Source organism: Shewanella sp. 0m-6 (assembly GCF_052977325.1).
Genome location: NZ_JBRIMD010000005.1, coordinates 115344 through 173014, shown reverse-complemented (window position 1 = coordinate 173014; position 57671 = coordinate 115344). Strand labels below are relative to the sequence as shown.

Genomic DNA, 57671 nt, shown 5'->3' with positions numbered 1-57671 from the left:
CCGTGAGTTACTTGACTTACTGTTAGAGTTGCCAGAAGAGCATACCGCATTCAATTTTGATTGCTACCAAGAGCCTAACACCGACACCATGCTCAGCGGCGTGCAATATGACGTTCTGGAGCTCAGTACCCGTGGTCAAAGCTTGGGGCCAGATGCCGCGCTTTATTTAAGCTTAGATGGCAGACGCGTTATCGACCCAAGCGATAACTCAATAACCGTTCGCAGTTGCCACAGCCCGCTTAGAGAAGTCGAGACCCTGCACGACCATCTGCTCGAGATGCTGTCTCGCCCTCTTTCTGACGGACAATCTCCACTAGCGGCAAAAGATATCGTGATCATGATGCCCGATGTTGCGGCCTACGCGCCTTACATCGATGCCGTATTTGGTGCTAAACAAGGCAGCCACTTTATCCCTTATGCGATAGCGGATCGCGGCGCCGCCCAAGAATCTCCTCTTATTTCAAGCTTTTTACACCTATTGAAAATTAATCAGAGTCGTTTTGGGCTTACCGATATTCTCAGTATTTTAGAAGTGCCAGCCGTACTGCGCCGCTTCGAACTAGACGATGACGGACTCGCCGTGATTAAGCGCTGGCTAGATCAAGCCGGCGTGCGCTGGGGACGTGATGAAACCAGTCGCACCGAATATCAACTGCCAGCATTTGAACAAAACTCATGGGCTTTTGGCATTAAACGCTTAATCTTAGGTTATAGCTTCAGTGATGACTCGCCACTCTATCAACACAGCTTATCGGTTAATGGTGTTGAGGGACAAACAGCGCAGGCGCTAGGAAAATTACTCGACTTTATCGAAGCGCTCGATGACGTGCATCAAGCACTTGCACAGGTTTGCAGCCTCAGTGAACGGATGGCGCAGCTAGAAGCCATACTCGAAAACTTCTATGAGGTTGATGACGATGAGATGGTGCAGCAGCAAGAGATCAGAGACGCCATCGTTAAACTCAATGAAGAGTTGACCGAAGCTGGACACACAACGCCGTTAACCATAGAAGTGCTACAAAACTGGTTTAATAGCCGTTTATCTGAATCTCGCGTAGGTCAGCGCTATCTTGCCGGAAGTGTTAATTTCTGTACCTTAATGCCAATGCGATCTATTCCATTCAAACTGGTTTGCTTACTCGGAATGAACGACGGCGTCTATCCGAGAGTACAGCATCCTGTTGGTTTCGATCTTGTGGCGCAAATGGGGCCAAGAAAAGGCGACCGCTCTCGTCGATTAGACGATAGATATCTATTTTTAGAAGCCATTTTATCGGCGCGTGAGCAACTTTATATCAGCTATATCGGTAACAGCGAGCGTGATGACTCTGAGCGGATCCCCTCTATGTTGGTCTCTGAGTTAATCGAGTATTGCCAACTGGTCTACTTGCCTAAAAGTTTAAAGAACGAACAAACTTCGGCGGAGCAAGTGTCCCCCGCATTGATCGATAACATCGAAAAACAGATCCGCGCGCACCTTATTAAAAAGCAACCACTGCAGCCGTTTGATAACCGACTTTATACTGCGCAAAATCCAGTGGCTAATGCTGAAACTCAAAGTGTTGAGCAACTAAACGGACACATTCAGCAGAGCTATTCGGCTCAGTGGTGCCCAGCCCCTATCAAGCCCGTTGATAGTCTGTCAGCAGAAACGCTGCGTCACTACAAACGTTTCATTGGACAAACCACACAGCTGCAACAGGTTAATGATGAAACAGATTTAACTAACACTGAACTTGAGCTTTCCGCCCTTATCCGCTTTTTTAGGAATCCGGCGCAGTACTTTTTTAACCGTACTTTAAAAGTCGATCTCGGACTTGATATTCAAGCCGATGATAATGACGAACCTTTTAGCTTAAACGCGCTTGAACGCTACAAACTGCAAGCCAAACTGTTAGACGACGCCATAGAAAGTGGTGAACAGCAGCCAGCAGCTGAATTATTAGAACGCTTAAAAGCTCAGGGAAACCTGCCGCTAAAGCCCTTCGACGACTTGATTTTAAATCAATATCTGCATGATATTAACCCTTTGATTGGACGAAGCTTATACCTAAAAGGTGAACACTCCCAATCGGTTAATATCGACCTTTTATTTGAAGATATTGGCTTGCACTTGGTGGGACGCATTGATGATTTGAGTGTAAAAGGACTTGTGAATTACCGACCCGGCACCGCCAATGGCCGCGACTTAATTCGTGTCTATTTAAGACACCTCTGCCTTTGTGCCATGCAAAGTCAGCCAGGGCTTAAAGCTGAGCTAGAACAGGAACTCAAACCAGAACTAAACCAAGAGCTAAGTAGCACGCCAATAACCAGCTACTTACTCGATATTGGCCATTTTCATGCGTTTGCCCCCATTACAGCAGAACAAGCAAAAGCGCAGTTGAGCCAATGGTTACACTGTTTTAAACAAGGTCAAGCACACCCCCTGATGTTTATGCCGCGAACAGCCCTGGCCTACGTAGAGGCTGAAGGCAGCCACAGACAGAAACTACTCGAAGCGCAGTCACAGTGGTTAGATGAGCAAAGTCAGTTAGGTGAAGGGCTAGAGCCCCACTTCCAACGTTTATTTAGCTTCCCTGAAGACTTTACTGAACAGAGCTTCGCAAAAACAGCCAATACACTACTTTCGCCACTATTAAGCTTGTATTACAAAGATAAACTCAGTGAGCTAGCCACTTTTGCAGAATCCGGTAACGATACCGTAAATTTGCAAGCTGCCTCTTCGCTAAATAGCCAAAGCGAGGCAAATTAAGATGAGTAATAATCAAGTAGAAAATATGACTTGTACAATAGAGCAGTCCATTACAGCCACTATCGTGACAGAACCTTTAAATACCCTGACACTGCCTTTTGGCGGCAGCCGCTTAATTGAGGCCAGTGCGGGGACAGGTAAAACCTTTACCATTGCAGGTTTGTACGTGCGCTTACTGCTTGGTCATGGTATTGAGTCACCGCTAACCTGTGAGCAAATCTTGGTGGTCACCTTTACCAATGCCGCCACAGGTGAGCTAAGGGATCGTATTCGTAAAAAGATCCAACTCGCCTATCGTCGCTTTATCGGCCTAGAGGTCGATGATGAGTTAATCAATGCGCTTTACGTTGCAACAGATGAAACTGCGCTCCCGATCGCCCGTAAACGCTTGGACTTGGCGCTTAAATCTCTCGATGAGGCCGCTATCTTTACTATTCACGGTTTTTGTCAGCGTATTTTAGCTGATATGGCCTTTGAATCTTCTTTATTATTTGAGTCTGAATTTACCCTAGATGATAGCGAGTTTTTACACCATGCGGTGAGAGATTTTTGGCGTGAAAAGTGCTATCCACTAAATGGCAGTTTAGCCCATGTTATCCAGTCAAAATTTAGTGAGCCGGATGTATTATCACGTCAACTCAGGCCACTACTGGGAGCCAGCAATGCCATTGCTCAGCCTCAACCTGAAGCCTTTGATAAGCTAGAAGCCAACCTCACTCAAAGTCTCAGCCGCTTTAAACTGAGTTGGCCAAAGGATCGCGAACAAACTGAAACCCTGTTACACGCATTGCCACTGAACGGGGCACGTTTCGGTAAAAAAGCAGACGGCTATCCAAAGCTTGCAAAGATGCTCGATGAACTCGATAACTGGGTAGCCTTTGGCCAGGGTCTCCCACCGGCAAAGGCACTTGAAGCGTTATCACTTAACAGCCTGAAATTGAATAAGGGCGGAGAGATCCCCACCGCTCAGCAAGCACCTATGCTGGATCATATAGAGCGGCTCACTCAGTTAATCGCCAGTTTAATTCCAAGCTTTCTTTATTGCGCCAGAGATGGCATTGCCAAGCGTTTTGCCAAGCAAAAACTTGAGCGCAACTTGCTTACACCTGATGATTTGTTGCTAACCCTTGCTGGTGCGCTGAGTGTATCAAAAGACAATATCTTAGCCCGCAGTATTAGCCAGCGCTTTCCGGTGGCATTAATCGATGAGTTTCAAGATACCGATCCGTTACAGTTTGAGATCTTTAACTCCATCTATCAAAGCACGGATCCTGATAGCGCCTCGGCGCAACAGGAGAAACTTAGTTTATTGATGATTGGCGATCCAAAACAAGCGATTTACGCATTTCGCGGCGCCGATATCCACACCTATATTCAGGCGCGAGAACAAACAGCCAAGCATTACAACTTAGACACTAACTATCGCTCGAATAAGCAGATGGTTGATGCCGTTAATGGGATTTTTAGCCACAGAGCAGACCCTTTTATTAGTCAGTCTATTCCGTTCGAACCCGTCAAAGCATCCAGTTTTGCTGATAAAAAAATCCTCAAAGAGCAACTAGCGGATAACAGCGCATTAAGACTTAGACTATTAAGCGAAGAGAGCGAAAAAGGCCTCAATAAAACCACGGCTCGACAGCTATTAGCCGATGACGTCGCCAATGAAATTGCTTTATTGCTCACAGATGCACAGCAAAACATTTGCACCATTGGCGATAAACCGCTCAAAGCCAAAGATATCGCCGTATTGGTCAGAGACCGACATGAAGCGAATGTTATAAAGTCAGCATTAAACTTACGCCAAATTGGTGCGGTATTTTTAAGTCGTGACAGCGTTTTTAATACCTTAGAAGCCCGAGAAATGGCGTTAGTGCTTTATGCTATGGCTGATCCCAAAGATGAGCGCGCATTAAGAAGTGCACTAGCTACATCACTATTAGGTTACAGTGCCGAGGCGATTCATCACTTCAATCAAGACGAAGATAAGCGCCAAACATTGCTCGAGCAATTTGCGCAGCTGCATCAAGTGTGGCTAAAGCGCGGCATTATGCCCGCGTTATTGACCTTGGCTAGCCAAACTCAGATCATCGAGCGTTTGCTAAATGCAGAAGAAGGTGAGCGACGCTTAACAGATTTTAGGCATCTCGGTGAGCTACTACAGCAAAAAGCCACCGAACTCGATGGCAGCAGCGCACTCATTAATTGGTTCGAACAAGCATTGATCGAAAATCAACCAAACGAAGACGCCCAGTTACGTTTAGAGAGTGAACAAAACCTCGTACAGATTGTGACAATCCATAAGAGTAAAGGGCTTGAGTACCCTATCTGTTTTGTACCGTTTGTCAGCTTAAGCCGTGATAATCGAAAAAAACCATCGCCTATGCTGTATCACGATAACAATAAACTTATCTGGGATATTGAGCAGAGCGAGGCTGGCTGGGAACATCAAAAACGTGAAACCTTGGCCGAAGATCTGCGCTTGCTCTATGTCGCGCTAACTCGCCCGGTGCTTAAGTGCTATCTGTATATTGCCAATCACAGCCGCTTTACTAAAAAGTCAGGTATGAGCAGTCAATTGCATGAAACCGCTATCGGCTACCTACTTGGGATTGAAGATAAAGCCTGTGATTATGACAGGCTACTTGCTCAAGCTAAACGATTGCAAGCCTCAAAACCCGATGCCATCAGCTTACAGGAACTCGCCGCTGCAGGCAGCGAAGATGAGCTCACTGCTGAGCCCATTATTCTGGCTAAAGAGGAGTCTGTAGAGGCTAACTTTGCCCCTAAAGTGCTCAAGCGCCCACATCTTACCCCTTGGCGAGTAGGCAGTTACTCTGGCCTTGTAAAACACTTAGCTCATGAGAAAGTGTTACCAGGTGCAGATGATGAAGTCTTTCCTGAGGTGGATGTCATTATCGATGAAGTCGATAACAACCCTTCTCGTTTTACCTTTGAGCGCGGGGCAAATGCAGGTAGCTTTATGCACTTAGTGTTAGAGCTAATTGATTTTACGCAGGCCGAAACCGACTTAGATGAGCAATTACCTATTGCCATGAGTAAATATGGCATAGACGAAACTTGGAGTGAGGTGCTTAAACAATGGTATCTCGACTTATTGAGCGCTCCCCTCGCCGCCGATGACTCTTTGAAGCTAGCGCAGTTATCATCACAGCAAAAACTGGTTGAAATGGAGTTTTATCTGCCAATATCTGCGCTTAATGCCGATAAGCTCAATAGCCTGTTGACTGAATTTGGTTATAGCGCAGGCCTGAGTTTTGATGATTTACAAGGCATGTTAAAAGGCTTTATAGATTTAACCTTTGAGCATAACAATCAGTACTTTATTGCCGATTACAAATCGAACCACCTAGGCGATGACTTAAGCCAATACCATTTCGCCAATATGCAGCAAGCCATTCGCTCTCACCGCTATGATCTGCAATATATTATCTACACGCTTGCCCTACACCGCTATCTTTCTCTGCGTATGGCAAACTACGATTACGATCTGCATATGGGTGGCAGTTTTTATCTGTTTTTAAGAGGTATGTCTGTTAATAGCCCGCAATCGGGGGTGTATTACGACAAGCCGCCAAAATTACTTATCGAAAAACTTGATGCGTTATTTGCAAACACGGTAACAGAACACAATAAGACTGACTCAATAGCACAAGATAATACCTCTGCGGAGCTCAAATGATAGTTACGACTCAGCCAATTAATGAACTTTTGAAACTGTGGCAAAATGAACGACTGCTCACTTCTCTGGATCGCCATTTTGCGCTTGAGATGACCAAGCTGCATCATGAGTCATCACCACTGTTTACACTTATCTGTGCGCTTGTTAGCCAACACCTATCGAGCCAACATACTTGCTTGCCGCTTAAACAGATCGATTTAACCAATCCGTTTAAAGAACAAACGAGCCAGTGCCAAATTAACATAGAGCAAAGCCTGCTTGAGCAAACGTTATTAGCATTCGATGCTATCGGCACCCCAGAAGATGACAATCTTAAGCCGCTTATTATTGATAAAGGTAACCTTTATCTACAGCGGTATTATTACTACGAAAAAGAGGTCGCAGGCGCGCTCAAACGTTTAGCCCATTCACCGCAATCTAGTGAGAACAGCAACAGTAATATTGAGCAAGCCAGCGAGTTACTGTCTAAGCTGTTCCCCCAGACCGAGTTACAATATGACTGGCAGAAAATTGCGACTGCGACAGCAATGACCAAGAAATTAGCGGTCATAACCGGCGGCCCCGGTACAGGTAAAACAACCACGGTCACTAAGCTGCTGTATTTGTTGTGCTCAAGGCAAGAGCTAACCATTCGACTCGTCGCGCCAACCGGTAAAGCGGCTGCGCGGTTAAGTGAGTCGATTAAGGCCTCAAAACAGCGACTTGCTAATGATTTAAGCCAAGCTAATGTTGCTGATCTAGATAAAAATATTGCCAATATTCCTGAAGAAGCGGCCACCTTACACCGCTTATTAGGCGTTATTCCTAATTCACACCAGTTTAGGCACCATAAAGATAACAAGTTAAGGCTCGATCTCTTGGTTATCGATGAAGCTTCTATGGTCGACTTACCTATGATGCACAAAGTTTTATCTGCACTACCAGAGCACGCCAGACTCATTTTACTTGGCGATCAAGATCAGCTGGCCTCGGTAGAAGCCGGTGCGGTACTCGCTGATATTTGCCAAGGTTTGAAGCAAGTGTCTAAAACGACTAAGCAGAGCCGCTGGCATATGCGCTATTCACCATCCCAGGCAACGCTACTGAGTCAATTAACTCACACGGGGTTATCTGAGTTTATCAACCCTAACCCCCAGATTGGCGACAGCCTTTGTATGTTAATGCACAGTCATCGTTTCAAAGGCGACGCCGGCATTGGCCAACTCGCAGCAGCGGTGAATCACTCTAATATTGCTCGTATTGCGCAGGTATGGCAAACAGGCTATCAGGAGTTACTGTGGATAGAGCATGGATTAGTCAACCCACAAAATGCCAGTTCCCAGAGCAACATTGGACTTGAGAGCCTATTGGCTCAGGCCGTTGAACAATATGGTGTTTATTTAGCTGCTATACGCCAAACAATTAGCGGTCAAACACAAGCGAATCAAACTGATAGTGATGCTGAAGCGACTATTGACCGCTTTAATCAATACCGTATTTTATGTGCTATGCGAGCGGGTGAATATGGCGTCGAGGGGATCAATCAAGGTGTGACCACGGCACTCGCCGCGCAAGGTCTAATCAATCCAGAACAGGAGTTTTACGCCGGACGGCCAATTATTATTCAAAGTAACGATTACAATCTTGGGCTATTTAACGGTGATATTGGGCTTATTTTACCCGATAGTAACAGTGCAACGGGCCGCTTAATGGCACATTTCATTCAAGCGGACGGTAGCTTACTGAAAGTATTACCCGCAAGACTGCCAAGCCACGAAACCTGCTATGCCATGACGGTACATAAAAGCCAGGGCAGTGAGTTTAGCCATGTCTCATTGGTATTGCCGATAAGACCCAGTATTGCCCAGCAACAGTTACTATCTAAAGAGTTAATTTATACGGCCATTACTCGCGCTAAGCACCACTTTACCTGCCTAGGCACCCAAAAGGTTTTTGAACACGCAAGCACCTGCCTAACCCAGCGAGCATCGGGCTTAGCTCAGCGATTATGGCGCGATGAATAAGCCAAATAGACGACATGCTGAGTATTAATAAAATTAGCATGTAAATTATGATAAATACTCGAATACAAAAGCAGCATTTAAGCGAAATCGGCTCGGCAAAACTTGCATTAAAAAGTGATTAGGCCATAGTGAGCGAGTAATTAAATAGAGGTCACAGGTGGAGACAAAATGATCCAAAAGAATTTATTACTATTGTGTGGCGGCGGTGGCGATGAGCACAGTATCTCACTCTTATCAGCCAATTTTTTCGAAGCTCAATTAGCGACTCAACCACACTTCAATGTGCTGCGAGTCGAGCTCAATGCCAAAGGCCAATACCACACTCAATCGGGTGAGCTTTGCGAGTTGACTAACAGTAAACAAATTCGCTTCGACGATGAGAGCAAAACACCTTGGGATGTTGATTACGTAATTCCTTGCATTCACGGCTATCCAGGCGAAACGGGAGATATTCAATCTTATTTTGAGTTAATCAACCTTCCTTACTTTGGCTGTGACTCAGAGGCGAGCAGTAACTGCTTCAATAAAGTCACCGCTAAAATGTGGTTCACTGCGCTGGGGATCCCTAATACGCCGTATATTTTCCTAAACGAGTTTAATCAACAAGCCATTGAAGAGACTGAACTTGCACTAGAAAAGTGGGGTTCTATTTTTATCAAAGCTGCATCACAAGGTTCATCGGTTGGTTGCTATCGCGTTGATAATAAAGAGCAACTATCAAGCTCTTTAGAAGAGGCATTTAAGTATTCACCTTATGTTGTGGTTGAAAAAACCATTAACGCTCGTGAGCTAGAAGTCGCCACCTATGAAGTGAACGGTGAAATCATCGCCACTAAACCGGGTGAGATCATTTGTGCCAGTAACACTTTCTATAGCTTCGATGAAAAGTATGCTGAAAATAGCCAAGCACAAACAGTGATTGAAGCCGATGTTGATGAGGTTATTGCTAAGCAAATTCAAGACTATGCAATAAAAGTCTTTAAAGGCATGAAGTTAAGACACCTGTCGAGAATTGACTTCTTCTTAACTGATGACAATGAGATCTTGTTAAACGAGATCAATACCTTTCCAGGGCAAACACAGATCTCTATGTTCCCTAAGATGCTGCAAAACCACGGTCATAACTTTGCAGAATATCTATCAGGTAACATCATGGCGCAGCTTAAAAAGTCACGCTGGCAGTAAGACCGCTATAAACTAATTCTGACACCATAGCGTAAGTATAAAGCATCAATAAAACCATCTTGATACATTGCCAATAAGGCTGCGTCGAGGTGGTTTTTTACCCTAGGAGTTAAACCTATATTACACGCCATTGCTTGTATTGAAGTATAAAATACCAACTCCGGCTCACCCAGTTCGACATTCATCACTCGCATATCTTCTCGAGCACTCATTAACTCCGACGCCATTAAGTCAATACGGTTATATTGCAGTTTTTTAATATTTTGCCTTCGTAACGATGCCAATTCGACGTTATAACCTAAATCCAATAAATATTCAGCAATGCCACTGCCTAAGTAAGAACCTATGGTCAACGATTTTGCATCACTTAAATTAGCCAACGAAAGTTTTTGACTGTCTGAACTAAAAAGCCCGTATCGAGAGATCAGCATAGGGCTTATCCATTGATATTTTGCTTCTCGTTCTTGGCTCCGCTCAACCGGAGTAACGCAGTAATTATCATGTTGTAGCGTCGTCAATAATGCCCGCTTTAACGGGACAAACGTCAATTGGTAATCTAACTGCGCACGCTCAAATAACTCTGCGAGTAACTCGACCAATAAGCCTTTTTGCGCCCCGAGTTCTATATAAGCAAATGGCTGTGCTTGATAGGTTAATACCTGCAAACTAAACTGTTTCGCCCCCTGTTCTGCATCAAATGGCAAGGTCATTTGCTGCGTAGTGCTAACCGTGAAACTATCGCTTGGTGTCACCACACTATGGGCCTGCACAGAGAAAGCCATCAGCAATAAGACTGGCCAGCAAATATTATTGCCAAACACGTATAGCCTCCTCATAAGGTAATGTCCGTCCCTTTGGTTTGTCATTGTTTATCATTTTAGGTGCGCCTGGACTTTCAAGCCAAGCTTCAATACTTGTGATGGGATTTAATTTAGGTTCACACCGTTGCATATCACTATGCTCAAGACTGGCTAAATGCTCGTCAACGACCTGCGCCATTTGATCTAACGCTTGCTGAGCGGTCTTATCGCCCTCGACAACCATTGCGATATGGCGCCACCAATATTTAGCGATACCAGGGTAATCGGGAACATTATTACCTGTAGGAGTCCAGACTTGGCGCCCACGACTGCGATAAAACTCAATTAAGCCACCTAAATAGGGAGCGAGTTCAGTAACTTGCTTCGACTCAAGATCCGATAACCTTACTGGAGTGTAGCCCTTAAGAAACTTCTTTAAACTCACGGTTTTTGAAACAACAAATTGGGCGTAGAGCCAAGCAGCTTGCCGCCTTTCTAATGGTGTCGATTTTAAAAAAGTCCAAGCACCTGCATCTTGATAACCCGACTTCATCCCCTCTTGCCAGTATTTTCCTACTGGCGAGGGGGCTACGCGCCACTTTGGCGTACCATCTTCATTTATGAGCGTTGAGCCCGGTATGACAAAATTTTCAATGCCAGCGCTATACCAAAATATTTGCTGGGCAATCACCCCTTTCGCAGCCCAGCCAAGAGATTGTGAAAAGTACAACTCCTTCGCCTCTGGTGGCGCATATTTAAGCCAATCGACATATTTTTCAACCGCATAAACAGCTGCTGGGCTATTGAGCGCGCCACCTCTTGAGGTACTCGCGCCAATGGGGTGACAGTCTTCAACACGGATCCCCCACTCATCGACTGGTTTACCATTAGGGAGTCCCTTATCACCTACCCCCGCCATGGAAAGCCAAGCATCAGATATTCGCCAGCCTAAGGAAGGATGTTTTTTAGCATAATCCATATGGCCATAAATTCGCTTGCCGTCGATAACTTTAACTTTTTCACTAAAAAACTCGGCAATGTCTTCGTAGGCTTGCCAATTTTGAGGCACAGCTAGCTCATAGCCGTACAAGCTGCTAAATAAGTTTTTAAGTTCTGGTCTAGCAAACCAATCTTTTCGGTACCAATACAGGTTCACAAATTGCTGATCGGGTAACTGATATAACTTACCACCCGGACTGGCTGTAAAGCTCAAACCAATGAAGTCTGATAAATCAATTGTGGGAGAGGTGACTTTTTTACCCGAACCAATAATAAAGTCACTTAAAGGCACAACATAGTTTTGCCTAAAATGGGTGCCAATGAGGTCACTGTCACTGATATAGCCATCATACAAATTTTGATTAGTGGTATTTTGTATCGACATTTTTTGCAAAACATCAGCCTCCCCAGTCACTTCATGAATAACATGGATCCCAGTTATCTCATAAAATGCTTTTGCTAAGACTTCTGATTCATAAATATGCGTAGCTATCCGCTCAGAGGTCACTCTGATAGTGAGGTGTCGATAAGGTTCAGCAGCATCAATAAACCACTGCATCTCTTGCATCTGCTCAGCTTTCGTCAGAGTCGATGGCTGAAACGATTTAGCAACCCAACCTTCAGCGGCATCTTGATTGTCACTGGCAAAAGCGGGGCCTAAAAATAAAGACAGACTGAATAAAGAATTGCGTAATAAGCACTGTTGAATCACCTATCTGCTCCCTGATAGTGATTTGAAATGAATTGTTTTGTCTATTGTTAAAAAACAAAGTCATCCGATGATAACTTAATAAAGTAAAGGAAAATAAGTAAAAAGCCAGCGCAATTTGCGCTGGCTTTTTACTTTCAGACCATCCCCTTCATACAAAGCTTACCAGCCTTGTATCCCCTGCATATCAGGAAGGTGATGGGCGATGCCTTTATGGCAATCGATACAGGTCTTCTCACCACTGGCTAAAGAGGTGGAGTGCATCTTAGCCGCTCGCGGTGATTGACGAGTGAAGTCCATGTAGTCAAAGTTGTGGCAATTTCGACACTCTAGCGAGTCATTTGCTTTTAAACGCGCCCACTCATGCTCTGCAAGTTCACGGCGTTTCTCTTCAAACTTTTCGCGGGTACTGATCGTACCAAACACCTTACCCCAAACTTCTTTAGACGCCTGCATCTTACGGGCTATCTTATCGGTCCAGTTGTGAGGCACGTGACAATCAGGACAGGTTGCACGTACTCCGCTTCGGTTAGTAAAGTGAATTGTAGATTGCATCTCTTGGTAAACGTTGTTTTCCATCTCATGGCAACCAATACAAAACGCTTCTTGGTTGGTCACTTCTAGGGCTGTGTTAAATCCCCCCCAGAAAATCACCCCAGCAACAAACCCACCGAGTGTTAAAAAGCCTAAACTATAATGAACACTAGGCTTTCTAAGCACTGTCCAAACCTGATTAAGGGAGGAACGTAATTTTGCTAGCATAACGGCTCCTAGTGCGCTTTTTTATTAGAATCGGCTTTCATCAACTGGTCCATATCCACAAACTCATTCGGCACTAAAATCTTAGCGTCCAGTTGTGGTACGTGGCACTGAGTACAAAAGTATCGTCTTGGTGATAATGTCGCGAGAAAATTATTCTCTCTATCCATATAGTGGGTCACGCTGACCATAGGCGCTTGTGAGTCACCCGTTCGGCTGCGAGCATGACAAGACATACACTTATTCACCTTTAAGTTGACCTGATAACCATCAATCTTATGGGGGATGACAGGCGGCTGCATTGGATAGTTACGCACTTCCTTAACATCTGAGTTAATCACTTTTTGCATTGCCGGTGATGTAGGCTCAGCATTGAGCGGTGCATCACGTAATGTTGCTATTTTATCGGCTGGAATTGCCTGCTCAGCTACGCTAAATCCACTCGCTAAAGAGAAACTCATCAAAGCAGCGACAGAGACTTGTGTTAATGTTTTCATGATCTTTCTCCTTATGCCTTGACGATTTTCACTGCGCACTTCTTAAAGTCTGTTTGCTTTGACAAAGGATCCGTAGCATCTAAGGTCACTTTGTTAATCAACTGACTTGCATCAAACCAAGGCACAAAAACTAATCCAACTGGTGGCTTATTACGGCCACGTGTTTCAACCCGGGTCTTAATCTCACCACGGCGAGAGATGACTCTAACTTCATCGCCACGGCGTAATCCTCGCTTCTTAGCATCTTGTGGGTGCATAAAACAAACCGCATCAGGGAAAGCACGATACAGTTCTGGGACTCGCTGAGTCATTGAACCTGAATGCCAATGCTCAAGCACTCGACCGGTTGATAACCAGATATCAAACTCTTCATCTGGCGACTCTGCTGCGGGTTCGTATGGCAATGCGAAGATAACCGCTTTTCCGTCTGGCTTACCGTAGAACTCAAAACCAGAACCTGGCTTCACATACGGATCGCTTCCTTCTCTAAAGCGCCATTTAGTTTCTTTGCCATTCACTACCGGCCAGCGCAGACCATGCACTTCATGGTAGGTATCAAATGGGGCGAGGTCATGAGCATGACCTCGTCCAAAGGTGGCATATTCTTCAAATAGGCCTTTTTGCACATAGAAGCCAAAGTCTTCAGCTTCATCATTCATGTATTTGCTATCACGATCAGACAATGGGAACTTCTCAACATTGCCATTTTGATAAAGCACTTCAAATAGCGTTTTGCCTTTAAACTCAGGATTAGCGGCAAGCACATCTGCTGGCCACACTTCATCAGTGGTAAAACGCTTCGAGAACTCCATTAACTGCCAAAGATCTGAACGAGACTCACCAGGCGCTTTAACCATCTGATGCCAGAACTGAGTACGGCGTTCAGCGTTACCGTAAGCGCCCTCTTTTTCTACCCACATCGCTGTTGGTAAAATTAAGTCGGCAGCCTGCGTGGTCACAGTTGGATAAGCATCAGACACCACAATGAAGTTTTCAGGGTTACGATAACCCGGTAAACCTTCTTCGTTAATATTAGGGCCTGCCTGCATATTGTTATTTACCTGCACCCAATAAGCATTGATATCGCCATCTTTTAAGCGACGATTTTGCTCGACAGCATGATAGCCCGGCTTTGGCGGAATAATGCCACTTGGGATCCGCCAAATCTTCTCAGCAATCGCTCTGTGCTTTGGGTTTTTAACAACCATGTCAGCAGGTAGCCGGTGTGAGAACGTACCAACCTCACGCGCTGTACCACATGCTGATGGTTGACCGGTTAGCGAGAATGGGCTGTTACCCGGCGTTGAGATTTTGCCCGTTAATAGGTGAATATTGTAGATAAGGTTATTACACCACACTCCCCGCGTATGCTGGTTAAAGCCCATGGTCCAAAATGAGGTGACTTTTGTATTAGGGTCGGCGTACAGCTCAGCCAGTTCAATCAATTTATGCTCTGGTACACCAGAAAGTTCACTGACAGATTTCACATCATAATCTGCTACAAACTCTTTAAATGCCTCAAAGTCGATTGGCGTTGAGTCGCCCGCGGTTTTAACGTTTTTAGCCGCCTGTTGCAGTGGATGAGATGGGCGCAATCCATAACCAATATCGGTCTCGCCTTTGCGGAAGTTAACGTGCTTATTAACAAAGTCCCAGTTAACTTTATCGTTTTGAATAATATAGTTGGCAATAAAATTCAGCATGGCTAAATCAGTTTGCGGCGTAAATACAATTCCCAAATCGGCTAAATCAAATGAGCGATGCTCGAAGGTCGATAGCACTGAAACTTTCACATGTGGCGCGCTTAAGCGACGATCGGTCACTCGGCTCCATAAGATAGGATGCATTTCAGCCATATTAGAGCCCCAAAGCACAAATGCATCGGCAGCTTCCATGTCATCATAACAACCCATTGGCTCATCGATACCGAAGGTACGCATGAAACCGCCTACCGCAGATGCCATACAGTGACGTGCGTTAGGGTCGATATTGTTTGAGCCAAAGCCCGCTTTCATTAATTTTGAAGCGGCATAACCTTCCCAGACAGTCCATTGACCTGAGCCAAACATACCGATAGCTGTTGGCCCTTTATCTTTAATGGTTTTTTTCCACTTTTGTGCCATGGTATCAAACGCAGTATCCCAAGAAACTGGCGTAAACTCGCCGTTTTTATCGTACTTACCATCTGTCATACGCAGCATCGGCGTTTGAAGTCTATCTTTACCGTACATGATCTTAGATAGGAAGTAGCCCTTAATACAGTTCAGGCCTTTATTCACTTCACTTTCTGCATCACCGTGTGTTGCAACCACTTTGCCGTCACGTGTCGCGACAATCACCGAGCAGCCCGTACCACAAAAACGGCACGGTGCCTTGTTCCATTCGAGTTTTGTTTCTTCAGAACTTGTGATCAGGTTACTCGCCGTTGCGGGTAAAGCTAAACCTGCTACGCTCGCAGCTGTTAATGCGGCGTTAGCTTTCATAAATTCACGTCTGTTCATTTTCATTGTTTCCCCTCTTCAAGCACTTCACTTTGGTGATAAACCATTGCAGCCGATAGCACACCTGGGATAGCATTAATCGTTTCGATATCTGTCATTAATGACTTCTGGCTTGCACCTTCTAGCACTACGACCAATTTAACTTCGTTATTAACCGATAGATCTGCATTTGCCATTTTTATAATGGCTTGCCTAACCTCGGACATCTGCTCTGGTTGCACTTGGAGTACCAAGCTTGTTACGTGAAGTTCAATGCTCATCAATATCACTCATTTATTTATATATTTAATTTTATGGGTTTAACCAGCACCCGGTGGACCGGTTAGAATTTGGCTAAACCAAATCGCAAAGCCTAAGCCTGATACAAGCAAAACAGATAAAAGTGGGGCGAGAAACACAGTTAGAAAAATGAATATTCTAAACTCTAGTTTTTTCTCATCATTTGGTGTGGAACTCATAAATCCTCCAGCAAGTGGGGCTATTTAACATTTTTATTGGGCACTGATTTAGGTTAAAGCTAGAAAATTAACGACCTATCGCAGCCATTCACTATGTACTTTCATCTTGCTTAAAATGATATCAATAAGTTAACAATGTTATGTATACCCACAATTCGGTAAAACCATACCCGAGTTGATCTAGATCATCATTTTTAAACCAGAAGTATCAAGAACACCCTTCCTAAGCACATAAACCGATTAATTAACCAATAAAACCACTCATTAAGCTATTCATAAGATTCTAAATAACGATGCAAACCAGGTTGAATATCGAACAAACCACTTAGTTTTTTAACAAAGTATTCACTAAGAGGTATTAAGCATATTTTAATAATGGGCAAATAACGTACAGGTGACTATTAGGGGGATGTGGTTAAAGGCGAATGGACAACCATATTGCAGCAGAGTTGAAGCAAGAAAATAAAGCTGGGGCAAAAACGATGGGGAAGCGGACTTTTATCTATAAAAAAACGCACGACTATGAGCCGTGCGTTTTTCAGTGCTAATCAGGTGCTACTGAGTTAACTTATACCTGCGCTATCTGGTTCAAAATACGCTTCTCCGAAATAGGATAAGCCGTACCTAAAACCTGTGCAAAACAAGATACTCGATACTCTTCAATCATCCATCTCGCTTCTATCAGCTCATCTGGTACCGGCATAGATTTAGGCAACTTTGCCATTTGCGCCTTAAGTACCTCTTGCACCTTATTGATGCTGTGCATGTGGATCCTGTCGCGATTTGGGTCAACCGGCAACTTCTCTAAGCGATTTTCAATCCCTTTCAAGTAACGATTAAGATCACCAAGACGCTGCCAGCCAGACTGCTCAACAAACCCTTTAAACACCAGTTGGTCTAATTGGCTTTGAATATCACTCATCGCAAAGGCGATATCCAAGCTGATTTTACCTTTAAGGCGCTTTTTGATGCGGTTGAAAATCGTTAAGATCTCTTCAACTTTTAACGCTATCTTTTCTGCTGTCGGGTTCAGTTCTTGCCTAACCCAATCCTTAGCCTCGGTAAAGGCAGATTGTGAGCGCACATCAATGCCCTTCTCATCCAGTAACTGCTGCACAGCTGCCGACAAGATATCATCAATTAAGATATTCACTTGGCCAAAGGGATTGAAATACATCGCCAGTTTGGCTTTATTTGGCAGTGATTTCTGCAGATGTTTTACCGGTGATGGAATATTGAGTAACAGTAAACGTTGCAAACCAATTCGATGCTGTTTTTGTGCTTCAAATTCGTCATCAAATAATTTGATCGATACCGATGTTTTATCGTCCACCAGTGCCGGAAACGCTTTAACTTCAAAGTTACCTTTCTTTTGTTCAAACTGTTTAGGTAGATCGCCAAAGCTCCATAGCTCAAGTCCTTTTTTCTCAATACCTGAGTCAGCAACTTGACGAATAGCCTCTACAACTTGGCCCTGCATGCTCGCTTTTAACGTCTCTAAATCTCGCCCTTCAGCGAGCAACTTCCCCTTGTCACCTTCAACCTTAAAGTTAACTAAAAGGTGTTTAGCAAACTGAGTCGAGTCAAAATCATCGGGCGAAATACGGGTACCACTCATTCGCAGCAGTTGCTTACACATAGCCTCGATTAATGGCAGCTCAAACGGCGTCATCGCTTGTAAACACGCCTTTGCATAGTCAGGTGCTGGCACAAAGTTACGTCGAAGCGCCTTAGGCAAAGACTTAATTAGCGCGATGCATTTCTCTTCACGCAGCCCTGGTACAATCCAGTCAAAATCCGTATCATCGACTTGGTTGATCAACGCGACAGGAATATGCACAGAGACACCATCATCGGCTGTCGATGGTTCAAAGTGGTAACTCACCTTGAGGATTAAATTACCTTTATGCCATTTCTCAGGAAAATCCAGTAGCGAGATATGATCACTACTACGCTGCATCAAGGTTTCACGTTCGAAATCCAATAGATCGGGCGTAGTCTTTTTAGCGTCTTTCCACCACTTTAAAAACTTAGGCGCATTGTAAATGCCATCAGGGATTTTCGGCTCATAAAACGCATACAAAGCTTGTTCGTCTACCAAAATGTCACGCCGACGTGATTTGTGCTCTAGCGATTCAATATCTAACAACAACTTTTGATTTTTTATGAAAAAAGCTTCGTTAGTTCTGAGTTCACCATCAGCAAGTGCCGAGCGCACAAAAATCTCGCGCGCTTCAACCGGCTCCACAGGGCCATATTGCACCTTACGACGGTTCACTATTTGCAGGCCATAGAGCACTTGGTTTTCTAGCGCGACTACGGAGCCAAGCTTGGATTCAAAATGCGGCTCGACATAGTTCTTCTTCACCAAGTGCGTAGCCAAAGGCTCAACCCACTCAGGTTGAATTTTAGCGCAGCAACGGGCAAATAAACGTGAGGTTTCAGTCAGCTCTGCTGCCATTATCCATTTAGGGCCTTTTTTCGCTAACGGCGATCCTGGAAACACAAAAAACTTACGATTGCGCGCACCTAAATACTCTTTATCTTTATCTTTAAAGCCGATGTGACTCAGTAACCCTGTCAGTAATGAGCGATGCAACGCTTCGTAATTGAGCTCTTCAGTCGGCGCATTTAGCTTCCATTTCAGCTCATGGGTCGCTTGCCTGAGCTGGGTGTAAAGGTCTTGCCACTCACGAACGCGTAAATAGGCGAGGAACTCACTCTTACACTGCTTTCTAAACTGGCTACTCGACAACTCTTTCTGGCTTTGCTTTAGGTAATCCCACAGGTTTAGCCATGAAACAAAGTCTGAGTCTTTATCACTAAAGCGATTATGGGCCTGATCTGCCGCTTGCTTCTTGTCCATTGGCCGTTCGCGTGGATCTTGAATAGATAGGCCCGCAGTGATCACCAGTGATTCATGCAAGCAACCATTTTGCTGCGCTTCAATCACCATACGTGCAAGACGCGGATCCACAGGGATATGAGCAAGCTGACGCCCAAGTGGTGTTAAACTTAGCTGATCTTTCTTCTTAACTACCGCCTGTAACTCTTCAAGCAACATAAAGCCGTCACGAATGTAGCGCGCATCAGGTGGCTGAATAAACGGGAACCCCTCGATATCGCCAAGGCCAATCGACAGCATCTTTAAAATAACAGAGGCTAAGTTGGTCCGTAGGATCTCAGGATCGGTAAAGCCTGGGCGTGAGATGAAATCATCTTCACTATATAATCGAATACAAATACCTGGCGCGACACGACCACAACGCCCCTGTCGTTGGTTGGCACTTGCTTGCGAGATAGGTTCAATCGGTAGTCGCTGTACTTTGGTGCGGTAACTATATCGGCTAATACGCGCTGTACCTGGGTCAATGACATAACGAATACCCGGAACCGTTAACGAGGTTTCGGCGACGTTCGTTGCAAGTACAATGCGACGGCCCACATGGCTCTTAAAGACTTTTGATTGCTCGCCATAAGACAAACGCGCATACAGTGGCAAAATTTCTGTATCGCGATACTGACGCCGGTTTAGCTGCTCGGCAACATCACGAATTTCTCGCTCACCGTTCATAAAGATCAAGATATCGCCTAGACCCTCATTTATCAGTTCATCGGTGGCGGCAAAAATACCTTCAATAAGATCAAGATCCTCATCTTGGTCTTGCACCAACGGGCGATATCGCGTTTCAACAGGATAAGTACGTCCTGAGACTTCAATCACGGGGGCATTGTTAAAGTGCTTTGAAAAACGCTCAACATCAATGGTTGCAGAGGTAATAATCACTTTAAGATCGGGACGTTTACTTAAGACGTTTTTCAAATAGCCCAAGATAAAGTCGATGTTAAGGCTTCGCTCGTGAGCCTCATCGATAATGATGGCGTCATATTGGTTGAGGTATTTATCATTGGTTAATTCAGCCAACAAAATACCGTCAGTCATTAACTTAATATATGAGTCATTATTAATCGCATCGGCAAAACGTACTTTAAAGCCCACCGCCTCACCAAGAGGTGTATTCATCTCTTCAGCTATTCGCGTAGCAACACTTCGCGCAGCCAATCGACGCGGCTGGGTGTGACCAATAAGGCCACGAGACCCTAAACCCAGTTCTAAACAAATTTTAGGCAGCTGAGTGGTTTTACCTGAGCCCGTTTCGCCCGCGACAATCACCACTTGATTGCCTGAAATCGCATTGCTGATCTCATCACGTTTTTGCGATACAGGTAAACTATCTGGGTAGCTGATTTTTGGGCGATTAGCCAAACGCAGTTCGACTTTTTGACGCGACTCTAGTGCTAACAGCTCGAGCTGTTCAAGAGTGGCTGTTTTTGCCTCTGAGTCAGGCTCTTTTCTAAGCCTAAAAAGACGACGCCTAATTTTGGCGGCGTCAGCTTCATAACAGTGTTTTAAGAATGCGTTAGATAAAGGATGCTGTTGCGAACTCAAGTGCAAATTCCATAGCCAGGACGAAGGAGAGTGATCCTAGCAAGGAACGCAGGATGTTGGTATAGCTGGCTTGAAAATACTTTGTCTTAGTAAGGCTAACTCGGCAGATTTGTGGCTAATGAGGTATGCTCTGTCGCTAAAACGAAAAGAGAGTCCGCAATGCCGCCAACTCTCAATATCACAGACCCATAAACTCGGCGCTGAAGTTTTTAAGCTGGCGTTAGATAACACTGCTGCATGTAGGTATTAATCGCCTGCAATACATTGGTCCGATTAATGGTGCCAACCACTTTGCCATCTTCAATTACCGGGTATACTTTTGGCTTAGGGCCTAACATCTGCTCCGCTAACTGCAATACACTGGTGCTTGGAGTCACAGATAATACATCGGTACGCATACAATCTTTGACGATTGCAGTTAAATCGCAGTGATAACTACTTTTGAGCATCACAGCAAGGCAATCCTGCTGCGATAAAAAACCCACTAACCGACCATCATCTTCGACCACTGCGGCGCCCAGTTTCTTGTTATCCAAAAGACGTTCTACTGCTGTTGCTAGTGACATGGAAGGCGATAACAACACTGGCTGGCGATCCATATGTTCTTCTACATTGATTGAATCCATTTCAGTCCCCTATTTAGCTACTCTTTTTTAGTTTAGCTAACATTTGTCAATTCAGGTGGAGAATGAAAGCAGTACTTCATATCAAGTGATGTGATAAAGCAGTAAAAACGGCATTCTATTTGTAGCATAGCTAAATTTTTGTAACGCTACTTATAATACGATTCGATTCCTTAAATGCTGAAATAACTTGCTTGATATCATTTGAGCCAAAAATGACACCATCGATATCGAGCCCGCTAAATAATGCATAGGTAACCAAATTCAATTTTTGGTCTTCAACATCAGAAAAGCCGGATGAAAATATATATTCACCGTAGAACATACCACCAACACAGATATCATTCCGTATTGTGTGAATATAATCATTTCCTATTAACATTATGGATTCATGACTTTTCGATATTGGTATGTTATCGATGCAACTGCCTTTGCTTTCGGTTAGTCTAACTGAATGCCTTCCATCAAAATAGTTCTCAAGCTCAACTAGAACTTTATTACCATTATCTCGTTTCGTTCTATTTATTGCTCGGACAGTAAAGTTTTGTTGTTGTTGAACAACCCAATTCTGTTGTTGAATTGCACTTTCTGTAGTCTGACTCTCCAGCGGTTCATATCCAGCACAGCCAGTCAAACCAAGGAAATTAGTAGCAATTAGCAGTATAAAAAATTTTTGCAATTTAAAAGTTCTCAATATAACTAACCTTGGTGGATATTTGTTTACTTTATAGATATTGCGTTTTTAAGCACTGTCAAAACTTACAAACAAACATAAATCCATTTAGTTAAGCAATTGTATTTAAGGTATAATACGATAAATCGCAAACAGTAAAAGTTCAACTTATTACTGTCAACATTTTGACTTACGTCGCAAATATATATGTGCAATATTAATTGACCAGATAACTAATCTGTATGGATTATTCCTAATTAGTTTATAAATAATCTGACTGAATCTGTAATACCTTAGGTCAAGAGCCTACCTTCTCAATAAAAGGGCAATTAAAGTCGATTTAAGTTATATGCCTGCAAGGGAGCTTCTGCAATCACATATTAGCAAAACAACATAAACATATCTTTTAGTCTATTTATTCAAGGCATAGGCAAAATCAACATTGATTTAGGAGCTTAAACTGAAGTGTATAGAAAGCTTAACTTTATACACCGATGCTTTAGGGATGCTAATAAGAAAGTACTAAAGCCGTGTATTTGACAGATGTGATGAGCGAGTCTCTATGGATGGGAGCTTGGATAAATAATTATCTTAAATGCTTAATCTAGGGCTGTCGTTGAGGTTTGGGAAAATCTAATTGATGATAAGCCTCAATTAAAGTAGATGGTTTATGGCTTTACATGAAAAAGCCGAAGCAATGCCTCGGCTTTCAGTATATCAGTTCACATCTACTTACAAAGTGGCTCTCTGAAACTTACGCCAGTGTCCCACGGTTGCTCAATCCAGGTATCTTGAGCGATATCGACAATATAGTCATCGACCAAAGGTTTACCCGCAGGCTTTGCACAAACGGTGACAAACTTAGCCTTAGGGTAGATATCACGTACGATTTTAGCCGTTGAGCCACTATCAACAAGATCATCGATTACAATAAAGCCTTCGCCATCGCCAGGCGCTTGCTTAATGATCTTCGTTTCTCTTTGGTGGTCGTGATCGTAACTTGAAATACAGATCGTATCGACATGGCGAATGCCCAATTCACGAGCCAAAATGGCTGCAGGTACTAAACCACCGCGGCTAACTGCAATAATGCCTTTCCACTGCTGTGCAGGTAACAGGCGCTCAGCCAACTCACGGGTATAACCTTGCATTTGATCCCAAGTGATCAGAAATTTCTTGCTCATGTGCAACCTTTTTATGCGAATACGCTATTTTAGGGGAAAGAGATTGCGCGGCATTTTGGCTTTTTATTCAAAACCATACAAATATAAGTTCGTGACCCAATTCACATATTTTAACTAACGGGTCATTGGACATCAGCTAACGACTCGCGTTAATGCCAAAGCGTTAATCTATCGGTCTCATTGTATAGATATTTGTTAATCAATTTGTTGGTGCCATGATTATAAACACGTTGAGCCGAGGTTTAGGAAATGAGTATTTTGCGCTAAAAATTGCTAGGCATGGGTAAGCTATTTTAGATCAGCACTTTTTAATTGTTGATATTTGTCTAATACACCATTACGGGCCAGGCCACGCTTTACACTGCTGCACAATTTTCCAAAGCGGCGTATTTCATCAAATTGGGGGGTTCTGCCATTTGATATTGCTGACTCCCAGTAGCTTAATTCGCTATCCACTAACTCTATGAGTTTCTTCGGACAACCTATACAGCTGCCATCTGGGCCGCAGACAAAAGTTTCAGGTTCATATAATGGGAGCTCCTGCTTAACCTGCTCAATAATGTTTAGCATAGCCGTGGCACGATCGGGCTTAGTCTCTTTATTAGGAGTAGGAGCTGTTTTAGGAGCGGTTTCAACAGCTATAGTTTGCTTCGTCATAAAATGCTTAAACAGTCAAAATCTAGCTACATTATATAAGCTAGTGGCTCTTTACATTAGTGAATATTTATTTAAGTACTTATTTACTAAAACACTCGCTTATCTGAGCTCGTACTCGTTTAAGCAAATACTCACTTTAGCAGTCACTTATTTACGTAGGTATTTATGAGCGAGTTTCTTAAGTGAGTCATCGCGTTTTTCCCTTTACCTAAATCCCTTTTTCTAGCTTCCTTTTTCTAACTCCCTTGTTCTAGCCATTTTCTCTAGGTTTAACCCTCTATAGAAATAATATTGCACCGCTTTAAAATATCGTAAATAGAGGTGCACGATAGGAAATGTTTACCTTCCGTGCACATCACTTCACATTAAAGATCTGACCAAATCATCACTTGCGCAGGTTCGTTGTTTTTTCGAGTCGCTCGGTACATGCCTTCGGTATTAAAAGGGGTGGCGATATTGCCTCGTTGATCGATTGCAATCACACCGCCTGTGCCACCAGCCGTGATCAAACGTTGATTTATCACTTCATCGGCCGCTTGAATAATGGACTTGTTTTGGTATTTCACTTTTGCACAAATATCGCCTGCCACGTGGTAACGTATAAAATACTCACCATGGCCCGTTGCCGAGACTGCGCAAACACCGTTCTCAGCATAAGTTCCCGCACCTATCACAGGCGAATCACCAATACGGCCAAAGCGTTTAGCCGTCATACCGCCCGTAGAGGTGCCGGCTGCAAGGTTACCGTTTTGATCTAAGGCTACTGCGCCTACCGTGCCAAATTTATAGTCAAACTCACTGTAATCAAGGGCGCTTTGCTGATAATTATGGTGCATATTAGCACCAGTACTGGCTTGATAATCTGGATTCGACTCCGCTTTTTGGATTTTTTCTTTGGCAGTTTTTAACTGTTGATAACGACTTTCTGTGTCAAAGTGATTAGCCGGTACTAACGTGAAGCCTTGAGTTAAGGCAAACTCTTCAGCGCCCTGACCCGCAAGCATCACATGGGGAGATTTCTCCATGACGGTTACAGCCAAATCGATAGGGTTTTTAATGTGTCTTACCCCTGCGACAGCCCCAGCATTCATGGTTTTACCGTCCATGATAGAGGCATCCATTTCGTGGCTGCCATCATAAGTGTACACAGCGCCAAGTCCAGCATTAAAAAGTGGGCTATTCTCTAGGATATTTATTGACGCTCGAACAGCAACTAAACTGTCGCCACCTTTAGCGAGAATATCATAGCCAGCATCCACAGCTTGTTGTAATTTTTCCCGATACGCAGTTTGCTGCTCAGCGGTTAAATTGGCCTTGGAAATAGTGCCCGCACCACCATGAATCGCAATTGAGAATGGTTTATCACTGGCCACCACATTTACAGACAAGAATGACGATAAAACAACCAACATTGTAGAACTGAACGACTGATACTTCACAAACCGCACCCAATTATATTTATTTGCTCTCTTTGTAACTATTTTCGGCCATAATTACAATCAGCAACTTGCTTGAGTGCACTATTCTAGTGACAATAGGCTGTCCTAATAATAAGAGTCTAATTTTGTTGATAAGTTTAATCCGAATGCTGAGCTTAATCTTGATACTTGTCACTCTGACAGTAACAACGTTTTCCGCCCAGGCAAATGACTGGTTAACACTTAACATAAAAGGTGTTGAGGGAAGCCTTGCACGTAATGTTCAAGCTCACTTAGGCACCTTACCCGACTCCAGCGTACAACGCCGAGCCTATATCTTTAACGCCGAAGATAACATTAACGCCGCGATGCACTCTATGGGCTATTACCACAGTAAAATATCCCAGCAGATCATCAACAATGAAAAGAAAGCCTGGGTGCTCAAGATTAATATTGATGCGGGACCACCGACATTAATCAGTTGGGTTGATATTCAAGTTAAAGGTGAAATGCGTAATGACCCCATTTTTGAAAAATGGCTCAGTCAATTAACGATCCGTCCTGGAGATAAACTCAATCAAGGTACTTACGACGATATCAAGTCTCAACTACTGACTCTCGCTCTGGCTAGAGGCTACTTTGATGGTAAGTTTGATTTAGCTCAAATCGCCGTCAATCGTGACTTTAACACTGCAGAAATCTCACTTTATTATGACTCAGGTAAGCGATATCACATTGGTAAAGTCAGTTTTACAGGCTCTACCTTAGAGCCACAAATTTTAGAACAGCTGATCCCTTTTAAACTTGATGCCCCCTATAGCACCGCTAATTTAGGTCAATTAAACAGACAACTGTTAGATACCGGTTACTTTTCTAATATCAAGGTGTTGCCTCTTGTTGATCAAGTAAAAGACTTACAAGTTCCGATTCGTGTCGAACTGAGCTCTCGACCTTATCATTCAATAGAGTTAGGTCTAGGTGCAGATATCGGTAACACTGTCGATAACAATCTTGAACCTAGAGTACGAGTCACTTGGCGTACCCCACAAATTAATAAATATGGTCACTCACAGGAAACGACTGCCGAGTGGTCACCGGATAAACCTAAGTTTTTAACGACTTATACTATCCCCCTCACCCATCCCATTGACGATCAGTTAAAGATCCGAGTTGGAATGCTACGGGACAAGTACGGTGTTACACAGGTATACAATGCCGACGAGCGCCAATTTAATAATACCGGGCAACTTGAATCGACCAAAACAGTATTAGCGGTGATAAGACATCAACGCCTTGAAAGTAAATGGCTGTTTAACTATTCAGCCGAAGTGATGAGCGAGAACTACACTCAATCGGGGGTTGACTATGATCCTAGATACGTTTTATTTGGCACTAGCCTCTCTAAAACGGTTCGTGGTGATAATTCTCTCGATCCCAAATCAGGTTTCTTTCAATTCTATAGTCTCGAATATGCCGACCCTAATTTAGGTTCGGAAGTTAGGCTTGCACGTTTACAGTCCAAGTTCATATGGATAGATACATTTTTTGAAAAGCACAGGATCGTTTCCCGCTTAGATATGGCAGCCAACTTAACCAGTAACAATTCACTGGCAGAGATCCCGCCTTCATTACGTTACTTTGCAGGTGGAGACCAAAGTATTCGTGGTTATAGTTACAATGAGCTAGGCCCTTATATTGACAGTGTTAATGCCGAAGGAGAAGTTGTCAGGGAGGTTGTTGGTGGGCGTTACTTGATGGTCGGCAGCTTGGAATATCAATACTATTTAACGCCACATTGGCGGGTTGCAACATTTATCGATGCCGGTAATGCTTTTGACGTTAACCAAGTAGAACTTGTGACTTCCGTCGGTGCAGGTATTCATTGGATCTCACCTATCGGCCCCGTTAAACTCGATATCGGTATCGGTTTGAAAGAGACTGATACTATTAGTCGCCCTTGGCGAATTCATATCACTATGGGGTCGGTGTTATGACGACTTCTGAACAACAGTCACAAACCACATTCCCCCAGCAACCAGCAGCAAATAAACTCAGTTTGAAAGCTAGAGTATGGCGTTGGTTTAAACGAATAAGTCGGGTGATTATTTACACGCCACTGCTTATTTTAGTCTGCGCCGCAATATTAATTGGTACACAGTTTGGCAGTCATATTGCGGTAAAGTTGGCCAACACCTTGGTGCCTGATTTGGAACTTGATTACAAGTCAGGTCAAATTAACCGCCAACTTGAACTCAATTATGCCGCTTGGCAAATGCATGGCGTTAAAGTAGAGATCTCAGATCTGGTGCTTGCTTGGAATCCCATGTGCTTAATGCAAAAACAACTTTGCGTAGAGCAGTTAACTAGCTCAAAAGTCAATGTTGAAATAGACACTGCACTTCTTGGTGAAGAATCCCCAACACAAGCTAAGACAGAGCTCGCACTTAACAATGACCATATCCAGAACTCATCGTTAACCGTAGCCCCTAATACCCTTGCCAGCAACGTCAATAATAACGCTCTTACTACTGGTTCAACACAGAGTGATTCAACTGAGCGCAGTAACACTAAGAGCAATGAAACTGAACCCGATAAAACTAAGAGTGATGAAACAGAAAACCAAGAGATCACTCTGCCATTTGCGATTACCTTAGTCAGCGGAGCCCTACAAAACGTCACTGTTCGCGTGAATGATATGGACTTTAACGCCAATCAGCTCAATTTAAGTGCCGAGTGGCTTGCAACGGGGATCCGTGCAAGCTCCATTTATTCTGAAGGCTTACTTGTCTCTATTCCTTTCGAAGAGACCACACCGGAACAAGCACTGACCACGACTATCTCGCCGAAAGAGAGCAACAAAACCAAAGCAAAACAGACAAATCCAGATATAAATAAAGCGACTGAAGATTGGGCTATGGCAAATCTTCCACCAGTATTTATGCCTATTCCAGTCTTTGTTGAAGCCTTAAATATCGACAATGGTGACTTGGTGCTTGGGCCGCGTAAAGATCATTTTAGCCACCTGCACTTAAGTGGCAGCTACCAACAGTTTTTGATCAATATTGATGATTTTAAAGCTAGCCACAGTTACGGTGACGTTAGCCTTATAGGACAAATGTCGCTTATTGACGATTATCCAATGGATATAAAGTCCTCCATATCACTTCACCAAGTCACTGAATTGCCAGGACTTGAAAAACAAAACGTCAACATTACCGTCAAGCAAGGCTTTAAGGATCTTACAAGCCATATCGTCGGTAGCGGTCAATTCAGTTTCGACATCAACTCGACAATCGACCTCACTAAGCCAAATATTCCCTACCAACTAAGTTTGAACGCTAAAAAGTTACAATGGCCACTAAAAGACGCTGAGTATAGTGCCGCCAATATTACGCTCACCAGCCAAGGCGACTTAGGCACTCAAAGTGTAACGATGAGAAGTTTATTCTCCTCAAACTACCAACCAACGCTCGAGATTGACGCTGTACTGAAACACGCTAATAGTCGTGTTGATATTGAAAAACTACACGCTTATAACGACGCCCTTGGCTCAGTCATCCTACAAGGCCAATTTAAATATGGTGAGCAATTAAGTTGGGACGCCAAAGTTGCTGCGCAAAACTTCGATATTAGTCAGCTAAAAGTAACACAGAGCCAAGTCTTGCCTAACAGTGATATTACTGGCCCTTTAAATACTAGCGGTAAGTTCAGCCTCGCCGACAAGACTTGGTCTATCGATATTGAACAAGCTAACCTTAGTGGGCATGTTATGCATTACCCGCTCAATGTTGACGGCGGGATCGCCATTAACAATAAATGGTATTTAAGCTCTGATGGCCTCAATGTTACTGCTTTACAGAGCCGACTATTTATCCAAGGAGAAGTCGATAAGCGCTGGGCGTTGACTGGAGAGCTTAATGTGCCCAATTTAAGTCTATGGCAGACTGATGCCAAAGGGACCATTAACGCAGATATTAATGTATCGGGTGAAAACGAACATCCCGATATTGCGGTCTCGCTCAATGCTAACGAACTGCAGTTTTTAGCGCTAGAGCTTGCAAATTTGTCGCTAGCTGGACACTACAAACCATTCGATAAACAAGCTTTTAAGGCTGCACTCAACTTGCAAGAGTTTAGCTACCAAGATCTCGACCTCTCCAGTATCGTGGTAAACACAGAGGGGGATTTAATCCAACAGTCACTCACTCTCAAATCAGATGGCGATGTTAAACTGACAACGGATATTAGCAGTCAGTACAACGAGCTTAAACAACGTATTAACGCGCGGGTTAATCGGCTTTCACTAAATTCTAAACTCGGTGATATTAGCCTTGAAGCACCGATGACTGCTGAATATAGTTTAGATAAAAATACAGGCAACATCGCACCATTTTGCCTGTCCCACATCGGTGGGCAATTATGTGCAAAGATGCCAATTCAACTCGGCCTAACTGGCCAGGCTGGAATCGAATTTGTTGGTGATCTAGGCGTCTTAGTCGAACCTTGGTTACCTGAAAGCCTTGATTGGAAAGGCCCAGCGACATTAACCTCAAACTTACAATGGTTTGAAGATAAAAAGCCCACCGGCAATGTAGAATTATCGCTATCACAAGGCCATATCGACTTTAAAGCAACCAATAATAGTGATGTCGCTATTGGCTATAAGTCGCTACTGCTACGTAGCCGGTTAGATGAAAAGCAGCTGGTTAGCTCACTGTCTCTGGAATCCCACGACATCGCCAGTATGGATGCCAATCTGGCGATTAATGTCAGCCCTGATAGAAAAATGCAGGGACAACTGTCGCTACAACAAATTAACTTACAAGCTTTAGCTGAATTACTACCTGAGCTTGAAGTCCTCGAAGGACAAATCTCAAGTAAATTGCAAATAAGCGGTAGCTTAAACGAACCTCAAGTATCAGGTGAAGTATCACTCAATAAGGGGTCAATCATGGCTACAGCAAACCCGACATTATTAGAAGATATCGATCTCGATTTTATCTTTTCGGGCAAAAAAGCAAAAATTGATGGCGAACTCAAAATGGGCAAAGGAAAAGCCTACGTCGACGGCCAGCTAGATTGGGCACAACAAAAGCTCAAAGGTGCTTTCGGTTTAAAGGGTAAAGACTTAGCCGTGATCCAACCGCCGCTTGCTATTTTAAATGTAGGAACGGATTTACAAGTAAAATTCACCGATCATTCTTTCGATATTAGTGGTGATATCAATGTGCCATCAGGGCACATAACCATAGTACAACTGCCAGAAGGCGGTGTTGCCCTTTCAAAAGATGTCGTCTTTACCGACAGCCAGGCATCTGAGCAAGCAAAAGTATCACCGCTCGCCGTGTCAGCCCAAGTAAACTTGAATGTTGGCAATAATCTACGCGTCGATGGCATGGGGTTAACAGGTAAACTGCAAGGTCAGTTAGAATTAAAACAAGATCCTTTTAGACCTCCTTTACTATTTGGAGAAATCAAGGTCGTCGACGGCAATTACAAATTTATGGGGCAAACTCTACAAATACGAGCAGGCGAAATGCAGTTTGTTGGTCCTATTGACGTGCCAAACCTTAATATTGAAGCGGTTAGAGTCATTAAGGATGAAGATGTTGTTGCAGGCGTGCGCATCACCGGCACCCCGATGAAACCCATTGTTAATCTATTTTCAAATCCTGCCAAAGAGCAGGCTGAAATTCTCAACTATATTGTCAGAGGGACTGGGTTGAGTGACAACAGCATAGATCAAAATAGCGGCTTAATGATGGGAGCCGCCCTTTCATTGAGCAGTCAAATTGACGGCGGCGCTATTGGTAACATAGGTAATACCGCCACCAGCATTATTGAGAAGATTGGCTTCTCTAATGTGCAACTCGATGCAAATGATGATGGTCGCTTCGCTATCAGTGGCTTTATCGGTGACAAACTGATGATCAAATATGGTGTTGGCGTATTTAACCCAGGTTATGAAATGACAGTTAGATACTACCTGTTATCGCAATTGTACCTAGAAAGTGTGTCAGGCTCCATTGAGCAGTCTCTCGATCTCTATTACCGCTTTGACCTGTAGCCCAATAATCACTATCTGTTGCTCAGTTAATACTAAAAGCAAAAAGCCATCGTTACGATGGCTTTTTAATTAATTTGATATACGTGACATTCTAGGTATCTGATTGACCCAGTTCTTTTGGCATGTCATCACGTAGGCTCTGCCACATAACGCCACTATTAATACCATAAGTGCGCATTAACGCAGGTACATCAGTGTAGTTTTTATCGATAGCAAGTTGCTGCAACTGCTTATAAAAATCCATCGCCAATGCTCGTGCTTCAGCACTTGAGAAATAGTAACGCCCCACTCTGCTATATAAGCCTTTAAATCCATTTAGGATTAAAACATAAAGTGGATTACCTGACGAAAATGCTAAGGTGTGCTGTAGTTCGTAATCGAAATCCGCATAGGCCTGAGCAGTATCTTCAAGCTCATTAATCGTCGCCAGTGCTGCAACTGCTTTATCAGGACTATTGCGAATAGCACCTCTAAAATAAATTGCACTGACACTGCTTCTCGCAGACAGCAACTGGTCTACTAATTCAGGAAAACCATCAGGGTTTAGATCAGCAATCGTCTCTAGAATGTTTAGTCCTGACGTTTCCCAGAAATTATTAACACGGGTTGGTTTACCGTGCTGAATCGTAAGCCATCCGTCTCGAGCCAAACGCTGCAGTACTTCACGCAATGTCGTACGGGTGACACCAATCAATTCTGAAAGCTCACGTTCAGCGGGCAGAATAGAGCCTGGAGGAAACTTATTTTCCCAAATGGATCGTACAATATACTTCTCTGCAAAGCTTGCAGGGCCTTTGGCATTGATGATCATAAGCCTACTCTATCCGATTATTAGTGTTGTTCTGTGACTGATCATACCAGAGCGGTAGGAAATGAAAACTAAAACAGGCTTATTAGACGATGACTAGCGAAATAAAGCTGTCGAACCGCTCATTTTTTGCGCTAACAGTTCAGTTTAAGTGATATTTTTTTGATATAGATAGCTGTTTCGTCATTAGGGGCTTTTTAAGTTATCGAAAAGGTTTTACCTTTAGCATTGGCTTATTTATCTCTAGTAGAAAATTCAACCATTTTGGCTACTAGAAACTATAAAAAATCAATAGAGAGGATTCCATGCCTGTGACAATGAGTCGGGCGTTTCTTGACAACTTCTTGGGTAATTCACCTAAGTGGTTCAAACTCGCGATCATATCGTTTTTGGTGATCAACCCAATCGTATTTTACTTTAACCCGTTTATTGCAGGCTGGCTGTTAGTTGTTGAATTTATTTTCACCTTAGCTATGGCCCTTAAGTGCTACCCATTACAACCGGGTGGATTATTAGCGATTGAAGCTGTGGCTATCGGCATGACTTCGCCGAGCCAAGTGCTACATGAAATCGAAGCAAACCTTGAAGTAGTGTTACTGCTGGTCTTTATGGTCGCCGGTATTTACTTCATGAAGCAGCTGCTACTTTTTGTCTTTACCAAGATGATTACTAAGGTTCGCTCAAAAGTTGCTGTATCGATGATGTTCTGTATGGCATCGGCATTTTTGTCTGCTTTCTTAGATGCACTAACTGTTATCGCAGTTATCATTACCGTCGCTGTCGGTTTCTACTCTATTTACCACAAGGTAGCGTCGGGTAAAACTTTTGGCGATAGTCATGATCATACATCTGATGGCCATGAGCAGCTATGTCAAGAAGAACTCGAGTCTTTCCGAGGTTTCTTACGCAACTTGCTGATGCATGCTGGTGTGGGTACCGCTCTTGGTGGTGTTTGTACTATGGTTGGCGAGCCACAAAACCTGATCATTGCAGCCCAGGCAAACTGGCAATTTGCTGAATTTGCTATCCGCATGTCTCCAGTGACAGTACCTGTATTCTTTGCTGGTATTACGACTTGTTTCTTAGTTGAGAAGTTCAAAGTCTTTGGCTACGGTCAACAGCTGCCTGAGGCAGTTCATAAGATCTTATCTGATTACGATGCTCATGAAGATGCTAACCGTACTAAACACGATAAAGTTAAATTACTTATTCAGGCACTTATTGGTGTGTGGTTAATCGCAGGTCTTGCACTGCACTTAGCTTCTGTTGGTCTAATCGGTCTATCTGTTATCATTCTTGCAACAGCATTTAACGGTATCACTAATGAACACGCACTGGGTAAAGCATTCGAAGAAGCTCTGCCATTTACAGCACTATTAGCGGTTTTCTTTGCTATCGTTGCAGTCATTATTGATCAGCAGCTGTTCGCACCAGTAATCCAATGGGCACTAAGCTATGAAGGCAACACTCAGTTAGTCATTTTCTACATTGCTAACGGTCTATTGTCGATGGTAAGTGACAACGTATTCGTTGGTACGGTTTACATTAACGAAGTGAAAGCTGCGCTACTTAACGGCCAAATCACTCGTGATCAGTTCGATCTACTTGCTGTTGCTATTAACACCGGTACTAACCTACCTTCTGTTGCAACACCAAATGGTCAAGCTGCGTTCCTATTCCTACTGACCTCTGCGATTGCACCGCTTATTCGCCTTTCGTACGGCAGAATGGTGTGGATGGCATTGCCGTACACTATTGTATTGTCTATCGTAGGTGTGCTGGCAATTCAATTAGGTGGCCTAGAACAGATGACTCAGTATTTTTATGACAGTCAAATGTTAATCCACCACTCTGCTCAAGCAGCGGCGGATGGTGTAATATCAGCACATTGATAAGCATTATTTGAACTATTTTTTAAATAGTTAGTCATATAAAACGCCCTATTCAATAGGGCGTTTTTTATTTGCAATGGAGACTTTATCGTTGAATGCACTAATTCGTTTTTCCCACTCAAGAACAGCTTGGCTAACCTTAATGCTCTCAGCTGTTGCACTTGAGCTTGCCGCGCTCTTTTTTCAACACATCATGAAACTTGATCCCTGTGTTATGTGTATTTATCAGCGCGTTGCAGTATTTGGAGTCGTCTTTGCAGGCCTAATTGGTACTATCGGTCATCGCTCACGTATCGCTCGTGCGCTCGGAGTTATTGTTTGGGGGGTTAGCGCGGCTTGGGGGTTAAAGTTAGCGCTGGAGCTTGTCGATATGCAGATGAATCCCTCTCCTTTTGCAACCTGCTCATATCTACCTGAATTTCCAACTTGGCTACCACTCCATGAATGGTTACCTGCTATCTTTATGCCTACAGGCATGTGTACTGATATTCCATGGGAGTTTATGGGCGTCACTATGGGGCAATGGATGATTGTGGCATTTAGCGGCTACCTGCTCGCTTTACTGATTTTTATCATCCCATCATTAAAGAAGTCAATCTAGCTACCTAGGCGCTCCTATCAGTAATTCTTTATACTGACTGCTATAATGCAGGCTTACAAAGCAAAAACGCTCTATTAGAGCGTTTTTGTTATTTATATAGATATTGATACCTGAGTATTAATCAACATCTTTCATTGGCCAAAGCACTATGTGATCTTCAATATCTCGGATCTTAGTTTCACACGTTACCTTACCAGCTACCGACATTCCCGCTAAAATCATCGCCTCTTTCGAGCCCGTTTTTAAAGGATGCCAAGTAGGCAATTCTCGCCCCAAAAACAGGCGACGATATGCACAGCTATCGGGCAACCAAGTTAACGACGCGATATTGTCAACGGTGACTTTGGTACACGATGGCACAAAGCTAAAGCGTTGATCGTAATTCTGACAATGGCCCACTTTATTATCGAGTAACTGACAAGCGGCATTCGTGTAATAAAGTTGCTCAGTTTCGTCGTCAATCAATTTATTTAGGCAACACTTACCACAACCATCACATAATGACTCCCACTCTTCGGTCGTCATCTGTGCTAAGGTTTTTTCATTCCAAAACGCCATGCTTAAATCATTCACTCATCCAAATCAGTTAGCTGGCTATTATACAACGCTATGGCTGTCATTCGCACTAGGGCATTGCCCTACTTACACCTTTTAGATGGGCTTATTATTAAAATCTGTGATTATGATTAGAAAAGATACTGCGTATCCTTAAAAGGATTATTAGCGCTAACGCTGCCGAGTTAACGGCAAAGTTAGCGTAAATATGGGCCTAGCGCGGAGGTGATAACAAACAACCACGATAAAATCTCTCTTTTACCGTTTAAGTGAATGCTTAAATGATCGCCGGGTACTTAATTCTCTCTGAAAGATAAGCGACAGTAATAGCAAAGTAATCTGAGTCATTCCAACGTAGTAAACCGCGATAGTTATCATAAACCAGGTACTTACGCCCTTTTTCCCCATCAGGCATCACCAGTGATATCTGCATATCATCGCGCTTAGGTAAATCACTACCATCAAAACGGCGCACGCCAAGTTCCTGCCATTGATTAAAGCTTTTCTTTATCTTTAAGTCTGCAAGACTTGCTTCAAATGACTTAGGTAGCTGAACTTGCCGACCCCAGGTTTCAGACTCTTTCCAACCAGCTTGCTGAAGATAATAAGCAGTAGATGCAAATGCATCACTGATGTTATTCCATATATCCCTCTTACCGTCCCCATCACCATCTTGAGCATAGGCAAGATACGAGCTAGGCATAAACTGAGTTTTGCCCATTGCGCCAGTCCACGAGGCTTTTAATTCAGAAAATCCAATATCGTCACGCTGTGCAATTTTTAATGCGGCAAAGAACTCTTTACGATAAAAGTCTTCTTTGTGCCCTTCATAGGCTAACGATGCGGTTACCGATAAAACAGGGAACTCACCGCGCAATTGACCGAAGTTAGACTCTACGCCCCATAACGCCACAATGAAGCGTGGCTGCACACCATAACGTTGACCCATTTTCTCAAGTTCAGGATAATGTTGTTTATACAAAGCACGCGCCGCATCAACAGTTGATTGCGGCACGGCTTTGGGGAGATAGGTTTCAAGCGTAACAGGGCCTTCAGTCTGGTTTTGTCCAGTTACCATCGCTTTTTTAAACAATTTAATTTTTGGAAAAACATCATCTATCGTTTGTTTACTGATGCCTTTATCAATGGCATCTTGTTGTAGCGAGTTAACGTAATCACTAAAACTACCTTTAGGCTCACTTGCCGCACTGACGACGTTAGGCGACAAACTTAAACAGCAAGCCAGTGCTAGAACATGTTTTCCAAAAACCATAATACCCCTTGTGTTACATCTTTTATGGCATTAACCCTTTTTAATCCGGATTAAAACCGATGTCTTTTTTATGTTGTTCTAATAAATTAACAACAGGAGGTGGTAACTGTAAATAAAATCCTTTTTCTTTCAGTTCAGATCTTACTTTTTTTATATCGGCAAAACCTAAATGATCACGCTTTTCGATGGGTAGCATCATCACTAACTGCGGCTCGCCAAACATGGCCATTAATGCTTCAGGAACACGTTCAAAATCATTACGTTTTTCAACGAAAAGATAACTTTCAGCCTTTCTACGGCTTTTATATACTGCACAGATCATATACGACTCAAATTCCAAACTATTCAACTTGCCAGCTACGAATGCACACTATAACATGGACCGTTAGGAATATAATGGATATCGGCCCTGTGCTGAATTTTTTCTAGAGAGCGATTCAGGAATGCAAACACCTAGCCTCGAATTAAAAGGCTCTTCTTTTACTCTTTCTGTACTGCATATCAATAATAATGATATGGCAGTTATTGCCGCAGAGTTAGATGCTAAGCTTGCCATTGCACCACAATTTTTTATTGGTGCGCCTTTAGTGGTCAACCTTAGCGCTATAAAAGCTCCAGATTTTGACATACTGGGTTTAAAAGAAATTTTAACCAGTCGTCAATTGATTATTGTTGGCATAACCAGTGCGTCTAATGAGCTAACTAAACAAGCTAAATCGATTGGTCTAGCCATAGTCAAATCAGGTAAAGAAGCCACTTCACAGCCTCAAATGCCTAAAACGACCAAAATCGTTAAACAAAATGTCCGCTCAGGGCAACAAATCTATGCCAAGAATGCAGATTTGATTATTGTCGGTGCGGTGGGCAATGGTGCAGAAGTGATAGCCGACGGCAGTATCCATATATATGGCACATTACGTGGTAAGGCGATGGCTGGCGCTGCTGGCGACAGAAACGCGATTATCATGGCACAAAAAATTGAAGCAGAGCTCGTATCGATTGCAGGTCAATACTGGCTAACTGAAAATCTTCAGCAAAACGGAGCCGCTCCAAGCGGTTGTATTCGCCTAGAGGGCGAATCGCTTACGGTTGAATCATTGCCTCTGTAAGAGCGCAAAATTGAAAGGATTATTATAAATGGCGCAAATTATTGTTGTCACATCGGGTAAAGGTGGCGTGGGTAAAACCACCTCAAGTGCTGCTATTGCCACAGGTCTTGCGATGAAAGGCCATAAAACCGTGGTTATCGATTTTGATATTGGTCTGCGCAACTTAGACTTAATCATGGGTTGTGAGCGTCGTGTGGTGTATGACTTTGTTAATGTTATTAATGGTGAAGCAAATCTAAATCAAGCACTGATTAAAGATAAGCGCTGCCCGCAGCTTTTCGTATTACCCGCTTCGCAAACTCGCGACAAAGATGCCTTAACCAAAGAAGGTGTTGGTAAAGTCTTAGAAGATCTAGCCAAAGATTTCGAATATATTATTTGTGACTCACCAGCGGGCATTGAAACTGGCGCTATGATGGCGCTATATTTTGCCGATACAGCGATTGTAACGACCAACCCTGAAGTCAGCTCTGTGCGTGATTCAGACCGTATTTTAGGCATGCTACAAAGTAAATCTAAGCGTGCAGAAGAAGGTTTAGAGCCAGTTAAAGAGTACTTGTTACTGACTCGCTACTCTCCTGCCCGTGTAACAACAGGCGAGATGCTAAGTGTACAAGATGTTGAAGAGATCTTAGCGATCCCATTGCTCGGCGTGATCCCTGAATCACAAGCCGTATTAAAAGCCTCTAACTCTGGTGTACCTGTAATTATCGATCAAGAGAGCGATGCAGGTATGGCCTATAGCGATGCTGTAGCAAGGTTATTAGGTGAAGAACTGCCTTTCCGATTTCTTACGGAAGAGAAGAAAGGTTTCTTAAAACGAATATTTGGTAGCTAATTATGTCTCTTCTTGATTATTTCAAAACGAAAAAGGAACCAAGCACTGCAGTTACAGCAAAAGAACGACTGCAGATTATCGTCGCACACCAACGTGGTGAGCGCGGCGCTCCAGATTACTTTCCTCAGATGAAGCAAGAGATCATCGAAGTGATCCGTAAATATGTGCAAGTCGGCCCCGATCAAGTATCGGTGCAACTTGAACAGACAGATGACCATTTTTCAGTGTTAGAACTAAATGTGACGCTACCAGAGCAAAACTAATAGCGATATTAAATAAAAATGCCCGCATATGCGGGCATTTTTATTGGTATTTAAAACCTGAGCAGCTACAATTTCAGCGCGGCTAAAGCCTCTGCAACAATCGCTTCTCTCCAACCAGTAAGAATAAGCGGTTTATCACCTTTCTTATTAGCCCATATCCACTCCAAATATTCATGGATATACTTTTTAGAGCCAAGCAGTTCAATCGGAATAGCGTTCGCTTCTGCCTGCTCTGTAATACAGTTTTTGATGCTCTTAAATGCCACTTTGTAACCCGTTTTAAGTGCAATCACATCTAAAGGCTTAGGTGGGTTATCATAGTTTACATTGGCAATCAGCTTAATAAGCTCTTTACCATGAATACGCTTCTCTTGCTCGGTCAGCTCTGTCAGCTTATAGAGGTCATTACTCGTTTTAGGCTGTTTCTTTGCCAACGCGATTAATGCGTGATCTTTGACAACAAAACCCAGTGCCAGATCTTTTTGCAAAGCACGCTGTAGGCGCCACTTAGCTAGATCTCGTAAAATGGCAAGTTGATTCGATGTCAGCTGGAAGGCATTTTTAACTTTTAAATAAGCAAGTTCAGGGTCCGGCATATCCAAACGCCCCTGAGTCATACGAATGCCCTCTTCGTACACCCAGTCAAGCCTGCCTTGCTCTTCAAGCTTATCAACTAATTGAGCATACAGTTTATACAGGTAATACACGTCGTTAGCAGCATAGTTTAACTGAGCTTCTGTCAGCGGTCGCTTTAACCAATCGGTGCGTGACTCACCTTTATCTAGACTCACGTCTAAGGTTTGCTCAACAAGCTTGGCATACCCTAATCCATGCCCCATCCCCGCTAAACCGGCGGCGATTTGACTATCAAACAAGTTTGTTGGCTGGCATTGACCATAACGCGCGAAGACTTCTAAGTCTTCACTGCAAGAATGCAGTAGTTTTACGCTACTTTCTTTATTAAGCAATTGCCAAAACAAGTCAAGATTGCTGATGGCTAATGGATCAATCAATGCAAGCGTCTTACCGTCATAAGCCTGGATCAGACCTAGTCTTGCATAGTAGGTGCGAGTACGAACAAATTCTGTGTCTAGCACCAATAAATCAGCTTCTTGGTATTGCTCTACAAGGGCCGCTAAACTGGCATCATCTTCAATATATTGAAACGCTAACAAAGTTGTCTACTCCATAAATATGCAAAAGCCGGCAATCGCCGGCTTTAAATTTAATCAAAAGTGGCAATCACCACTTAATGACTAATAAAGTTAAGCTTGCTTAACCTCATCTCTCAATTCCCTACGTAAGATTTTACCTACGTTGGTTTTAGGCAGTTCATCTCTAAATTCTACCAGCTTAGGAATTTTATAGCCCGTCAAATGCACACGACAGTGCTTGATTACTGCTTCTTTGGTCAAAGATTTGTCATTTGCGACAACAAATACCTTAACCAACTCGCCAGATACCTCATGAGGGACACCAACGGCTGCAACTTCAATCACTTTAGGATGTAAGGCTACCACTTCTTCAACTTCATTTGGGAAAACGTTGAAGCCAGAGACCAAGATCATGTCTTTCTTACGGTCGACAATAAAGAAGTAACCTTGTTCATCCATATAGCCAATATCACCAGTCGCTAAATAGCCATCTTTATCGATAACTTGACTCGTTTCTTCAGGGCGCTGCCAATAACCCACCATCACCTGTGGTCCTTTAGCAAACAACTCGCCAGTCTCGCCTTGAGCAAGTACCTTACCGTCATCATCACGAACTTGCACATCGGTATTAGCCACAGGAAAGCCAATAGAGCCGTTATAACCATCAAGGTTATACGGACAACATGTCACAAGTGGCGCCGCCTCAGTCAAACCATAGCCTTCTAGCAAGCGGGTTTTAGTTAAACCCTGCCATTTATCGGCAACAGCACGCTGAACAGCCATTCCGCCACCAATCGACAACTTCAGATCTGAGAAATTCAACTTACCGAAATCTTCGTTATTAACTAACGCATTAAACAGCGTATTAACCCCAGTTAACACCGTAAACGGATGCTTCTGTAACTCTGCGATGAAAGCAGGAAGATCTCTAGGATTAGTGATAAGTAAATTATTAGCGCCTTTATGGATAAACAGTAAACAGTTAACTGTTAACGCAAAAATATGATACAGCGGCAATGCAGTAACGACGAACTCTTTACCTTGATCAAGCATAGGCCCATAAGCTGCATCAGCTTGCAAAAGGTTACTGACGACATTGCTGTGGCTCAACATAGCACCTTTAGATACCCCGGTCGTTCCACCGGTATACTGTAAAAAGGCTAAATCTTCTCTTTTAACAACAGGCTTCACGTACTGCATACGTCGACCTTTAGACAAAGCCTTACGCATAGAAATTGCATGTGGTAAATGATACTTAGGTACCATTTTCTTAATGTACTTAACGACAAAGTTAACCACGGTACGCTTAGGAGCACTTAATAGATCGCCAAGACCCGTTAAAATAACGCTCTCTACAGGTGTATCATCAACCACTTTTTCTAAAGTATGTGCAAAGTTTGACACCACAACGATGGCTTTAGCGCCAGAGTCTGTCAGTTGATGCTTAAGTTCACGTGGGGTATACAGTGGGTTAACGTTCACCACCACCATGCCCGCACGTAAAATACCAAACAATGCGATAGGATATTGTAAAAGGTTAGGCATCATAATTGCGACACGGTCGCCTTTATTCAGCTTTAACTCGTTTTGGAGATAGGCAGCAAAAGCTCGGCTTCGCTCTTCCAGTTTACGGTAAGTCAGGGTCGCGCCCATATTCACAAACGCTGGTTGATCCGCATATTTAGCCACTGAAGTTTCGAACAGATCGACAAGCGATGCATATTGTTCTATATCAATTTCAGAAGGTACGTCATCTGGTAGATTATTAATCCAAAGTTGGTCCACAAAAATCTCCTAATATCTCCACCAGCGGTAAGAACTATACCGCTATGGTCGTTAGCAGCTTGCCAATAAGCAAGCTAAAACACTGTCTATTCTTTATATTTATTGGGCACGCCCGTAAATCATACGAGCGTTTAAATTTTGATTATCATCACATAAACGAAACAAAAAACCTAGCCCCTTTTTTTGCTTAACTATTTAAGAAAGCACTAATCGCTGTTGACACCTTTTCAGCATTGCCCATATGAAGGTGATGATCACCCTCCAGCTCTATGGTTTGTAATTGATTAAACCAGCGATTCGCCATTGGGATCGCTTCTCGTAACTGAGGGAAACCTCGGTTACCTGAAATTAATAGCGTATTGACTTTATGGGCTTGCATTAAGGCATCGACTTGAGAATAAGTCAGTCTTAAAGGGGAATCTAATTTTAAGCGAGGATCACTGCGCCAGCATACCCCAGAATCAAGGTTTTGCATATTGCGCTGAGTCAATAATTCGCACCATTGCAGGTCTAGTGCCGTAAATTTGTGCCGTGCATGTGCAGCAAGTGCGATATCTCGATGACTCTTTGCAGGTTTAGCCAAATTAGCAAGATAGCGTCGATGATCTGCAAAGCTATTTTGTAAGCGTTTTTTTGATTTCCCCTCCCCTTCGTATAACGGTGAGAGCGCTTCAATTAACAGCAAATTACTGACTTTATCAGGAAATGCTGCAGTATAAGCCGACGCAATAATACCGCCTAAAGAATGGCCTAAAATAGCATGTGGTTTCAACGTTAAAGGGAGTGTTTCAAGCAAGACATCTAAATCATAGAGGTAATCGACCCAATGCAGAGGATAGCGACCAGGTCGATGCTGCGATGCGCCGTGCCCAGGCCAATCAATGGCTAAGATTTGATAATCCGTTAAATATTGACTCAAGGGCTCAAAGCTATTGGCATTATCTAACCAGCCATGTAACGCTAAAATAACGGGCTTATCTGGTACTCCCCACAATCGTCCAGCTAGCGTGATATGGGGTAGCACCAAGGTTATTTCATTATCGGGTTCGCAGGCCAAGCGCATGTAGACTCTTACTTTTTGATAAATTTCAGCGTCATTCTATCGCTTTCACCAATAGCGAGATACTTTTCTTTGTCTTGCTCATCAAGGGCAAGTCTTGGAGGAAGTGTCCAAACGCCTTTAGGGTAATCCTTAGTATCTTTTGCATTGGCATTGACCTCTGAGCTTGCGACAAAAGTGAACCCCGCTTTTTCAGCAAGTTTAATCACCTCAGCTTGTTCCATATAGCCCGTTTTCACATCCATTCCAGGATTAGCTCTATGCTCAACAATACCAAATATTCCACCTGGTTTTAGCACTTTATAAGCGGAGTCCAATACAGGTTCGAGATAACCTTTCATCGCCCAGTTATGCAAGTTTCTGAAAGTGAGCACCACATCGACGCTATTGTCAGCCCCCATTTTATAGTAAGCAGGTGGATCAAAGGTGACGGTACTGGCACTACCTAGCTTGGCGCTATTATCTTCGAGCCACTGCTCAAATCTCTTACCCGCTTTAGGACGATAGCCGTTACGCGCCTTCTCATCTTCAGGGTGTGTATCAAAATTCCCCGCAATATATTGGCCTTCATTGGCTAAATATGGCGCGAGAATTTCAGCATACCAACCACCACCGGGCCAAAGTTCAATAACCGTGTCGGATGGTTTGATATCAAAGAAAGAAAGGGTTTGCTCTGGGTGACGATACTCATCGCGAGCGGTGTTTTGAGCAGGCCTAAAATCACTGTTAACGGCAGCTTCTAGCCCATTATTTTCGTGTTCAAGGGCAATTGCAGCTGTGCTAAATAATGATAAGCTACATGTGCTTGCAAGCAAAACGCTTGCTGCTAAGATTTTCTTTTTCATTGTAATTCTCCCTAAGATGACAGGCATCAACCTAGCAGTCGGTTAACAAAAAACCAACCCATATAAACAGAGATTTACATTTTATAATTTAACTAAAACAAAATAAGGTGCCAAATATGGCGTTAACTGGCGAGTTTAACGATCACGTTATCTTAGTCAAACGCGAGGCCGCAGCATCGACTCTACGCCAACATAAATATAGCATGAAGGCACTCGTTGCTAACCAACCGAATACCCAAAACCAAGCTGGCAACCAACTTTCTCCCGCGAGCATATTTGCATCGCCTTGGCCGTCAAGCCCTAACAACACCATCGGGCTCGCCAATGCATTTAAGATAATCATCAATGCCATCACGCGCAGACCACTGGCTAAGAAACGATTTTGTTTAAGCTTTAAAGGCAACAAAAATAGCACTGCTAAGCTTGCTAAAATCGCCACGGTCAATAGATCCCGAGCCCAGAGTATAATCGTTAATACCACTACGCCGCCAAGTAGTGCGAAACTCAAGCGGATCCCTTTTGCCCAGGTGGCAAACATAAAGATCAAGTAGCCCCAAAGAGCCGCACCAAAGTAACCAGAAAAGCCGATTAGGATTGGCCACCCTCCCTGGCTAAAACACAAACCTGCACCATTGGGAAAGAGTTCGATATGGCTAACAACACCACCAGAAACGATGGTTGCTAACCCATGTGAGAGTTCATGAAAATAACTTTCTAACCATTTGAAAGGTACGCTTACAAAAGGCAATCTCGTTACCATAAAAGCAATGAAGAGTTCAATTAAGAATCGGGTCCGCCCCGGAACTCCTGAAGATGATATGTGATTACTGTATTGCGAGGCTGATGCCGTATTGTGTTGAGCACCAGGTTGAGAATTGGATTGAGGTTTATGCATAGGTATCTATACCCACCATCTGCTTAATCTCTTCTCGCTTAGCAGCATGTTGATTAACTAAATACTCAGCCACCGCGCCGCGATGTCCACCCGTATGATCCTCATACTCAACATGAGCACCTAACCTTGACTGTAACGCAAACTCATCTTCTTGGTAATCATGAGTCACGAACGATTGCGGCGCTTTGGTTGTCTGAGACGGCTCAACGCCGCCAGAAGCCAAAGCACTAATATGATTTGAAGCACTGGTTAGGTTTGAAGCAACAGACTTGTTAACTTCCCCCCTACTTGTTGTATTAATTGCAGCTTGAGTTGTTGCAAGCGGGCTTGAATTAATCTGCATCAAATCGTCCTTAATACATTCGCTTTATCGTAGACCTTAATATCAGAGCACTAATACCTTTCGCGAATATTAGCCTGCAAATATCCAGTTCACAAATATCTAGTCCGCGATTACAGTCCGTAAAAAATGCTGGAGTACGGTCTTAAATTACTCTCTACCCGGCAGTTTTTGCCAGGTTACTGTATCACGAAGATAAACCGGCGTTAACTCATCGACCGAAGTGCTATGGCCCTTACTCACTCCATCTTGAGCAAGTGCTAGCATATACTTAGCTTCAGGAAACTTAGCCTTTTCACAAATGCTCATATTCGTAGTCAATTCAAGTATTTGCGGATAAGCGTCAAAACCAGTACCACAAGCAATAACAGGCAAAGTTAAATCTAAACTTAGCACTATAGCTTCTGGTGCACTAACCACTTCTTCGTTTACTAACGTCGCTAACCCATCGACTGCAATATATTGGCCCCAGTAAACCTCTCCCATACGAGCATCTATTGCAGCGAGAACTTGACTCGCGCCTTGCTCAATAGCTGATTGAGCCATAGCCGCTAATGTAGAAATACCGATAACTGGCAACTCTTGGCCAAGAGCCAAACCTTGAGTAATGCTGGTACAAATACGAATGCCAGTAAAGCTACCTGGACCTCTGCCATAAGCAATCAGGTCGACATCTTTCAGTGCTAAGTTTGCCTCAGACAAAACAGCCTTAACCATAGGCAACAAACGTTGACTATGTTCACGTGGTGCATCGGCTTGCTCGCTGTACGTTGCACCTTTATGGCTAACTGCTGCTGAACACGACTCAGTACAAGTATCGAGTGCTAAAATGCTCAACGGCGTCGCATCGTTAGATTTATCTGTCATTAATTACTTACCAAACTTGTTATTTAAATCAACTACCGCCGATTAAAAACTTGGCGACGACAGTATATGTTAGGAGACTATTTAAGCGGTAATATCGGCCACGTGCACCTTAAAAGCCTGGAGTTTAATGCTTAACCGATTAGACTTTCAGTACTTAACCGAGTAAATAGACTGTTTTTATGATTATACCCTAAGTCACGCTATGGCATTAAGTCTTATAGTTAAAATACTTGCCTTTTGCAGGCCTCATGAGTGATCCACAGGCAAATAGCGACTTAAGTAATAGCGTCAACTTACGTTCGGAACTACTGAGTGTGATGTAATCCAGACACACTCAAGTCATAGCCCAATAAAATGAGGTTAAATAGATACAAAAATCGCGGTTTGTCCTAAATTTATAAGTGGCTATAAATTAAGTGACTATAAATTAAGTGACTATACATAAATTTATTACATATCAGTGACTATACTCACTCTAAAGCACTCAATTTAAGCTTGCTTTGAAGTCCTAATCAAGGGGGGAGGATGCAACAAATCAGAATCGATTGGTTTAGGCTACTTCGTTACTCCTTGCTATTTATCGTGTTCTCTATGCTAATGACAGTTTTCATGTTGCTATGGTTTTCAAACAGTTTAGAGGAAGCTTGGCAAAAAGGTTTAATGTTGACGTTAGCAGAACTTGAAATGACTACTGAGTTAACACTCACCCTGCTCATCTATATTAGCTTTCCAGTGCTACTTTTTCGCTTCCTCTATTACTTTTCCAAAATATTGTATCGAGGACGAAACCCAGGCGTCGCAATCATCAGCTATAAGACCCTGTTTAACCCATTAAACTTTTTATTGTTTCCAAGCTTACTGAACTCTGAAGGTTTACTTTACCGGCGCCGCTGCTTATTAGCCCTTATCTTACTCACCAGTATTTATTTTGTTATTTTACTTATCACTTAATTTACGCTACTTAATCTTCGCTAAGAAGTCTGTCGCCTTGTCTAAATCACGAGTTCGAGACATTGGCGGTAACGAATTTAAAAATGCCTGTCCGTAGGGTTTATTGACGATACGGTTGTCGCATAAAATGAGTACGCCTTTATCTTTTTCATCTCGAATTAACCGACCTACCCCTTGATTTAGGCTGATCACCGCTTGCGGCAGTGAGATCTCGCTAAACGCATCTTTGCCCTCACGCTCAACACTTTCGCTACGCGCGCGAAACAGATTGTCATCGGGTGACACAAATGGCAATTTATCGATGATGACGCAACTTAACAGTCGACCACGAACATCGACCCCTTCCCAAAAAGCGCCTGTACCGAGTAATACAGCATTACCAAGTTGGCGGTATTTTTTAAGCAGGCTTTGCTTATTCGCCTGCCCTTGCACAAGAAGTGGATAAGCGACGCGCCGTTGAAGTGCAGGTGCCACCAAATTAAGCATTCTATGACTGGTAAATAAAATAAAGGTGCGCCCTTTAGCAGCATTCACCGCTTTTACGCAAACATCAACAAATTGATTTAATGCCACATGATGATTATTGACACTCGCTAAATGTCTTGGCACACAAAAAAGCGCATTATTTTGATAATCAAATGGGCTTTCCAGTAACATCTCTTGGCATTGACGTAAGCCTAGTTGTCGGGTGAACAAGCTTAAATCACGGTTGATTTGTAATGTTGCCGAGGTAAATATCCACGCCACATTAGAATCAAACAGTTTACGACACTCTTTAGCAACGTCTATTGGCGCAATGCGCAGTACCAAATAACGATGGCCGAAGTCGATACTATAAGCGGCTTGATTGTTCTCACATAAGAAAAACAGCTCTAGTTTATTGGCTAAAACCTCAAGTTTTTCTATTTGATCATCTAGATTATTGCTGCGACCAACATGGCCTAATAATAGCTGTTGTAATACCTTAATCTCTTTGAGCAGCCCCCATGAAAGGACTGATAAGTCTTTATTGGCCAATAGCCGACGCCAGTCAGACTCGCCAATATTAAACAGTATTTGATGCCACTCATTTAACATTGATGAACATCGTGCACTTAACAACTCTATCTGTTTAGCATCTCTTAGTTCGAGTCTATAAATCTCAATCAAGTTATCAAATAGCGCTATGAGCTGTCGTGTAGAGCATTGCTGACCAAAATAAGTGACAGCAATATCAGGCAATAGGTGCGCTTCATCAAAAATAACCACATCAGAATCTGGCAGTAATTCGGCAAAACCAGTCTCTTTTAAAATTCTGTCGGCTAGAAAAAGGTGATGATTAACCACAATGATCCGTGCATCCATGGCTCTATTACGGGCTTTGCGAGTGAAACAGTCATCATAGTGATCACAGCGTTGACCAATACAGGTCTCTTTTGCGCTAACGATCAGCGGTAAAGCCTGAGAATTCTCCGTAACCGAGGTTAACCCTCCAATATCGCCGTCAGTAGTCTGCCCTGCCCACTGATTTATACGCAGCAAGTCATCTAATACTTGTGTGTCCATCGAGCTGGCTCCCGATAGCTCTTTTTCCATTAGGTGTTGGCACAGGTAGTTATTACGCCCCTTTAGCAGCGCAACCTTAGGCGTGAGCTTAAGCATGGATAATAATGCAGGAAGGTCTTTGTAAAATAGCTGCTCTTGTAAATTTTTACTGCCTGTACTGACAATAACTTGCTTGCCACTCAATAAAGCAGGAATTAGGTAAGCAAAAGTCTTCCCCACCCCCGTCCCAGCTTCCACCACCAAGTTATTGCAACTACTGATAGATTCAGTCACCGCCTTGGCCATAGTCACCTGCACATCACGGCAGCTAAAACCCTTAATTGAATGTGCCAGTACGCCATCATTTGAAAATGCAGCAGCGACTTGCTGTATGAGTTTACTGCTCAAGAGTCATTAAACCTTTAATAAAAATGTTGATGATGCATATACCCAAGCGACTTGAAATGCGCGTTTCACAGGCCTTGTGTGAGCTCTATTCTAGCCGCTTAGATTAGGAATAGTTACTCCCTTTTAAGCGAGTGCAGAGAAAGACTCAGTGATCGACTTCGGTTACCAGATTCAGTTATTAGCTTCAATATGTGATACGGGCATATAAAAATGCATGGCAGTTTATCTTAAATAAATATACAAGATTAGCTTTTGTTGGCGGACTGAGAGCAAGTTCAGGACAAATGCGCTCTAGCGGCCTTAACAAAAGCCACTCCCGCATGTGCGGTTAATTGTTCTCAGTTGAGAACACAAGACTCTCAAATGTCGGTATAAATCGACTTTAGGCAACCAAAAATGAAAAATAATGACATTTAGATGAAGTTTACTCAACTGCTTAAATAAGAGGTTGCAATCATTTTAAAAACTGATTAATTTAAATACCAACAACACGAAATGATTCATCAATGGCTTAGCACAGCAGCAAGCGTTGGATCATGACAGGCCACTTGGCCCACAGAAACAGATTGAGAGAAACGAATATGACACAGCTTTTGAACACTATGCATCATCATCACCATATGCGGTAGCCTTCGGAAGCTCACTGCCGAAGGACTATTTTCCTTCCGGCGGTTGATTTAAAAATATCAAAACCCTTGGAAGGAATTCCAAGGGTTTTTTGTTTTTTTCTTAACAGATTGTTTTATAAGATTTTTAAATTAACTAATAGGAAGTATCTCATGTCAGAGTCAACAAGATTACGTATCGCCATCCAGAAATCTGGCCGCTTATCAAAAGAGTCACAGAAGTTACTTAAAAGCTGTGGCGTTAAATTTAATGTCAACGAACAACGTCTAATCGCCCACTCAGACAACATGCCAATCGACCTATTACGTGTACGTGATGACGATATTCCAGGCCTTGTCATGGACGGTGTGGTGGACTTAGGTATTATTGGCGAAAATGTGCTGGAAGAAGAACAGATCGAACGCCAAAGCCTAGGCAAACCAGCTGAATGCATCAAATTACGTGAACTTGACTTTGGTGCTTGCCGCCTATCATTGGCCGTGCCAACTGAATTTAGTTACCAAGATGCAAGCTCATTAGAAGGGCTTCGCATTGCGACCTCTTACCCCAACTTGCTACGCCGCTACATGCAAAAGAAAGGCATTAATTATCGTGACTGCATGTTGAAGGGTTCTGTTGAAGTTGCACCACGTGCAGGTTTATCAGACGGTATTTGTGACTTAGTGTCAACAGGGGCAACACTTGAAGCAAATGGATTATATGAAACGGAAGTCATCTACCGTTCTATGGCCTGCATCATTCAATCAACCCAATCGCAACCTGATGATAAACAAGCACTAATAAACAAAATACTGTCTCGAATTAATGGCGTTGTACGTGCCAAAGAGAGTAAATACATCTTACTACACGCACCAACGGAAACGTTAGAGCAGATTGTTGCACTGCTTCCTGGCGCAGAAAACCCGACTGTTTTGCCACTCAACGACGATACTAACCGAGTGGCTATCCACGCCGTTAGCACTGAAGACTTGTTCTGGGACACTATGGAGCAATTAACGCAGCTGGGCGCCAGCTCAATTCTTGTTATGCCTATTGAAAAAATGATGGGGTAGAGTCATGCAGATCCTCAATTGGCAATCTCTCGACTCTCAAGCTCAAGCTAACACGCTTGAGCGCTCACCACTAATAGGTGATAACAGTCTTGAGCAAAGTGTGGCAGATATCATTAATGCCGTCGTCGCTGATGGCGATAAGGCGTTATTTGAATTTAATCAAAAATTTGATGGGGTCAATATCGATAACTTAAGGTTGTCGAGCGCCCAAGTCGAGCAGAGCTGCGCCAAGGTTTCTAGTGAGGTAAAGCAAGCAATTGCTCAAGCAAAGGCCAACATTGAGACTTTTCACAAGGCACAGATCCAGCCACACATCGATCTAGAAACTCAAGCAGGGATCCGCTGCGAACTCCGCTCTGAGCCGATAGAGCGCGTTGGCCTGTATATTCCAGGAGGCACGGCGCCACTTATTTCAACCGTACTGATGTTAGCCCTACCCGCTAAAATTGCCGGTTGTAATAAGCGGGTTCTCGTAAGCCCTCCACCAATTAATGATGCCATCATTTATGCGGCAAAAGAATGTGGTATTGAAGAGATCTATCAAGTTGGCGGCGCCCAAGCTATTGCTGCACTTGCATTTGGCACTGGTTCTGTACCTCAAGTCGATAAGATTTTTGGCCCAGGTAACCGATTTGTGACTGAAGCTAAACGCTCCGTTAGTCAAGATAACCGCTGCACAGTGAGCATCGATATGCCTGCCGGCCCATCAGAAGTGCTCATCATTGCCGATACTGAGGCTAATCCAGAGTTTGTTGCCGCAGACCTGTTATCACAAGCCGAGCACGGCGCTGACTCACAAGTTATGTTAGTCACCGATTGCAACGTGTTAGCTAAGCAGGTTAATCAAGCCTTAGCAAAGCAACTGGCGCAGCTGCCACGTGCTGATATTGCCAATCAAGCCCTTAAAAGCAGCCGCACTATTATCGTTAACGATATGACCATCGCAGCGGCAGTTTCTAATCAATACGGACCTGAGCACTTGATCATTCAAACTCAGCAGCCACGAGAAGTGCTAGCCAATATTCGAGCAGCGGGCTCTGTATTTTTAGGGGCGTATACGCCTGAATCTGTGGGTGATTATGCCAGCGGCACGAATCACGTCTTGCCGACCTACGGTTACAGTAAAACGGTGTCGAGCTTATCACTTGCAGATTTTAGCCGTCGATTCACTGTGCAAGAGTTATCAGCAATAGGACTTAGAGCCTTAAGCCATAGCGTAATGATCCTTGCCGAAGCTGAGCAGCTTGATGCACACAAAAATGCAATTGCAGTTCGAATGGCCAGCCTTGATGCTAACGCAGGTAATGAAGCGTTAGCTAGCAATAGCTCAGTTACGGAGGCCTTATGACAACATCAAGCAAGCTAAATTTAGCCGAGCGCCTCGCTCGACCAGAACTGTTAGCGTTACAGGTTTATCAGTCAGCAAGGCGTATTGGCGGCCAAGGGGATATCTGGATCAATGCCAATGAGTCCCCCTTTAACAATAGTGAGCTTATGGGCCTTAACCGTTACCCAGAATGCCAGCCACCTGCATTAATCAGCGCATATAGCCAATATAGTGGTGTCAATGAGAACAGTATTATCACTAGTCGCGGCGCCGACGAAGCGATTGAGCTGTTAATTCGAGCCTTTTGTGTACCAGGTCTAGATAGTATCGCAACCTTTGGCCCTACGTATGGAATGTATGCCATCAGTGCCAAGACCTTTAATGTTGGGGTAAAAGCGCTGTCTTTAACTGATGATTTTCAGCTGCCAAGTGACTCTATCTCCAGTGTCAGTGGCGCAAAATTGGTGTTTATCTGTAATCCGAATAACCCCACAGGCAGTGTCATCGCAAGAAACAAAATCATTGAGATCATTAACGCTTGCCCTGAAGCCATAGTGGTTATCGATGAGGCATACATTGAATTTAGTCCCGAATACAGTGTCGCCGATTTAGTCGATAGCTGTGCAAACCTAGTGGTGCTTCGCACCTTATCAAAAGCCTTTGCCTTAGCTGGCGCACGCTGTGGTTTTTTGTTGGCAAACCCTGACATTATCGAAATCTGCATGCGTGTAATAGCCCCTTATCCCGTGCCGCTTCCCGTAAGCGAACTTGCCATCAAAGCCCTCAACACAAAAGGCCTTGAAACAATGCAGCAGCAAGTGGGTCTGATGAAGCAACAAGGGTTAAGACTGGCGGACGCATTGAGCGGCTATGGCGCTAAGGTTATCAAAGCACATGGTAACTATGTACTCGCAGAGTTTGAGGACAAAGCGCTAGTGCAGCAAAAGTTAATATCTGCTGGCGTGATTGCCAGAAGTTACAACGATCCCCGCCTTAGTAAGGCGATTCGTTTTAGCTTTACAAACCAGGAACAAACGGACTATCTGATCCAACTATTTCAACAATAAAAATATACAGTGCGCTGATATTTAAAAAGAATAACAATAGCTTGGCTGAGATTTGAATGAATGTTCAATGCGTTCCGATTTGTTTAAACTCAGTAAAGCCAGAATCTGAAAGGTATAACCGCTATGAAGCAGAAAATTTTATTTATCGACCGTGATGGTACGCTCATCGAAGAACCAGTTACAGATAAGCAAGTCGATAGCTTAGCCAAACTCGTTTTTGAGCCTAATGTGATCCCTGCTCTACTGAAACTGCAAAACGCCGGTTATCGATTAGTTATGGTCAGTAACCAAGATGGTCTGGGCACGCCTTCGTTCCCAAGAGATGATTTCGATGCACCGCAAAATATGATGATGCAGATCTTAAACAGCCAAGGCGTGCTGTTTGATGATGTACTTATCTGCCCTCACTTTAATGATGAGAACTGTAGCTGTCGTAAACCTAAGCTTGGCTTAGTTAAAGACTATCTCACCTCTGGGAAAATTGATTTTACCCAGTCCGCTGTCATAGGAGATCGTGAAACTGACTTAGGTCTTGCCGACTCGATGGGCATATTAGGTTTGCAATATCACCCAGAAAATCTTAACTGGAACGCCATTGCCGATAAGCTTTTAAATAAGAACCGCAGCGCCACAGTCACTCGTACCACTAAAGAAACCGATATTCGCGTCACTGTCGATTTAGATTCAAATGATAAAAGCGAAATCAACACAGGTATTGGCTTTTTCGACCATATGCTTGAGCAGATCTCAACCCACGGCAACTTTAAAATGGATGTCAAGGTTGATGGTGATTTGGAGATAGATGATCACCACAGCATTGAAGATACCGCACTGGCAATCGGTGATGCCCTGCGTCAAGCTCTAGGTGACAAACGCGGCATAGCCCGCTTTGGCAATGCACAAATCAGTAGCGTTTTTGAGCAAGCGATTCCTATGGATGAAGCCAGTGCTGAGTGTTTGTTAGATCTATCGGGGCGTCCATTTATCAAGTATCGCGGCGACTTTGACCGTGAACTTGTTGGCCAAATGTCAACTGAGATGGTGCCGCACTTCTTCCGCTCCTTTGCCGATGGTCTGCGCTGTACTTTACACATCAGTACCCAGGGCAATAACGACCACCACAAAGTTGAAAGCTTATACAAGGTGTTAGGTCGCACCCTAAGACAAGCTGTGGCAGTTGAAGGAGACACGCTGCCCTCAAGTAAAGGTGTGTTATGAGCCAAGTCAATCTAGATAACAAAAACGGCATCAAAGGTAATACCGTTATTATCGATACCGGTTGCGCCAATTTAAGCTCGGTCCGCTACGCTTTTGAGCGTTTAATGACTGATACAGAGCGAGAGTGCCTGTTTGTAAGCGATGATATTGAGCTGATTAACTCGGCTGAACGCGTTATTTTACCCGGTGTAGGTACTGCAAGGGCTGCAATGACGGCGCTAAATGACAAAGGTTTACTCCAGGTTATCCCCTCGCTCACCCAGCCATTACTCGGCGTGTGCTTAGGTATGCAGATGCTGACACGTGCTTCAAAAGAGCGCGGCACACAAAGCGATGACTGCCAATGTCTTAATATCATTCCAACCGATATCGACCTGCTTAATACTCAAGGCTTACCGCTACCGCATATGGGCTGGAATCAAATTACGCCTTCAAACCACCCTATTTTCGAGGGAGTGACTGCCGGCAGCTTCGTATATTTCGTCCACAGCTACCGCGCCCCCGTTAGCGACTTCACCATTGCAACTGCCCAGCATGGTGAGTACTTTAGCGCTGCCATTGCAAAAGATAATTTTATTGGACTGCAATTTCATCCAGAAAAAAGTGCAGAGGTCGGCGCTAAGATACTGGCAAACTTCCTCAACATGAATAGAGATACCTTTTGCCAAGCTGGCAATGAACCCGCTAATAAGCTAACGATTAACCTAAGTAATGAACCGGAGGCACTGTAATGATTATTCCAGCAATCGATCTTATCGACGGCCAAGTTGTTCGCCTCTATCAAGGTGATTACGAGCAGCAAACAACCTTTAATTTAAGTCCATTAGATCAACTTAAATCTTATCAGGCTCAAGGGGCTAACTTACTGCATATCGTCGATTTAACCGGAGCAAAAGAGCCAACTAAGCGTCAAACGGCATTAATTTCAGAATTAGTTAATCACCTAGACACTCCGATCCAGGTTGGCGGTGGTATTCGCACTGAAGCCCAGTTAAATGAACTACTGGAAATTGGTGTAAGCCGTGTGGTTATCGGTTCATTGGCCGTAAAAGAGCCTGAGCTTGTAAAAAGCTGGTTTGAAAAATATGGTAATGAAGCCATTTGTCTCGCACTCGATGTCAATATCAATGAGCAAGGCGAAAAAATAGTGGCCGTATCGGGATGGCAAAGTGGCGGTGGTAAGAGCTTGGAGTCGCTGGTAGAAGAGTTTAAAGCTGTTGGCCTTAAGCATGCATTAGTCACTGACATTAGCCGTGATGGCACACTGCAAGGCGCTAATACCGAGCTTTACCGTGAGATTGCCGCTACTTACCCAGAGATCCAATGGCAAGCTTCTGGAGGCATCGCGACATTAGCCGATGTCAATGCAGTAAAAGACAGCGGTGCCAATGGCATTATTATTGGTAAAGCCCTACTTATCAACCAATTCACCGTCCAGGAGGCGATTGCATGTTGGCCAAACGCATAGTCCCCTGCCTTGATGTCAAAGAGGGCAAAGTGGTTAAAGGGGTTCAATTTAGAAACCATGAAATTGTAGGCGATATTGTGCCGCTCGCTAAGCGCTACGCTGAAGAAGGTGCTGATGAATTAGTCTTCTATGACATCACGGCCAGCGCTCACGATAGAGTCATTGATAAGTCATGGATAAGTCGAGTCGCCGAAAAAATTGATATTCCTTTTTGTGTTGCCGGTGGGATAAGAACCATAGAGCAAGCACGAGAAAAGCTGGCCTTTGGCGCCGACAAAATTTCAATTAACTCACCAGCATTAACAGACCCAAGCTTGATTGCCAGACTGCAAGATGAGTTTGGACGTCAGTGTATCGTGATAGGTATCGATTCCTATTATGACGCCAATAGCGACAGCTACATGGTTAAGCAATTTACTGGCGATGAAGCGGCAACTAAAGACACTCAGTGGTTTACACAAGATTGGGTTGAAGAAGTGCAAAATCAGGGCTGCGGCGAAATCGTACTTAATGTCATGAATCAAGATGGCGTCAGACAAGGTTATGACATTAAGCAATTGTCGATGATCCGCGCTATCTGCGATGTACCGTTAATTGCATCGGGTGGCGCTGGCACTATGGCGCATTTTAAAGAGGTGTTTAGCCAGGCAAACGTGGATGCGGCATTAGCCGCAAGTGTGTTCCATAAAGGGATCATAGATATACAGGCCCTAAAACGTTATCTCAACAGCCGGCAAATTGCTGTACGCATTTAGATAAGTTAGACGTTGACTCACATTAAGGATGTAACATGACTAATTTTAACCAAAACCCACTGGGTAGCGACTTACGGAGTCAATTGGACTGGGAGAAAACCGACGGCTTAATTCCGGCGATAGTGCAAAATCACCTCACAGCCAAAGTCTTAATGCTCGGTTATATGGATAAGGCTGCATTAGATCAAACCTTATCGACAGGAAAAGTCACCTTTTTCAGCCGCAGTAAACAAAGACTCTGGACTAAGGGCGAAACCTCAGGCAACACCCTCGACTTAGTATCGATTGATAAAGACTGTGACGATGACAGTTTACTCGTGCAAGTTATTCCCAACGGACCGACCTGCCATAAGGGCACAGAGAGTTGCTGGAAAGACGGTAACGCCCACAGTTTTATCGACAACTTGTCAGGCTTAATCGCATCACGTAAAGGCCAAGACCCAGAGTCAAGCTACACCGCTCACCTGTTTGAGCGTGGCACTAAACGTATCGCGCAAAAAGTCGGAGAAGAGGGGTTAGAAACGGCATTAGCCGCTGCAACCCATGACAAACCGGAATTGATTGATGAAGCCTCTGATCTGATCTATCACTTGTTAGTGCTACTTGAAGATCAAGAGTTAAGCATGCAAGACATCAATCTCAATTTGATGAAACGTCACAATAAGGCAAAGTAGAAAAATAACCTCCGCCTTAACGAGTAGGAAATGGTCGCAGTCTCTGCGGCCATTTTATTTCCTGTTTAGCCACGGCTATTCCTGCTGATAAATTTACTCTTCAGCAAAGATGAAACGAGCTTATAACTGCACTCTGAAACAATGAAACGCTTAATTGACGGGCAAGCATTATCATAAAAAGGATTGACGACTTAAAAGATAATCAATCGGTATTTAAAACCAAAAGTAGCGCATTGCTTCAATTTTGCAATCTTATTCTTGCTGATTTTGCGCAATAGAAAACACTGTTTTTACAAAGAGTAAATCCGTTATTGCTAGGGTGTTGCAATAGGTAACTTCTGATACAATCTGCGCCACTAAAATTAAGCTTCTCAATAATAAAAGTGTGCCCTATGAATCTTGCAGATAAAGTTTTAGTCGTAAATGACAACCTCCCAATTCGTACCAACAAACCTGTTCACTCAGGTAAGGTCCGCAGTGTTTACTGGTTAACCGAGGAAGATAGCGCACGGTTAATTAAAGATAAAGGTTACGATGTACCTGCCGATGCACCACTAGCCATTATGGTCATTAGCGATCGCATCTCAGCATTTGATTGCGTATGGCAAGGTGAGAACGGTTTAGATGGCGTTCCAGGAAAAGGAACGGCACTAAATGCTATCTCAAATCATTGGTTTAAACTTTTTAAAGATAAAGGCCTTGCTGATAGTCACATCTTAGACATCCCTCACCCATTGGTGTGGATTGTGCAAAAAGCACGTCCGGTGATGATTGAAGCGATTGCACGCCAATACATTACGGGTTCTATGTGGCGTTCATACACTAAAGGTGAGCGCGAGTTTTGTGGCATCACTATCCCTGAAGGCTTAGAGAAAGA

At 43.5% G+C, this 57671-nt stretch carries 46 protein-coding genes and 1 other annotated feature (2 of these 47 cut by a window edge); of the genes, 21 read left to right on the top strand and 25 right to left on the bottom strand.

The window, feature by feature from the left end; genetic code table 11:
• The 4 genes from recC to ACVBJC_RS05855 all read left to right on the top strand — a co-directional run.
• Nucleotides 1-2755 carry the 3' portion of an exodeoxyribonuclease V subunit gamma gene (gene recC / locus ACVBJC_RS05870; RefSeq protein WP_447159888.1) on the top strand. Its footprint begins 980 nt before the window's first position, so the window shows 2755 of its 3735 coding nt (coding positions 981-3735); its start codon lies beyond the left edge, outside the window; its stop codon occupies nt 2753-2755.
• 25 nt (nt 2756-2780) lie between these two features.
• Complete coding sequence (gene recB / locus ACVBJC_RS05865) at nt 2781-6455, top strand: exodeoxyribonuclease V subunit beta (RefSeq protein ID WP_447160013.1); 3675 nt, start codon at nt 2781-2783, stop codon at nt 6453-6455.
• Nucleotides 6452-8458: an exodeoxyribonuclease V subunit alpha gene (recD, locus tag ACVBJC_RS05860; RefSeq protein WP_447159889.1), complete on the top strand. Its 2007-nt coding sequence runs from the start codon at nt 6452-6454 to the stop codon at nt 8456-8458. The genes recB and recD overlap by 4 nt, the downstream gene beginning before the upstream one ends.
• Nucleotides 8459-8626: 168 nt before the next feature.
• Nucleotides 8627-9643: a D-alanine--D-alanine ligase gene (locus ACVBJC_RS05855; protein WP_447159890.1), complete on the top strand. Its 1017-nt coding sequence runs from the start codon at nt 8627-8629 to the stop codon at nt 9641-9643.
• A gap of 5 nt (nt 9644-9648) precedes the next feature.
• Here the strand turns inward: ACVBJC_RS05855 and ACVBJC_RS05850 are convergent, their stop codons facing one another.
• From ACVBJC_RS05850 to ACVBJC_RS05790, 13 genes are all read right to left on the bottom strand, one after another.
• A complete protein-coding gene (locus ACVBJC_RS05850; protein ID WP_447159891.1) occupies nt 9649-10464 on the bottom strand; it encodes a substrate-binding periplasmic protein in 816 nt (271 codons plus the stop codon).
• Nucleotides 10451-12154 (bottom strand): ABC transporter substrate-binding protein, encoded by a 1704-nt coding sequence (locus tag ACVBJC_RS05845; protein WP_447159892.1) that lies wholly within the window; start codon nt 12152-12154, stop codon nt 10451-10453. The genes ACVBJC_RS05850 and ACVBJC_RS05845 overlap by 14 nt, the downstream gene beginning before the upstream one ends.
• 159 nt (nt 12155-12313) lie before the next feature.
• A complete protein-coding gene (locus tag ACVBJC_RS05840) occupies nt 12314-12913 on the bottom strand; it encodes a cytochrome c3 family protein (RefSeq protein WP_447159893.1) in 600 nt (199 codons plus the stop codon).
• A gap of 8 nt (nt 12914-12921) precedes the next feature.
• Complete coding sequence (locus tag ACVBJC_RS05835) at nt 12922-13407, bottom strand: nitrate reductase cytochrome c-type subunit (protein ID WP_447159894.1); 486 nt, start codon at nt 13405-13407, stop codon at nt 12922-12924.
• 11 nt (nt 13408-13418) lie between these two features.
• A complete protein-coding gene (gene napA / locus ACVBJC_RS05830; protein ID WP_447160014.1) occupies nt 13419-15908 on the bottom strand; it encodes a nitrate reductase catalytic subunit NapA in 2490 nt (829 codons plus the stop codon).
• Nucleotides 15909-15910: 2 nt separating this feature from the next.
• On the bottom strand, nt 15911-16168 hold the full coding sequence (locus tag ACVBJC_RS05825; protein ID WP_447159895.1) for a chaperone NapD: 258 nt from the start codon (nt 16166-16168) through the stop codon (nt 15911-15913).
• A 39-nt stretch (nt 16169-16207) separates the two neighbouring features.
• The gene (locus ACVBJC_RS05820) at nt 16208-16366 is read right to left on the bottom strand and encodes a periplasmic nitrate reductase, NapE protein (RefSeq protein WP_012155661.1); all 159 of its coding nucleotides are present in this window, start codon (nt 16364-16366) and stop codon (nt 16208-16210) included.
• A gap of 568 nt (nt 16367-16934) precedes the next feature.
• A complete protein-coding gene (gene hrpA, locus ACVBJC_RS05815) occupies nt 16935-20816 on the bottom strand; it encodes an ATP-dependent RNA helicase HrpA (protein ID WP_447159896.1) in 3882 nt (1293 codons plus the stop codon).
• Between the two features lie 209 nt (nt 20817-21025).
• A complete protein-coding gene (locus ACVBJC_RS05810; protein WP_447159897.1) occupies nt 21026-21442 on the bottom strand; it encodes a CBS domain-containing protein in 417 nt (138 codons plus the stop codon).
• A gap of 130 nt (nt 21443-21572) precedes the next feature.
• Nucleotides 21573-22133, bottom strand: coding sequence for a hypothetical protein (locus tag ACVBJC_RS05805; RefSeq protein ID WP_447159898.1), 561 nt, complete (start codon nt 22131-22133; stop codon nt 21573-21575).
• A 707-nt stretch (nt 22134-22840) separates the two neighbouring features.
• Entirely contained in the window at nt 22841-23296 is a 456-nt protein-coding gene (gene gpt, locus ACVBJC_RS05800; RefSeq protein WP_447159899.1) for a xanthine phosphoribosyltransferase, read from the bottom strand.
• 288 nt (nt 23297-23584) lie between these two features.
• On the bottom strand, nt 23585-23953 hold the full coding sequence (locus tag ACVBJC_RS05795) for a hypothetical protein (RefSeq protein WP_447159900.1): 369 nt from the start codon (nt 23951-23953) through the stop codon (nt 23585-23587).
• A 365-nt stretch (nt 23954-24318) separates the two neighbouring features.
• Nucleotides 24319-25365 carry an isoaspartyl peptidase/L-asparaginase family protein gene (locus tag ACVBJC_RS05790; RefSeq protein ID WP_447160015.1) on the bottom strand — a complete coding sequence of 349 codons (1047 nt, stop codon included), beginning with the start codon at nt 25363-25365 and terminating at the stop codon, nt 24319-24321.
• A 173-nt stretch (nt 25366-25538) separates the two neighbouring features.
• On the opposite strand from ACVBJC_RS05790, the gene ACVBJC_RS05785 reads away from it, so the two are divergent.
• A complete protein-coding gene (locus tag ACVBJC_RS05785) occupies nt 25539-27365 on the top strand; it encodes an autotransporter assembly complex protein TamA (protein ID WP_447160016.1) in 1827 nt (608 codons plus the stop codon).
• Nucleotides 27362-31438: a translocation/assembly module TamB domain-containing protein gene (locus ACVBJC_RS05780; protein WP_447159901.1), complete on the top strand. Its 4077-nt coding sequence runs from the start codon at nt 27362-27364 to the stop codon at nt 31436-31438. The genes ACVBJC_RS05785 and ACVBJC_RS05780 overlap by 4 nt, the downstream gene beginning before the upstream one ends.
• 91 nt (nt 31439-31529) lie before the next feature.
• On the opposite strand, the gene fadR is transcribed toward ACVBJC_RS05780, so the two are convergent.
• Nucleotides 31530-32249, bottom strand: a complete 720-nt coding sequence (gene fadR, locus ACVBJC_RS05775; RefSeq protein WP_447159902.1) for a fatty acid metabolism transcriptional regulator FadR — start codon at nt 32247-32249, stop codon at nt 31530-31532.
• A gap of 302 nt (nt 32250-32551) precedes the next feature.
• On the opposite strand from fadR, the gene nhaB reads away from it, so the two are divergent.
• A complete protein-coding gene (gene nhaB, locus ACVBJC_RS05770) occupies nt 32552-34138 on the top strand; it encodes a sodium/proton antiporter NhaB (RefSeq protein WP_447159903.1) in 1587 nt (528 codons plus the stop codon).
• 91 nt (nt 34139-34229) lie between these two features.
• Nucleotides 34230-34739, top strand: coding sequence for a disulfide bond formation protein DsbB (gene dsbB / locus ACVBJC_RS05765; protein WP_447159904.1), 510 nt, complete (start codon nt 34230-34232; stop codon nt 34737-34739).
• A 117-nt stretch (nt 34740-34856) separates the two neighbouring features.
• On the opposite strand, the gene ACVBJC_RS05760 is transcribed toward dsbB, so the two are convergent.
• The 3 genes from ACVBJC_RS05760 to ACVBJC_RS05750 form a co-directional block, all read right to left on the bottom strand.
• Nucleotides 34857-35297: a YcgN family cysteine cluster protein gene (locus tag ACVBJC_RS05760; RefSeq protein WP_447159905.1), complete on the bottom strand. Its 441-nt coding sequence runs from the start codon at nt 35295-35297 to the stop codon at nt 34857-34859.
• 274 nt (nt 35298-35571) lie between these two features.
• Complete coding sequence (locus ACVBJC_RS05755) at nt 35572-36567, bottom strand: lytic murein transglycosylase (protein WP_447159906.1); 996 nt, start codon at nt 36565-36567, stop codon at nt 35572-35574.
• A 40-nt stretch (nt 36568-36607) separates the two neighbouring features.
• Entirely contained in the window at nt 36608-36889 is a 282-nt protein-coding gene (locus tag ACVBJC_RS05750; RefSeq protein ID WP_447159907.1) for a YcgL domain-containing protein, read from the bottom strand.
• Between the two features lie 121 nt (nt 36890-37010).
• On the opposite strand from ACVBJC_RS05750, the gene minC reads away from it, so the two are divergent.
• Genes minC through minE form a run of 3 tightly spaced genes read left to right on the top strand, consistent with a single transcriptional unit; the run spans nt 37011 to nt 38777 of the window.
• Nucleotides 37011-37676, top strand: coding sequence for a septum site-determining protein MinC (minC, locus tag ACVBJC_RS05745; protein ID WP_447159908.1), 666 nt, complete (start codon nt 37011-37013; stop codon nt 37674-37676).
• A 28-nt stretch (nt 37677-37704) separates the two neighbouring features.
• The gene (minD, locus tag ACVBJC_RS05740) at nt 37705-38514 is read left to right on the top strand and encodes a septum site-determining protein MinD (RefSeq protein WP_447159909.1); all 810 of its coding nucleotides are present in this window, start codon (nt 37705-37707) and stop codon (nt 38512-38514) included.
• A 2-nt stretch (nt 38515-38516) separates the two neighbouring features.
• The gene (gene minE / locus ACVBJC_RS05735) at nt 38517-38777 is read left to right on the top strand and encodes a cell division topological specificity factor MinE (protein WP_447159910.1); all 261 of its coding nucleotides are present in this window, start codon (nt 38517-38519) and stop codon (nt 38775-38777) included.
• A gap of 65 nt (nt 38778-38842) precedes the next feature.
• Here the strand turns inward: minE and rnd are convergent, their stop codons facing one another.
• From rnd to tsaB, 7 genes are all read right to left on the bottom strand, one after another.
• Nucleotides 38843-39952 (bottom strand): ribonuclease D, encoded by a 1110-nt coding sequence (gene rnd, locus ACVBJC_RS05730; protein ID WP_447159911.1) that lies wholly within the window; start codon nt 39950-39952, stop codon nt 38843-38845.
• Nucleotides 39953-40042: 90 nt separating this feature from the next.
• Nucleotides 40043-41716 (bottom strand): long-chain-fatty-acid--CoA ligase FadD, encoded by a 1674-nt coding sequence (fadD, locus tag ACVBJC_RS05725; protein WP_447159912.1) that lies wholly within the window; start codon nt 41714-41716, stop codon nt 40043-40045.
• 187 nt (nt 41717-41903) lie between these two features.
• Nucleotides 41904-42779, bottom strand: a complete 876-nt coding sequence (locus tag ACVBJC_RS05720) for an alpha/beta fold hydrolase (RefSeq protein WP_447159913.1) — start codon at nt 42777-42779, stop codon at nt 41904-41906.
• 8 nt (nt 42780-42787) lie between these two features.
• The gene (locus ACVBJC_RS05715) at nt 42788-43621 is read right to left on the bottom strand and encodes a class I SAM-dependent methyltransferase (RefSeq protein WP_447159914.1); all 834 of its coding nucleotides are present in this window, start codon (nt 43619-43621) and stop codon (nt 42788-42790) included.
• Between the two features lie 142 nt (nt 43622-43763).
• Nucleotides 43764-44516 carry a M50 family metallopeptidase gene (locus ACVBJC_RS05710; RefSeq protein ID WP_447159915.1) on the bottom strand — a complete coding sequence of 251 codons (753 nt, stop codon included), beginning with the start codon at nt 44514-44516 and terminating at the stop codon, nt 43764-43766.
• Complete coding sequence (locus ACVBJC_RS05705; protein WP_447159916.1) at nt 44509-44859, bottom strand: hypothetical protein; 351 nt, start codon at nt 44857-44859, stop codon at nt 44509-44511. Before ACVBJC_RS05705 ends, ACVBJC_RS05710 begins: the two co-directional genes overlap by 8 nt.
• Nucleotides 44860-45006: 147 nt before the next feature.
• Nucleotides 45007-45723 carry a tRNA (adenosine(37)-N6)-threonylcarbamoyltransferase complex dimerization subunit type 1 TsaB gene (tsaB, locus tag ACVBJC_RS05700; protein WP_447159917.1) on the bottom strand — a complete coding sequence of 239 codons (717 nt, stop codon included), beginning with the start codon at nt 45721-45723 and terminating at the stop codon, nt 45007-45009.
• A gap of 525 nt (nt 45724-46248) precedes the next feature.
• On the opposite strand from tsaB, the gene ACVBJC_RS05695 reads away from it, so the two are divergent.
• Nucleotides 46249-46674, top strand: a complete 426-nt coding sequence (locus ACVBJC_RS05695; protein WP_447159918.1) for a hypothetical protein — start codon at nt 46249-46251, stop codon at nt 46672-46674.
• Nucleotides 46675-46680: 6 nt separating this feature from the next.
• Here the strand turns inward: ACVBJC_RS05695 and ACVBJC_RS05690 are convergent, their stop codons facing one another.
• A complete protein-coding gene (locus ACVBJC_RS05690; RefSeq protein ID WP_447159919.1) occupies nt 46681-48606 on the bottom strand; it encodes an ATP-dependent DNA helicase in 1926 nt (641 codons plus the stop codon).
• A gap of 604 nt (nt 48607-49210) precedes the next feature.
• Nucleotides 49211-49329: a sequence feature (His leader region), on the top strand.
• A gap of 56 nt (nt 49330-49385) precedes the next feature.
• Between ACVBJC_RS05690 and hisG the strand changes: the two genes are divergently transcribed.
• The 9 genes from hisG to ACVBJC_RS05645 form a co-directional block, all read left to right on the top strand.
• The gene (gene hisG / locus ACVBJC_RS05685) at nt 49386-50285 is read left to right on the top strand and encodes an ATP phosphoribosyltransferase (protein WP_447159920.1); all 900 of its coding nucleotides are present in this window, start codon (nt 49386-49388) and stop codon (nt 50283-50285) included.
• A 4-nt stretch (nt 50286-50289) separates the two neighbouring features.
• Entirely contained in the window at nt 50290-51633 is a 1344-nt protein-coding gene (gene hisD, locus ACVBJC_RS05680) for a histidinol dehydrogenase (protein ID WP_447159921.1), read from the top strand.
• Complete coding sequence (gene hisC / locus ACVBJC_RS05675) at nt 51630-52679, top strand: histidinol-phosphate transaminase (protein ID WP_447159922.1); 1050 nt, start codon at nt 51630-51632, stop codon at nt 52677-52679. The genes hisD and hisC overlap by 4 nt, the downstream gene beginning before the upstream one ends.
• A gap of 123 nt (nt 52680-52802) precedes the next feature.
• A complete protein-coding gene (gene hisB / locus ACVBJC_RS05670) occupies nt 52803-53897 on the top strand; it encodes a bifunctional histidinol-phosphatase/imidazoleglycerol-phosphate dehydratase HisB (RefSeq protein ID WP_447159923.1) in 1095 nt (364 codons plus the stop codon).
• Nucleotides 53894-54628 carry an imidazole glycerol phosphate synthase subunit HisH gene (hisH, locus tag ACVBJC_RS05665; protein ID WP_447159924.1) on the top strand — a complete coding sequence of 245 codons (735 nt, stop codon included), beginning with the start codon at nt 53894-53896 and terminating at the stop codon, nt 54626-54628. Before hisB ends, hisH begins: the two co-directional genes overlap by 4 nt.
• The gene (hisA, locus tag ACVBJC_RS05660) at nt 54628-55365 is read left to right on the top strand and encodes a 1-(5-phosphoribosyl)-5-[(5-phosphoribosylamino)methylideneamino]imidazole-4-carboxamide isomerase (protein WP_447159925.1); all 738 of its coding nucleotides are present in this window, start codon (nt 54628-54630) and stop codon (nt 55363-55365) included. The genes hisH and hisA overlap by 1 nt, the downstream gene beginning before the upstream one ends.
• A complete protein-coding gene (gene hisF, locus ACVBJC_RS05655) occupies nt 55347-56120 on the top strand; it encodes an imidazole glycerol phosphate synthase subunit HisF (protein ID WP_447159926.1) in 774 nt (257 codons plus the stop codon). Before hisA ends, hisF begins: the two co-directional genes overlap by 19 nt.
• Nucleotides 56121-56155: 35 nt before the next feature.
• Nucleotides 56156-56794, top strand: coding sequence for a bifunctional phosphoribosyl-AMP cyclohydrolase/phosphoribosyl-ATP diphosphatase HisIE (gene hisIE / locus ACVBJC_RS05650; RefSeq protein WP_447159927.1), 639 nt, complete (start codon nt 56156-56158; stop codon nt 56792-56794).
• A 392-nt stretch (nt 56795-57186) separates the two neighbouring features.
• Nucleotides 57187-57671 carry the 5' end (the start) of a phosphoribosylaminoimidazolesuccinocarboxamide synthase gene (locus ACVBJC_RS05645; RefSeq protein ID WP_447159928.1) on the top strand. It continues 619 nt past the right edge of the window, so 485 of the gene's 1104 nt are visible here — the first part of the coding sequence; its start codon is at nt 57187-57189; the stop codon falls past the right edge of the window.

What these genes read in the sequence shown, in the direction of transcription:
- hisG (WP_447159920.1), top strand. Translation starts at nt 49,386, where the DNA reads ATGTCAGAGTCAACAAGATTACGTATCGCCATCCAGAAATCTGGCCGC.
- gpt (WP_447159899.1), bottom strand. Translation starts at nt 23,296, where the DNA reads ATGAGCAAGAAATTTCTGATCACTTGGGATCAAATGCAAGGTTATACC.
- ACVBJC_RS05695 (WP_447159918.1), top strand. Translation starts at nt 46,249, where the DNA reads ATGCAACAAATCAGAATCGATTGGTTTAGGCTACTTCGTTACTCCTTG.
- recD (WP_447159889.1), top strand. Translation starts at nt 6,452, where the DNA reads ATGATAGTTACGACTCAGCCAATTAATGAACTTTTGAAACTGTGGCAA.
- minC (WP_447159908.1), top strand. Translation starts at nt 37,011, where the DNA reads ATGCAAACACCTAGCCTCGAATTAAAAGGCTCTTCTTTTACTCTTTCT.
- hisA (WP_447159925.1), top strand. Translation starts at nt 54,628, where the DNA reads ATGATTATTCCAGCAATCGATCTTATCGACGGCCAAGTTGTTCGCCTC.
- ACVBJC_RS05810 (WP_447159897.1), bottom strand. Translation starts at nt 21,442, where the DNA reads ATGGATTCAATCAATGTAGAAGAACATATGGATCGCCAGCCAGTGTTG.
- ACVBJC_RS05715 (WP_447159914.1), bottom strand. Translation starts at nt 43,621, where the DNA reads ATGAAAAAGAAAATCTTAGCAGCAAGCGTTTTGCTTGCAAGCACATGT.
- hisH (WP_447159924.1), top strand. Translation starts at nt 53,894, where the DNA reads ATGAGCCAAGTCAATCTAGATAACAAAAACGGCATCAAAGGTAATACC.
- ACVBJC_RS05710 (WP_447159915.1), bottom strand. Translation starts at nt 44,516, where the DNA reads ATGCATAAACCTCAATCCAATTCTCAACCTGGTGCTCAACACAATACG.
- nhaB (WP_447159903.1), top strand. Translation starts at nt 32,552, where the DNA reads ATGCCTGTGACAATGAGTCGGGCGTTTCTTGACAACTTCTTGGGTAAT.
- hisF (WP_447159926.1), top strand. Translation starts at nt 55,347, where the DNA reads ATGTTGGCCAAACGCATAGTCCCCTGCCTTGATGTCAAAGAGGGCAAA.
- ACVBJC_RS05825 (WP_447159895.1), bottom strand. Translation starts at nt 16,168, where the DNA reads ATGAGCATTGAACTTCACGTAACAAGCTTGGTACTCCAAGTGCAACCA.
- hisC (WP_447159922.1), top strand. Translation starts at nt 51,630, where the DNA reads ATGACAACATCAAGCAAGCTAAATTTAGCCGAGCGCCTCGCTCGACCA.
- hisD (WP_447159921.1), top strand. Translation starts at nt 50,290, where the DNA reads ATGCAGATCCTCAATTGGCAATCTCTCGACTCTCAAGCTCAAGCTAAC.
- napA (WP_447160014.1), bottom strand. Translation starts at nt 15,908, where the DNA reads ATGAACAGACGTGAATTTATGAAAGCTAACGCCGCATTAACAGCTGCG.
- tsaB (WP_447159917.1), bottom strand. Translation starts at nt 45,723, where the DNA reads ATGACAGATAAATCTAACGATGCGACGCCGTTGAGCATTTTAGCACTC.
- ACVBJC_RS05705 (WP_447159916.1), bottom strand. Translation starts at nt 44,859, where the DNA reads ATGCAGATTAATTCAAGCCCGCTTGCAACAACTCAAGCTGCAATTAAT.
- ACVBJC_RS05760 (WP_447159905.1), bottom strand. Translation starts at nt 35,297, where the DNA reads ATGGCGTTTTGGAATGAAAAAACCTTAGCACAGATGACGACCGAAGAG.
- fadR (WP_447159902.1), bottom strand. Translation starts at nt 32,249, where the DNA reads ATGATCATCAATGCCAAAGGCCCTGCAAGCTTTGCAGAGAAGTATATT.
- hisIE (WP_447159927.1), top strand. Translation starts at nt 56,156, where the DNA reads ATGACTAATTTTAACCAAAACCCACTGGGTAGCGACTTACGGAGTCAA.
- recB (WP_447160013.1), top strand. Translation starts at nt 2,781, where the DNA reads ATGACTTGTACAATAGAGCAGTCCATTACAGCCACTATCGTGACAGAA.
- hisB (WP_447159923.1), top strand. Translation starts at nt 52,803, where the DNA reads ATGAAGCAGAAAATTTTATTTATCGACCGTGATGGTACGCTCATCGAA.
- ACVBJC_RS05750 (WP_447159907.1), bottom strand. Translation starts at nt 36,889, where the DNA reads ATGATCTGTGCAGTATATAAAAGCCGTAGAAAGGCTGAAAGTTATCTT.
- minE (WP_447159910.1), top strand. Translation starts at nt 38,517, where the DNA reads ATGTCTCTTCTTGATTATTTCAAAACGAAAAAGGAACCAAGCACTGCA.
- ACVBJC_RS05780 (WP_447159901.1), top strand. Translation starts at nt 27,362, where the DNA reads ATGACGACTTCTGAACAACAGTCACAAACCACATTCCCCCAGCAACCA.
- ACVBJC_RS05855 (WP_447159890.1), top strand. Translation starts at nt 8,627, where the DNA reads ATGATCCAAAAGAATTTATTACTATTGTGTGGCGGCGGTGGCGATGAG.
- ACVBJC_RS05790 (WP_447160015.1), bottom strand. Translation starts at nt 25,365, where the DNA reads ATGTTGGTTGTTTTATCGTCATTCTTGTCTGTAAATGTGGTGGCCAGT.
- ACVBJC_RS05795 (WP_447159900.1), bottom strand. Translation starts at nt 23,953, where the DNA reads ATGACGAAGCAAACTATAGCTGTTGAAACCGCTCCTAAAACAGCTCCT.
- ACVBJC_RS05840 (WP_447159893.1), bottom strand. Translation starts at nt 12,913, where the DNA reads ATGCTAGCAAAATTACGTTCCTCCCTTAATCAGGTTTGGACAGTGCTT.
- minD (WP_447159909.1), top strand. Translation starts at nt 37,705, where the DNA reads ATGGCGCAAATTATTGTTGTCACATCGGGTAAAGGTGGCGTGGGTAAA.
- ACVBJC_RS05835 (WP_447159894.1), bottom strand. Translation starts at nt 13,407, where the DNA reads ATGAAAACATTAACACAAGTCTCTGTCGCTGCTTTGATGAGTTTCTCT.
- ACVBJC_RS05785 (WP_447160016.1), top strand. Translation starts at nt 25,539, where the DNA reads ATGCTGAGCTTAATCTTGATACTTGTCACTCTGACAGTAACAACGTTT.
- ACVBJC_RS05755 (WP_447159906.1), bottom strand. Translation starts at nt 36,567, where the DNA reads ATGGTTTTTGGAAAACATGTTCTAGCACTGGCTTGCTGTTTAAGTTTG.
- ACVBJC_RS05820 (WP_012155661.1), bottom strand. Translation starts at nt 16,366, where the DNA reads ATGAGTTCCACACCAAATGATGAGAAAAAACTAGAGTTTAGAATATTC.
- ACVBJC_RS05720 (WP_447159913.1), bottom strand. Translation starts at nt 42,779, where the DNA reads ATGCGCTTGGCCTGCGAACCCGATAATGAAATAACCTTGGTGCTACCC.